Raw genomic sequence first — 57,671 nt, forward strand, 5'->3', positions numbered from 1 at the left:
TGGTACTGCAGGGGGGACCCTGTGGGAGAGTAGGACACCGCCGAACAAATTTTGGGAAAGGCCCACGCCATATGGCGTGGGCCTTTTCGCGTTTACGGGCCTTTCGAATCCGCGCAGATTCGTGTGGGCCAGCGTCGATTTACATCGGAATTGGGGCAGGCCCCGGGAAGGGCCCGCCCCGGAGTGTCAGAGCCGGCCCGCCGCTTTCAGGGCCAGATACGCGTCGGCCAGTGCGGGAGCCAGATCTTCAGGCGTCGCGTCCACAACCGTGACACCGTGCCGGCGGAGTTGTTCTGCCGTGCGGTGCCGTTCGCTCTGCGCCTGTGCCGCTGCCGCCGCCTCGTACACCGCGTCGGCGTTTCCGCGTGCCGTCGCCATTCGGGCGACGTGCGGATCGGCCACGGAAGCGAGCAGAACCGTATGGCGTTGGGTCAGTTGGGAGAGCACCGGAAGCAGACCCTGTTCGACCGGGGCCGCGTCCAGCGTCGTCAGAAGGACGATCAGGGAACGGCGCGGGGCCGTACGAAGCGCCGTGGCCGTGAGTCCGCGCGCATCCGTTTCGACGAGTTCGGGCTCCAGCGTCGCCATCGCGTTGACCAGGGACGGGAGGACGTCGCCTGCGGCGCGGCCCTGGACCAGCGCACGGACTCGACGGTCGTAGGCGAGCAGATCCACGCGGTCGCCCGCGCGTGAGGCGAGGGCGCCGAGGAGGAGTGCCGCGTCCATCGAGGCGTCCAGGCGTGGGGCGTCGCCGACGCGGCCGGCGGAGGTGCGGCCGGTGTCGAGGACCAGCAGGATGTGCCGGTCGCGTTCGGGACGCCAGGTGCGTACGGCGACCGCCGACTGCCGGGCCGTGGCTCGCCAGTCGATGGAGCGGGTGTCGTCGCCGGGGACGTACTCCCGGAGGCTGTCGAACTCGGTGCCCTCGCCGCGAGTCAGGACGCTGGTACGGCCGTCGAGTTCACGCAGTCGGGCGAGTTTCGAGGGCAGGTGCTTGCGGCTGGTGAAGGGGGGCAGGACCCGTACGGTCCAGGGCACTTGGTGGCCGCTCTGGCGGGAGAACAGGCCCAGGGGGCCGTAGGAGCGGATCGTGACGCGGTCTGCCTGACGGTCGCCGCGGCGCGTTGGCCGCAGGCGGGTCGTCACGCGTCGGCGTTCGCCCGGTGGGACGGTGAGTCGGTGCCGCGAAGCCTCGATCTCGGTGCCGGCCTGCCAGCTGCTGGGCGGCCAGCCGTCCCGGAGCCGGGCCCGGAGTGTGCGTCGGGACGGGTTGGTCACGGTCAGGGTGATGTCGGCGGTCTCGCCAAGACGCGCTGACGTGTCGCCGGAGCGGGTCAGCACGAGGCGTCGTACCGGAGCCGCCCAGGCGAAGTCGCAGGCGCACGCGAGGGCCAGCGGGCCGTTGACGGCGAGGATGCCCGTCCAACCGGGTTCCCAGATGCCGACGGGGATCGATCCGATGGCCGCCAGGAGGGCGGCGCGTCCGGTGAGGGGCATCAGCGGGGGACCGGGACGTGGGCGAGGATCGCGTTGATGACGGAGTCGGCCGTCACACCCTCCATCTCGGCTTCGGGACGGAGCTGGACGCGGTGGCGGAGGGTGGGCAGGGCGAGGGCTTTGACGTCGTCGGGGATGACGTAGTCACGGCCGGTCAGCCAGGCCCATGCGCGTGAGGTGGCCAGCAGGGCGGTCGCGCCGCGCGGGGACACGCCGAGCGTGAGGGACGGCGACTCGCGGGTGGCACGGCAGATGTCCACGACGTAGGCGGTGATCTCGGGGGAGACGCTCGTCTTGGCGACCGCGGCGCGGGCGGCTTCGAGGTCGGCGGGGCCCGCCACGGGGCGTACGCCGGCGGCGCGCAGGTCGCGCGGGTTGAAGCCCTCGGCGTGGCGGGTGAGGACGTCGATCTCGTCCTGGCGGGAGGGGAGGGGGATCGTCAGCTTGAGGAGGAAGCGGTCGAGTTGGGCTTCGGGCAGGGGGTACGTGCCCTCGTACTCGACGGGGTTCTGGGTGGCGGCGACCAGGAAGGGTTCGGGGAGCGGGCGGGGCGTGCCGTCGACCGTGACCTGTCGTTCCTCCATGGCTTCGAGGAGGGACGACTGGGTCTTGGGCGGAGTGCGGTTGATCTCGTCCGCGAGGAGGAGGTTGGTGAAGACCGGTCCGGCCTGGAAGGAGAACTCGGCGGTGCGGGTGTCGTAGACGAGGGAGCCCGTGATGTCGCTCGGCATGAGATCGGGGGTGAACTGGACGCGTTTGGTCTCCAGTTCGAGCGCGGAGGCGAGGGCGCGCACGAGCAACGTTTTCGCGACTCCGGGGACTCCTTCAAGTAGTACGTGTCCGCGGCAGAGGAGAGCGACGACGAGGCCGGTCACGGCGGGGTCCTGGCCGACCACGGCTTTGGCGATCTCGGCGCGCAGGGCCTCCAGGGAGGCACGTGCGTCGGCCGGGTTCCCGGTGGTCCCGGCGGTGTCAGTGGTCGGGTCCATCATGGACGGCGTACCTCTCTTTCGAGGGCGTCGAGTTGGTCGGTGAGGGCGATGAGGGCCGCGTCGTCGCCGGGCGGCGGTCCGAAGAGGAGGGAGTGCAGGGCCTGGCCGTCGCCGTGGAGGTGGGCGGAGAGGGCGGGGAGCAGAGCCTCGGGAGCGTCCGCCTGGGAGACGGGGACGCCGACGAGGGGGGCAAGGCGGGTGCGTGCGGTGGAGCGAAGAGCGGCGGCCGCGCGGTCGCGGGCGTTGGCTTTGCGGTAGAGGCGGGCGCGGCCTTCGACGGTTTCGGAGGCGCGGATCGCGACGGGGAGTTTCTCGGCTACAAGGGGGCCGAGTCGGCGTGCCCGCCAGAAGGCGGCGAGGGCCGCGGCGAAGAAGAGCTGGAGTGTGCCCCAGAGCCAGCCCGAGGGGAGCAGGTCGAACAAGGACTTCTGGTCGCCCGTGCCGGCGGCCGAGGAGTCGGAGAGCGAGGGGAGGTACCAGACCAGATGGCGGCGGGAACCGAGGAGCTGGAGGGCGAGCGAGGCGTTGCCCTGGTCGTCGAGGCGGTCGTTGAGCAGGATGTCGGGCGCGCCGAGGACGATGGTGTCCCCGCCCCCGGAGGCGGCGGGGACGCGGATGAGCGTGGCCAGACGCTGGCTCGGGTAGCAGGAATCGGCGTCGAGGTGGGTGGTGGTGTAGCGGATGCCGCCGGTGTCGGCACTGCCCGCGCGACGGGCCTCGGCCAGGCCGCAGTGCGGGTCCAGGGTGGACCTCAGGCTGGTGGCGGGGTCGGCGGTGACGCCGGGGGCGAGTCGTTCGACGGACCTGCTGCCGGCTGCGACCAGGATCGTGCGGCCGCCCGATCCGGCGGTCGACGCCCGCAGCCGGGACTGCTGCCCCGGGGTGAGCAGGTCGGGGACGGCGACGAGCAGGGTGGTGTCGCGGTCGGCCGCGGCGCGGGCCTCGGCCAGGGTGGTGACCACGCGGGTGGACACGCCCCGGTCGGCGAGGAGTTCCGCGACGGCGCGGCTGCCGTAGGGGTCGACGGAGCGGGGGTCGAGGTCGCCGTGCCTGCTGTCGGAGCGGACGACGGCGATGGCGACGGCACCGGCGAGCAGGAGCACCACGGCGAGGACGATGCCCCGGGTCCGGGTCCACACCTGGCGGGTGGTGGGCGCGGTGGTGGTGGGCGGAAGGGCTACGCCGTTGGTCATTCGGCGGCCCCCTGGCGGGTGTTGTGGGCGGTGCTCCGGGTGTTGCTCGCGAGTGTCGGTCTGGTGCGTTCCAGGTCTCGGTCGAGTTCCGTGATGCGCTCGTACGACGCCTGGGTCGCCCTGCGGCCGCCGTACGTCACGTCGTCGAACTCCCGGGCGGCGGTACGCAGCCGGTCCTGGTGGGCGGGCAGGACGCGGCCGGCCTGGGCGGCGGCCTCGTCGGCGGTGCGGCCGGGGCGGAGGTCGAGCAGGGCACGTTCCTCCAGGGCGCGGACGACAGCACGCATGCGTTCCTGGAGGGCCTGGTTCCAGTGGCCCTGGGCGGCGTGTGCCTCGGCGGACGCGCGATGGTCGGCGGCGCTGCGGGGGCGGTCGTCGAACAGGGCCGCGGCGGAGGCGGGTTGGCGGCGTGGGGTGCCCAGGCGCCACCACAGGGCGCCGATGACGGCGAGGACGGCCAGCACCACGACGACGAGGCCCAGCGTGCCTCCGGGCGTCGCGGACGAGGCGGCCGAGAGCAGGCGGCCGACCCAGTCCAGGAAGGCGTTCAGGGCACGCTGGAACAGCCCCGGGTCGTTCTGGTGGTACATGCGCTTGGACAGCTCGTGCCGTGCCGCCTCCCGTGCGGGGTCGCGCGGGATGGTCACGGGCGGTTCGTCGCCCGAACCGGCCGACAACAGCAGGGCCCGTGCCCGCAGCAGGGCCGCGGGCACCGCTGTGAGTACTCCCCCCGTCGGACTCACCGCATCAGCTCCCCGGGACGGTGCCGGGGGTGCTGGTGCCGTAGTTCTCGACACCGGCGGCGCGGGCCAGTTCGAGGTCGAGGGCCTCGCGCCGGATGCGCTGGTCGATGTAGAGGAGCACGGTGACGCCCGCGTTGATCGGGAAGGTGAGCATCGAGCCGATCACCGAGCCGATGCCGCTGATGATGAGGAACGTCCAGCCGACGTTGGTGTTCGTGCTCTCGAGGAAGCCGGAGAAACCGTCGCCGCTGATGAGGGCCGCGCCTACGGCGAAGGGGATCACGGCGATCGAGGAGACGATGTTGGCGATGATCGTCGCCAGGACCTGGATGCCGAAGACCCGCCACCAGGAGCCGCGGACGAGCTTGGCGGAGCGTCCCAGCGACTTCGTGATGCTCTGCTTCTCCAGCATCAGGGAGGGAGAGGCCAGGGAGAAGCGGATCATCAGCCACAGGGTGACGATGCCGCCCGCGAGGAGGCCCACGATGAGCAGTGCGGCGATGGCGCCGCCGGGGCCGCCGGCGATCGCGACGACGATGCCGGGCAGAGCGCCGACGAGCAGGACGCCGACCGCGATGAGTCCCAGCAGGACGATGAGGCCGAACAACTTGCTGACCTGGGGGCGGGCATCGCGCCAGGCTTCGCCCGTGGTCACGGACCTGCCGAGTACGGCGCGGCTGGTGACGGTGGTCAGCAGGGCCGTCGCGATGATGGTGCCGACCAGCGAGATCAGCAGGACGGCGCCCGAGCTGACCATGACCTCGCCGGCGGCGCGGGACACCTCGCTGAGGGAGGCGCTCGGGTCGTTGAGGGTGTCGGTGGTCTCGGTGTCGTTGAGGACGAGGCCCTGGAGGAGGATCACGGCGACCTGGGTGACGACGGCGACCGTCAGCGAGATGCCGAGGACCGTGCGCCAGTAGGTGCGCATGGTGGAGACGGCACCGTCGAGGATCTCGCCGACGCCGAGCGGGCGCAGTGGGATCACGCCGGGCTTGGCGGCGGGCGGGGGACCGCCCCAGCCGCCGCCCCAGGCTCCGTAGCCGCCGGGCGGACCGTAGCCGCCAGGCCCCCCCGGGCCGCCGTAGCCTCCGTAACCGCCGCCGGGGGGCCGGCCGCCCCAGCCGGGGCCGGGCGGTGGTGGCGGCGGTGCCTGGCCCGGTGCCGGAGCGCCGGTGGGCGCGGACCACTGGCCGGGCGGGGGCTGGTCCTTGGACCACTTCGAGTCGGAGCCCTGTGGGTCCGTACCCGGCTGGTCGGTGGGCTGCTCGGCAGGGCCTGCGGGAACGGGGCGGTCGGCAGGGGCGGACGCGCCGGGTTCCCGCCCGTCGGACGGGGCGGATCCGGGCGAGGCCCAGCCCGGAGTGTCGTTCATCGAAGCTCCTTCACGGTGCCCGTCCGCGGTCGCGGTGGCAGGTTGGCTGCCATCGTGCCATGGGGTGGTCACCCAGTGACCTGCCGCGGTACAGGCTCCGCACCTTCAATTGTCCGCCGGATACGGGGCAGACTGACGGCATGGCTGATCAGTACGCGCAAACCGGCGAGGACAAGCGGCCGACAGGAATGCCCGTGATCCGTTGGGAGGAGCCGCCCGAGGGCCCCGTGGTGGTCCTTCTTGACCAGACCAGACTGCCGGCCGAGGAGGTCGAGCTGGTGTGCACGGACGCGTCGGCACTGGTCGAGGCGATCCGGACGCTCGCGGTGCGCGGGGCGCCGCTGCTCGGGATAGCGGGGGCGTACGGCGTCGCGCTCGCCGCCGTGCGGGGTTTCGACGTGGACGAGGCCGCGGTGGCGCTGGAGGGTGCCCGGCCCACGGCCGTGAATCTCTCCGTCGGGGTGCGCAGGGCCGTTTCGGCGTACCGGTCGGCTCTGGCCAAGAGCGGTGACTCCGGGGCTGCGGCCGTGGCGGCGCTGGTCGCGGCGCGGGCGGTGCACCGGGAGGATGCCGAGGCCAGCGCCCGGATGGCCGGGCACGGACTGGCGCTGCTGGACGAGTTGCTGCCGGGCGGAGGACACCGGATCCTCACCCACTGCAACACCGGATCGCTGGTGTCGGGGGGCGAGGGAACGGCGTTCGCGGTGGCCCTCCAGGCGCACCGGGCGGGGCGGCTGCGGCGGCTGTGGGTGGACGAAACGCGTCCGTTGCTGCAGGGCGCTCGCCTGACGGCCTACGAGGCGGCTCGCAGCGGCATGGCTTACACCTTGCTCACCGACAACGCGGCCGGTTCGCTGTTCGCGGCGGGGGAAGTGGACGCGGTGCTGATCGGGGCGGACCGGATCGCGGCCGACGGATCGGTGGCGAACAAGGTGGGGAGCTATCCGCTCGCGGTGCTCGCGCGGTACCACCACGTGCCGTTCATCGTGGTGGCGCCGTTGACGACGGTGGATCCGGAGACGCCGGACGGGGCGTCCATCGAGGTCGAACAGCGCCCTGGATACGAGGTGACCGAGGTCACAGCTCCGCACGCGCCGGTGACGGGAGCGGGAGGCGGGATTCCGGTGGCGCCCCTGGGGACCCAGGCGTACAACCCGGCGTTCGACGTGACGCCGCCGGAGCTCGTGACGGCGATCGTCACCGAGGAAGGCGCCGTTTCGCCCGTGACGGCTGAGGCGCTCGCCGAGCTCTGCGCCAGGCCACGCCAGGTGACGTTCAGCTGATGGGATGACGTCGGATCGACCACCGGAAGTGCCCCCTTCACCTGCGGCGATTCGTAGGTGAAGGGGGCGTCGACGGCCAGGGCTGACGAGGTGACGCCATGGCGGCCGGCGTCGAGGTGCATCGAGCGGTGCGGGGACTCAGTCTTCGTCGTCCGGCGAGGAGCCCGGGCGGACGGGGGCAGACAGTGACGCTCCAGTACGGCTAAGGTCACAGGCCGGTGACCCTGGTCACCTGCGCAACCTTCACTGTTATGAGAATGGGATGATGTCGTTTATGAAGGGACGAGTCCTTGTCGTCGACGACGACACCGCACTGGCCGAGATGCTCGGCATCGTGTTGCGTGGTGAAGGTTTTGAGCCGTCTTTCGTAGCCGACGGCGACAAGGCGCTGGCCGCTTTCCGTGAGACCAAGCCCGATCTGGTGCTGCTGGACCTGATGCTGCCCGGGCGGGACGGTATCGAGGTGTGCCGTCTGATCAGGGCGGAGTCCGGGGTGCCGATCGTGATGCTCACGGCGAAGAGTGACACCGTCGATGTGGTCGTGGGCCTGGAGTCGGGCGCGGACGACTACATCGTGAAGCCGTTCAAGCCGAAGGAGCTGGTCGCCCGGATCCGGGCGAGGCTGCGGAGGTCCGAGGAGCCGGCGCCGGAGCAGCTCGCCATAGGTGACCTGGTCATCGACGTGGCCGGACACTCGGTGAAGCGGGACGGGCAGTCCATCGCGCTGACCCCGCTGGAGTTCGACCTGCTGGTCGCGCTCGCCCGCAAGCCGTGGCAGGTGTTCACCCGTGAGGTGCTCCTGGAGCAGGTCTGGGGCTACCGGCACGCGGCGGACACCCGTCTGGTCAACGTTCACGTCCAGCGGCTGCGCTCCAAGGTCGAGAAGGACCCGGAGCGGCCGGAGATCGTGGTGACCGTCCGCGGTGTCGGGTACAAGGCCGGACCGAGCTGACGTGTCCGGGGACAGTGCCGCTTCGGCCCCCGGCCGGTCCGGGGACCGTCCGGAGCGGCCTGTCGGCGGAAAGAGGCCCGGTTCGCGCCGGCGGCTGCTCTTCGAGGGCGGGCTGCTGCAGGGCGGGGTCCAGGGCAGTCCGGTGCTGCGGCTCTTCATGCGCTGGGTGCGCCGGCCGCTGCTGCCGGTCATGCGGCTGTGGCGGCGCAACATCCAGCTCAAGGTCGTCGTCACGACCCTGCTGATGTCGCTGGGTGTCGTTCTGCTGCTCGGGTTCGTCGTCATCGGGCAGGTGCGCAACGGCCTGTTGGACGCCAAGGTGAAGGCCTCGCAGAGCCAGGCCACCGGCGGGTTCGCGGTGGCCAAGCAGAAGGCCGACGAGGCCGCGACCGGCACCGGTGACACGGCCGTGTCACCGGACGGACGGCAGTCGCAGAACCTCACCCCGTGGATGAGCGACCTCGTCGAGTCCCTCTCCAGCGGCGGCCAGGGCGCCTTCGACGTGGTGACGCTGCCCGCGGGCGACAACAGCGGCGGCGGACGCGGTCCGCGCGCCTCCGGGCAGGTCGACCCGACGTCCAGCGTGCCCGACGACCTGCGCGCGCGGATCAACGGCACCATGACGGCCGCGCAGAGCTACACCCGGATCGTCTACAAGGACAGCGACAAGGAGTCGCAGCCCGCCCTGGTCATCGGCAAGCAGGTCAACGACCCGAACGGCGACCCGTACGAGCTGTACTACCTCTTCCCGCTCACCCAGGAGGAGAAGTCCCTCAGCCTGGTCAAGGGCACCCTCGCGACCGCCGGGCTCTTCGTCGTCGTCCTGCTCGGAGCCATCGCCTGGCTGGTGGTGCGGCAGGTCGTCACGCCGGTGCGGATGGCGGCCGGGATCGCCGAGCGGCTGTCCGCCGGACGGCTCCAGGAACGGATGAAGGTCACCGGCGAGGACGACATCGCGCGCCTCGGCGAGGCCTTCAACAAGATGGCGCAGAACCTCCAGCTGAAGATCCAGCAGCTGGAGGACCTGTCGCGGATGCAGCGCCGGTTCGTGTCGGACGTGTCGCACGAGTTGCGCACGCCGTTGACGACCGTGCGGATGGCGGCCGACGTCATCCACGAGGCACGGGAGGACTTCGACCCGGTGACCGCGCGGTCCGCGGAGCTTCTCGCCGACCAGCTGGACCGGTTCGAGTCGCTCCTCGCCGACCTGCTGGAGATCAGCCGCTTCGACGCGGGCGCGGCGGCCCTGGAGGCCGAGCCGATAGACCTCAGGGAGGTCGTACGGCGGGTGGTCAGCGGCGCGGCGCCGCTCGCGGAGCGCAAGGGCACCCACATACGCGTGCTCGGCGACCTGCAGCCCGTGGTCGCCGAGGCGGACGCCCGGCGCCTGGAACGGGTGCTGCGCAACCTGGTCGTCAACGCCGTGGAGCACGGGGAGGGCAAGGACGTCGTCGTCAAGCTGGCCTCGGCCGGCGGAGCGGTCGCGATCGCGGTGCGTGACTACGGCGTCGGGCTCAAGCCCGGCGAGGCGACCCGGGTCTTCAGCCGCTTCTGGCGCGCGGACCCGGCACGCGCGCGTACCACCGGCGGTACCGGCCTGGGGCTGTCGATCGCCCTGGAGGACGCACGGCTGCACGGCGGCTGGCTGCAGGCGTGGGGGGAGCCTGGCGGTGGGTCGCAGTTCCGGCTGACGCTGCCGAGGACGGCTGACGAGCCGCTGCGGGGCTCGCCGATACCCCTGGAACCCAAGGACTCCCGGCGCAACCGGGGGCTCAGCGACGCAGGTCTGCCGAGCGGCGGCGAGGGCAAGCGGGCGACCGTGCCGGTGCAGGCCGGTGGCGGGCAGGGGGCGGCGCTCGCTCCCATGGCGCAGCGGATGGCCGGCGTGGCCCCGACCGCCGACCCGACCGCGTTGCCCGGTAACGGCGCACGGGTGGTACCCCGGCCCAACGGGGGCGCACGGCGCCAGGAGGGCACGCCGGGGACCGGTCCGGCGGACGACGGGAGCGTCGGCGGGTCGGACGAGTCGAACAAGCCAGGGGAGGCATTTCGTGGTCGCTGACCGCGAGGGGAGCGCGCGGCCCCGACCGGCGCGCGTGGTGGCGTACGCCGCCTGCGGGGCCGTACTGCTGGCGGGCTGTGCCTCCATGCCGGACAGCGGCGACCTGCGGGATGTCGAGTCCACGCCACGGCAGGACACGCAGGTGCGGGTGTTCGCCATGCCGCCGCAGCAGGACGCCTCCTCCACCGAGATCGTCCAGGGCTTCCTGGAAGCTCTGACCAGCGACGATCCTCGCTACGACACGGCGCGCAAGTATCTGAGCACGGCCGCGGCGAAGACCTGGCGGCCGGAGTCGCAGGCGACGGTACTGGCGAACGGGCCGAGCATCCAGACGGACCCGCGGCCGGCGGGCCGGGAGGGCACGGACAGCATCACCTACTCGCTGCAGGGCAGCCGGGTGGCCACCGTCGACGCGCAGCAGGCGTACGCACCCGCCGCCGGCACGTACGAGCGGACGGTGCATCTGACGAAGGACGCCAAGAGCGGGCAGTGGCGGATCGACTCGCTGCCGCAGGGCGTCGTGATGGGCAAGTCCGACTTCCAGCGCAACTACACGTCCGTCAACAAGTACTACTTTGCCTTGGGCACGTCGGCCGGGGAGACCGGGCAGCCGGTGGCGGTCGCCGACCCGGTCTTCGTCCGCAGCCGGGTGGATCCGACGACCCAGCTGGTGCGTTCGCTGATCAACGGCCCCACCACCTGGCTCGGCCCGGTGGTCCGGTCGAGTTTCCCGACGGGTACGGCGCTCAAGAAGGGCGTGTCCGGGCTGACTCCGGACGACCAGAACCAGGTCACCGTGCCACTGAACGTCAAGGCGTCCCGGATCGGTTCGGCCAAGTGCACCGAGATGGCGGCCCAGTTGCTGTTCACCCTGCGGAACCTGACGCCCACCGTGGACTCGGTCGCGCTGCAGTCCGTGAGCGGTGGCCGGATGTGCGACGTCACCGAGGACCAGGCCGAGGCCACCGCCTGGCGGCCGTCCGCCAAGCGGCCCGACTACCTGTACTTCCTCGACAGCAAGCACCGGCTGGTGCGGATGACGACCGGCGGTACCGGCACCAGTGCGGTCGCCGTGCCGGGCCCGTTCGGGGCGGGCACCAAGTCCCTGCGGTCGGTGGCGGTCGCCCGTGACGAGCGGAACGCGGCCGGGGTCACCAGCGACGGCAAGTCGCTGTACGTGACCTCGCTCGCGTCGGACGGTTCGCTCGGCGACGCGGTGCTGACCAGCCACGGAGCGACCGAGGACGACCGGCTGACGGCGCCGAGCTGGGACGCCCGGGGCGACCTGTGGGTGGCCGACCGGGATCCCGCCAAGCCGCAGCTGTACATGCTGGCGCAGGGCGTCGGTCAGCCGACGGCGGTGCAGGTACCCGAGCTGAGCGGCCGCATCAAGGACGTGCGGGTGGCCGCCGACGGGGTGCGGATCGCGCTCGTCGTGGAGAAGGACGGCAAGCAGTCGCTGCTCGTGGGCCGGATCGAGCGCACCAAGTCCGATGATCAGCAGGAGGTCTCGGTCCTGGAACTGCGTTCCGCCACCCCTGGCTCCGAGGAGGTCACCGCGATGTCCTGGGCCGGGGACAGTCAGCTCGTGGTGGTCGGGCGTGAGCAGGGCGGAGTGCAGCAGACGCGGTACGTCCAGGTCGACGGCTCCACGCCGGACGGGCCGGCGCCCGCAGCCCTCACGGGTGTCCTGGCGATCGCCGCGTCCGAGGACGACCGGGTGCCGCTGGTGGCCCGCTCGCAGGACGACGGGATCGTCCGGCTGCCGTCGGGGGCGCAGTGGCAGAAGGTGGTCAAGGACGGTTCGGCACCGGTCTATCCGGGCTGAGCCCGCAGCCGGTGCGGGAGCGGCCGTCCCGGCCCGGCGTGGAGCCGGCGGGGCGGCCGTTTCCGGGTCCGCCACCGGCCTCCTGACCGTGCTGGACGCGTTGTGGTGACCCCGTCGTGGTGACCCCCGTCGTGGTGACCCGTCGCGGCGACGCGTTGTGCGTGGCGCACGGAGTTGTCCACAGGCAGTTGTCCACAGGGGTGGCCGGTACGGCCGGCCGTGGGCACAGTGGGCGCATGCGGGGGTGGTGGCAGGACCTCACCGACCTGGTGCTCCCGGCCGAGTGCGGAGGCTGTGGGACGCCTCGCACGGTGCTCTGTGCCGAGTGCCGTGCCGCCCTGAGCGGGGCCGCACCGCGCCGGGTGCGACCGGTGCCGGAGCCGCTCGGGCTGCCGCCGGTGTACGCGGCGGCGCCTTACGCGGACGAGGTACGGGCGGCTCTCCTCGCCCACAAGGAACGGGGCGCGCTGGCGCTCGCCGGGGCCCTCGGTGCGGCTCTTGCGGGAGCGGTGCGGGCCGGGCTGCGGGAGAGCCGGACGGGCCGGACCGTCAGGATCGTGTCGTCCTGGGCCGACGGCTCGACGGGCCGCGCGCAGAGCGCGGCCGGCGGCGCCGGAGGCGAGCCGGGGGGCCTGACGGCCGGGGTCGGTGACGGGGGCGGCGGTGCCCGGGGCGGCAGGCCCGTGCTTCTCGTGCCGGTGCCCTCCGCGCCGTGGGCCGTGCGGGCGCGGGGACACGATCCGGTGCGCCGGATCGCCCTCGCGGCGGCCGCGGAGCTGCGGCGTGGAGGGACCTCGGTGCGGGTCGTCCCGGTGCTGCGGCAGCGGCGGGCCGTGGCCGATCAGGCGGACCTCAACTCCCGGCAGCGGCTGGCGAACATCGACGGCGCGCTGGAGGTGCCGGCCGGCGCCGCCCGGCTGCTCGGGGGCGGCCGTGTCGTCCTCGTGGACGACCTCGTCACGACCGGCGCCACCCTCACGGAGGCGGCCCGTGCGGTACGGGAGGTGACGGGGTCCGAAGGGGCAGGAGAAGAGACAACGGCTGTGTATCGGCGCGCGGCTTGGGAAGGAAGTGAGGAACGGATCGCCGGACCGAGGGAAGAACGAGCGAAGTGGACGCGGGACGCACCGGGAATGGCCGAGGGGAACGCCCTCACGTGGCCGATCCGCGCGGTTGTGGTCGCGGCCGCACCGGATTCTTTCGAAATGAACCGGAACTGACTGCTAACGCTCATCGTTGCAGGTAGTGACCGGGTCAATTCACCTGAATGGAGGTACGCATCAGTAGAGGGTGACGACATCCGTCCGGGCGAGATATGTTCGGTTGTGAGGGAGAAAGCCGCAGGCCGTGCCTCCCGTATCCGAATGCCGTGCCGCGCGTTTTCCGCAATCATCGCGGTGCTGGGGTGCAGATCTTGCCCATGGGGGAGGAGGAGGTGAAGTCGCCGAGTCCGAGGCTCCGGGGATCACCGGAGCCGGGTGCAAAAAGGGAGATGCTCCGCCAGTGGAGCGGAGCGCTCCGGGAACGGAGTTCTGCGTGGACATCGTCGTCAAGGGCCGCAAGACCGAGGTGCCCGAGCGGTTCCGCAAGCACGTGGCCGAGAAGCTGAAGCTGGAGAAGATCCAGAAGCTCGACGGCAAGGTGATCAGCCTGGACGTCGAGGTGTCCAAGGAGCCCAACCCCCGACAGGCCGACCGTTGCGACCGAGTGGAGATCACGCTCCGCTCCCGCGGTCCGGTGATCCGGGCGGAGGCAGCGGCCAGCGACCCGTACGCGGCACTCGACCTGGCGGCGGAGAAGCTGGACGCGCGGCTGCGCAAGCAGCACGACAAGCGGTTCTCGCGCCGTGGCGCACAGCGGATCCCGGCCGCCGAGGTCGCCGACCATGTCCCGGACGCGGCGACGCTCAACGGGAACGGCAACCCCGTTCCGGCGGAAGAGCCCGACGGTGTGCCCACCAAGAAGATGGGTTCGCTGGAGGTGAAGGGCGAAGGGCCCCTCATCGTCCGCGAGAAGACCCACGTCGCCTCCCCGATGAGCCTCGACCAGGCCCTGTACGAGATGGAACTGGTCGGACACGACTTCTACCTGTTCGTCGACTCCGAGACGAAGGAGCCGAGCGTCGTCTACCGGCGGCACGCTTACGACTACGGCGTCATCCACCTCAGCACCGACCCGATGGTCGCCCAGGCGCAACCCCCGGCGGCGGGCGGCACACTGGGCGGCTGACCCGCCCGCCCGGTAACCGAGCCTGTGCCCCTGGAAGCGTGTGTGCGCCCCCGGGGGCACCGGTGTGCGACCACTTCGCGCCCCGCTCTGTCTCCGCGTTGTCGCCCGGGCATGGAATCATGGCCGCAACGGTCCAACCGGTGGGCCGCTGCCTTGGGTTGGCGATGGCACAGCACCACAGGCCACAGCCTTCAGGGGGAGGAACGATGGCGGACAGCTTCGGACCGTTGCAGGATGATGCCGACGGCGGCGTCGTCCTGAGCCCGGACGCGGGGGGCGCTTCGCGCAAGGAGCCGATCAGAGTCCTTGTCGTGGACGACCATGCCCTCTTCCGCCGCGGTCTGGAGATCGTGCTCGCCGCCGAGGAGGACATCCAGGTCGTCGGAGAGGCGGGCGACGGGGCCGAGGCCGTCGACAAGGCCGCCGACCTGCTCCCGGACATCGTGCTCATGGACGTCCGGATGCCCAAGCGCGGTGGTATCGAGGCCTGCACCTCCATCAAGGAGGTCGCGCCCAGCGCCAAGATCATCATGCTGACGATCAGCGACGAAGAGGCCGATCTCTACGAAGCGATCAAGGCGGGTGCGACCGGCTACCTCCTCAAGGAGATCTCGACGGACGAGGTGGCCACCGCCATTCGCGCGGTGGCCGACGGGCAGTCCCAGATCAGCCCGTCCATGGCGTCGAAACTCCTCACCGAGTTCAAGTCGATGATCCAGCGCACCGACGAGCGCCGGCTGGTGCCGGCGCCCCGGCTGACCGACCGTGAACTCGAAGTGCTCAAACTCGTCGCCACGGGCATGAACAACCGCGATATCGCGAAGGAGTTGTTCATCTCCGAGAACACCGTGAAGAACCACGTGCGCAACATCCTGGAGAAGCTGCAGCTGCACTCCAGGATGGAGGCGGTGGTCTACGCGATGCGGGAGAAGATCCTGGAGATCCGCTGAGGCGGGCGACGCCGGTCAGCGCAGCGCGGCAGTCAGCGCGCGGGTGACCTCCCGGACGAGCGGCTCACGCAGCTCCGGAGCGTCCACGCGCTCCACCCGCACCGTCGTGCAGTTCACCCAGCTCGCCGCCTCGACGAGGGCCTCGGCCACCGCCGGAAGGGCCTTCGGGCCGTCCAGCGTGACCTGGCGTGCCACCAGGACACCCCCCGTCTCGCGCGCCGGATCGACCCGGCCCACCAGGCGGCCGCCGGCCAGCACCGGCATCGCGTAGTAGCCGTACACCCGCTTCGGCTTCGGAACGTACGCCTCCAGGCGATGGGTGAAGCCGAAGATCCGCTCCGTGCGTGCCCGGTCCCAGATCAGGGAGTCGAAGGGGGAGAGCAGGGTCGTACGGTGCCGTCCGCGCGGCGGCGTGGCCAGGGCCGACGGGTCCGCCCAGGCGGGCTTGGACCAGCCCTCGACGTCGACCGGGACCAGGCCCGAGTCGGCGATCACCGCGTCGACCTGCTCGCCCTTGAGCCGGTGGTAGTCGGCGATGTCCGCGCGCGTCCCGACGCCCAGTGACTGCCCGGCCAGCCGGACCAGGCGGCGCAGGCACTCGGTGTCGTCCAGATCGTCGTGCAGCAACGTGCCCGGGACCGCGCGCTCGGCGAGGTCGTACACCCGCTTCCAGCCGCGCCGCTGGACGCACACCACCTCGCCGTACATCAGCGCACGCTCCACCGCGACCTTGGTGCCGGACCAGTCCCACCACTCACTGGTCTTCTTCGCGCCGCCCAACTCCGTGGCGGTCAGCGGGCCTTCGGTGCGCAGCTGCTTGATGACCTGGTCGTAGGCGCCCTCGGGCAGCTCGTGGCCCCAGTGCGGGCGGTCGCGGTAGGCGCGGCGGCGGAAGGCGAAGTGCGGCCACTCCTCGACGGGCAGGATGCAGGCCGCGTGCGACCAGTACTCGAACGCGTGCGTGTCGGTCCAGTAGGCGGCATCGACCGTCTTGCGGCCGACGGCGCCGAGACGGGCGTACGGGATGAGCTCGTGGGAGCGGGCGAGGACCGAGATGGTGTCGAGCTGGACCGCGCCGAGGTGGCGGAGCACGCCCCGGACGCCCGAGCGGCGGTCGGGGGCGCCGAGGAAACCCTGTGCCCTCAGGGCGATACGGCGGGCTTCGTCCGCCGAGAGGGCGGCGGTGGGGCGCGGGAGGGTCGTCATGGCTCGGACGATAGAGGGTGGCACTGACAGTCCGGTGCGACCTGCGGTCTCATCCCTGGGAAGGGGCCGGCAGATAGGGCGCGGCCGAGGGCAGGCCCAGGTCCGACGGCAGCAGGGAACCCACCCAGCAGTCGCGTCGCACACCCTTGTTGTTGAGGGCGGAGCGAAGGGTGCCCTCGATGGTGAACCCGGCGCGTTCCGCGACCGCGCGGGATCCGTGGTTGCCGACCTCGGCACGCCACTCGACGCGGTCCATCGCCAACCGGGTGAAACCCCAGCGCGCGGCCGTGAGGGTGGCCTCGGTGACGTAGCCGCGGCGGCGGTACTCCCTGGCGGCCCAGAAACCCACCTCGGCCGTCCCCAGGGAGCGCATGGTCAGGGCGAGCATCCCGGCCAGCTCACCCGTCGGCAGGAAGACGCCGAAGGTGAACATCGAACCCTCGGACCAGCCGTCGGGGACCAGCTGCTCCGTGAAACTCCGGGCGTGTTCCGGCAGGTAGGGCGAGGGAATCGTGGTCCAGCGCTGGATGTCCGGGTCCTGCACGGCCGTGTACACCGCTTCGGTGTCCTGAGGACCTACCGTCCGCAGCAGCAGACGGGCGGTGGAGAGCGTGACGGGTTCCATCGGCCGATTCTGCTCGGCCCGGCGCCCGGCACGCCATACCTTTCACGGCTCGTGGCCGAGTGATCACGGTTCGCGCAATTCCTCGGCTGATGCGGCACTATCCATACGCTCCGGCCGTTGTCCCCTGATGAAGCGGCGAAGAAGCGGAATCAGACTCGGCGACACCACCCAGTACAACCGAATGCCCACCCGGAGAAGTCACACGAAGGGGGCTCGCGGAGCCCTCTGAAAAGCGGCGGACGGCCGTCGGGCCGCCAGGCCTCCCGGCGCGGCCGGGTCCTCGCATACGATGGCCGTTGCTCAGTACGTCCAATCGAAACCGACCGTCCCAGGCCCGACCGGCAAGGAGACAAACCCCCGTGTCCGTCCTCTCGAAGATCATGCGTGCAGGCGAAGGCAAGATCCTGCGCAAGCTGCACCGCATCGCGGACCAGGTCAACTCCATCGAAGAGGACTTCGTCGACCTCTCCGACGCCGAGCTGCGGGCCCTCACCGATGAGTACAAGCAGCGTTACGCCGACGGAGAGAGCCTCGACGACCTGCTCCCCGAGGCGTTCGCCACCGTCCGCGAGGCCGCCAAGCGCGCCCTCGGGCAGCGTCACTACGACGTGCAGATCATGGGTGGCGCCGCCCTGCACCTCGGCTACGTGGCCGAGATGAAGACCGGTGAGGGCAAGACCCTCGTCGGCACCCTGCCCGCGTACCTGAACGCGCTGTCGGGCAAGGGCGTCCACCTCATCACGGTCAACGACTACCTGGCCGAGCGCGACTCCGAGATGATGGGCCGCGTCCACAAGTTCCTGGGCCTGAACGTCGGCTGCATCCTCGCCAACATGTCGCCGGCCCAGCGCCGCGAGCAGTACGCGGCGGACATCACGTACGGCACGAACAACGAGTTCGGCTTCGACTACCTGCGCGACAACATGGCCTGGTCCCAGGACGAGCTCGTCCAGCGCGGCCACAACTTCGCCATCGTCGACGAGGTCGACTCCATCCTGGTCGACGAGGCCCGTACGCCGCTGATCATCTCCGGCCCGGCCGACCAGGCCACCAAGTGGTACGGCGACTTCGCCAAGCTGGTCCTGCGCCTGAAGAAGGGTGAGGCCGGCAACCCGCTCAAGGGCGTCGAGGAGACCGGCGACTACGAGGTCGACGAGAAGAAGCGCACGGTCGCCATCCACGAGTCCGGCGTCTCCAAGGTCGAGGACTGGCTGGGCATCGACAACCTCTACGAGTCGGTGAACACGCCTCTGGTGGGCTACCTGAACAACGCCATCAAGGCGAAGGAGCTCTTCAAGAAGGACAAGGACTACGTCGTCATGGACGGCGAAGTCATGATCGTCGACGAGCACACCGGCCGTATCCTCGCCGGCCGCCGCTACAACGAGGGCATGCACCAGGCGATCGAGGCGAAGGAAGGGGTGGACATCAAGGACGAGAACCAGACCCTCGCCACGATCACCCTGCAGAACTTCTTCCGCCTCTACAAGCGCCACGACCACAGCGGCAAGGAACAGCCCGGCCTGTCCGGCATGACCGGTACGGCCATGACCGAGGCCGCGGAGTTCCACCAGATCTACAAGCTCGGCGTGGTCCCGATCCCGACGAACAGGCCGATGGTCCGCAAGGACCAGTCGGACCTGATCTACCGCACCGAGGTCGCCAAGTTCGAGGCGGTCGTCGACGACATCGCGGAGAAGCACGAGAAGGGCCAGCCGATCCTCGTCGGCACGACCTCCGTCGAGAAGTCGGAGTACCTCTCGCAGCAGCTCTCCAAGCGCGGCATCCAGCACGAGGTGCTCAACGCCAAGCAGCACGAGCGTGAGGCGTCGATCGTCGCTCAGGCCGGCCGCAGGGGCGCCGTGACGGTGGCCACCAACATGGCCGGCCGTGGTACCGACATCAAGCTCGGCGGTAACCCGGACGACCTCGCCGAGGCGGAGCTGCGCCAGCGCGGCCTCGACCCCGAGGAGCACATCGAGGAGTGGGCGCAGGCCCTGCCCGCCGCCCTGGAGAAGGCCGAGCGCGCGGTCAAGGCCGAGTTCGAAGAGGTCAAGGACCTCGGCGGCCTCTACGTCCTGGGTACCGAGCGGCACGAGTCGCGCCGGATCGACAACCAGCTGCGCGGTCGTTCCGGCCGTCAGGGCGACCCCGGTGAGTCCCGCTTCTACCTCTCTCTCGGCGACGACCTGATGCGCCTGTTCAAGGCCCAGATGGTCGAGCGCGTGATGTCCATGGCCAACGTGCCGGACGACGTGCCGATCGAGAACAAGATGGTCACCCGCGCGATCGCGTCCGCACAGTCGCAGGTCGAGCAGCAGAACTTCGAGACGCGCAAGAACGTCCTGAAGTACGACGAGGTGCTCAACCGCCAGCGTGAGGTCATCTATGGCGAGCGCCGCCGCGTCCTGGAGGGCGAGGACCTGCAGGAGCAGATCCAGCACTTCATGGACGACACGATCGACGCGTACGTCGGTGCGGAGACCGCGGAGGGCTTCCCGGAGGACTGGGACCTCGACCGTCTGTGGGGCGCCTTCAAGCAGCTCTACCCGGTCAAGGTGACCATCGAGGAGCTGGAGGAGGCGGCCGGCGACCGGGCCGGTCTGACCGCCGAGTACATCTCCGAGTCCATCAAGGACGACATCCACGAGCAGTACGCGTCGCGTGAGGCGCAGCTCGGCTCCGAGATCATGCGCGAGCTGGAGCGCCGGGTCGTGCTCTCGGTCCTCGACCGCAAGTGGCGCGAGCACCTCTACGAGATGGACTACCTCCAGGAGGGCATCGGCCTGCGCGCGATGGCCCAGAAGGACCCCCTGGTGGAGTACCAGCGCGAGGGCTTCGACATGTTCACCGCGATGATGGACGGCATCAAGGAGGAGTCCGTCGGCTACCTGTTCAACCTGGAGGTCCAGGTCGAGCAGCAGGTCGAGGAGGTCCCGGTCGAGGACGCCCAGGCGGTCACGGAGGGCGTCCAGGACGCGGTGCCGGCCCAGGCGGGCTCGCGTCCCGAGATCCGTGCGAAGGGCCTGGAGGCGCCGCAGCGGCGGGGCATGCACTTCTCCGCGGCCACGGTGGACGGCGAGGGCGGCATCGTCGAGGGCGACTTCGACTACGACGACGAGCCGGCCCGCTCCGAGGCGGACGGTCTCACCCGTGCCGAGCGCCGCAAGCAGGCGAAGGGCAGCCGCCGCCGCCGGAAGTGACGGCAGCGACCGCACCGATCAGGGCCGGCCACCCCACAGGGGTCCGGCCCTTCGGTCTGTGACCCGCGGAGCCCGTGCCGTCCCAGGCCCGGCGCGCGGAGGCGACCCCTCACGAACCGGGCCTTCCCGCGCCGCCCCGGTTTCCGGGCGGGCGGCCCCCGGGCTAGTCGCCGCGGGCTGCGCGGGGACCGCCCAGTTCGATCGCGGTGCAGCGCCAGCGCAGGTCCTGGCTCTGTTCCAGACGGAAGGCCATGGCGCGCAGCTGGCTGCCCGCGGAGATGCGGGCGAACACCTCCAGGGCGCCGGCGCGGGGGACGTAGTAGCCGATGTCGTGGACGACGGGGTCGGTGCCGCGGGTGCGCAGGGGGCCGCGCTCGGCGAGGCGGGCCAGGTCGTCGTAGGCGGGGCCCGCCGTGTGCCGGAGCATCCAGTGGACGGGGCGGCGGCCGCTGAGGACCGCCAGCAGACGCTCCGCGAACAGGTCGGTGGGGCGAGGGCTCGGCGGGGCCGCCGGAGGCGTCAGCGGCCTGCGGGAGGACGCCCCCGGGCGGCGGGAGTCGCGGCGGCCGGGCGGGCGGGTGCCCGGGCGGAGCTGGGCGGTCCTGGTCATGACCTTGTTCATGGGGGATCCCCGTTCGGCGGGCCCGATGGGTACCGGGCGGTAACTTGCGGTCGGGGATCTTGTACGGGGGCCGGGTCGGCGGCGGCAAGGCGGTGACGGTCCGTGTCGGAGTCCCGGAGAGTTCACCTATCCGAGTGATCAGGGGCGGGGTAAGCCCTTTGGGCGGGCGGCGGTACCGGGTGAATCGCGGGGCGCGGGGTGGACGGCCCCGGCGGCAGCGCCCGGGCCCCGATAGGGGACGCCCGCACGTATCCTTAAGGCCCTCCGGGAGGCTCCGCGGCCTTCGGGAGCCGCAGTGTCGAAGAGTCCGGAAGAGAGCGGCCAGTCATGCGCGTCTACGTCCCCCTGACCCTCCCCGGGCTCGCCGAGGCGCACAAGACGGGGGAGCTGAGGACCGGCCCGTTCGTCGCCTACGCCGTCACGCCCGCGCTGCGCGAGTGGTACCTCTCCGACGACCTGGAGGAACTGGAGTACGCCGCGCTGAACCGGGCCGCGCTCGCCTCCCTGCGGCTGCTCGCGGCGGACCCGGGAGCGCTGCGGCGCCGGGTCGTGGTCGCCGTGGACGTCCCCGACGGCACGGCGGCGGCCGACCCCGACCGCGGACTCGACCCGGCGGCACTGGGCGAGGTGCGGGTGGCCGGGACGGTGGCGCTGGCCAAGGCGGCCGCGGTGCACGTCGACTCCGACGACGCGGAGGAGGACGTGGCGGCGGCGGCCGGGGCGCTCGCGGCGGCGGACGGCGGGGACGACGACGCGCAGTTCGTCGTGGACGGGGCCGAGGACCACGAACTGCTCTGGTACGCCACGCAGGAGATCCCGAACCTGGTGGGGCACGGCGGCTGACCGGGGCCCTGCGGGGCCGACAGGGTTCAGTCGAACAGCTGTGACCTGCGATGACGTGCCGCATGTCTTGATTGTCAGTCGCGGCGGGTAGCGTTTTCGGCATGGGGAAGCACGGAAACGCGCACATCGTCTGGGACTGGAACGGAACACTGTTCCACGACAACGACGCGATCATCGGGGCGACGAACGCGGCATCGGCCGAGCTGGGCCTGGCGCCGATCACACTGGAGCAGTACCGGGCGCTGTACTGCGTGCCGGTGCCGAAGTTCTACGAGCGGCTGATGGGGCGGCTGCCGACCGGGGCCGAGTGGGAGGTCATGGACGAGATCTTCCACCGGTACTACGCCGAGCACCGGACCCTGTGCGGGCTGACCGACGGGGCGGCCGAGCTGCTGGCCGGGTGGCGTTCGGCCGGCGGGAGCCAGTCCCTGCTGAGCATGTACGTGCATGACGAGCTCGTGCCGTTGGTGCGGGGGTTCGGGATCGAGCCGCACTTCATACGGGTCGAGGGGCGGGTCGGGCCGTCCGGGGGCAGCAAGGCCGAGCACATGGTGCGGCATCTGCGGTCGTTGGGACAGGTGCAGCCCGGGCGGACCGTGGTGATCGGGGACGCGGCGGACGACGCGGTGGCCGCGCATGCCGTGGGCGCGAAGGCGGTGCTGTACACCGGCGGGTCGCACGGCAGGGCGAGCCTGGAGGAGGTCGGGGTACCGGTCGTGGACTCACTGGCGGAGGCGGTCCAGGAGGCGCAGCGGCTGGTGGCCTGACCGCCGCGAAGTACAGGGGCGGTCTCGCTTCCCGGCACCGGAAGGATGCCGCCCCGGCACGGCGCGCTGTGCAGAACGTCAAAGTTCGACCCCCTGTTTTGTACACATACGGCTCATGACGACCCCCGGGTGAGGGGCGATAGCCTTGGTGGCGTGATCAGCGCGATAGTTCGCGGGGGCATCGAAGCCCCTGCCCTGCGCCCGGTGAGCACGGAACACCTCCGTGACCGGGCGGCGGTCGCTGGTCTTCGCGGGCGGAGGGCACCCGAAACAGCCCTGGTGACGGCGGAGCCGAGAGGCACGTCACACCCTCGGGGCATGTCGAGAATGGCCGAATCCCCCCCGCTCGTCTCACCCTGCGGCATAGCGTCGGAGCAGACCGGAGACCCCGGCCGTGGCGTCGAGCCGCAGGGGGAAGAGCCCGTACTTCCTTCTACGTCACGCAATGGCGCGCGACAGGAGCCAGAGGACAATGCAGACCAAGCTGGACGAAGCCAAAGCCGAGCTGCTCGAACGGGCCGCCCGGGTAGCTGAGAACAGCCCGGCAGGGGGGCACCTACCGACTGGGACGACGGGGACGGCGGACAAGGAGTCCGTGTTCACGTTCCTTCAGCGCTACTACCTGCACACCGCGCCCGAGGACCTCGCCGACCGCGACCCGGTCGACGTCTTCGGCGCAGCCGTCTCGCACTTCCGTCTCGCCGAGACCCGTCCGCAAGGCACCGCGAACGTCCGGGTCCACACCCCGACCGTCGAGGAGAACGGGTGGACCTGCAGCCACTCCGTGGTGGAGGTCGTCACCGACGACATGCCCTTCCTCGTCGACTCGGTCACCAATGAGCTGACCCGGCAGGGGCGCGGCATCCATGTCGTCATCCACCCTCAGTTCGTGGTCCGCCGCGATCTGACCGGCAAGCTGATCGAGAGGCTGCCGGCCCCGGCCGTCGGCGAGGAACTGCCGCACGACGCGCACATCGAGTCCTGGATCCACGTCGAGATCGACCGCGAGACCGACCGCGCCGACCTCAAGCAGATCACCGCCGATCTGATGCGGGTGCTGTCCGACGTCCGCGAGGCCGTCGAGGACTGGGAGAAGATGCGGGAGGCGGCGGTGCGTATCGCCGAGGGCCTCGGCGCCGAACCGGTCCCCGGCGACCTGCCCCGCCCCGAGGTCGAGGAGGCCCGCGAGCTGCTGCGCTGGCTGGCCGCCGACCACTTCACCTTCCTCGGGTTCCGCGAGTACCAGCTGCGTGAGGACGACTCGCTGGGCGCCGTGCCCGGTACCGGGCTCGGCATCCTGCGCTCGGACCCGCCGCACGCCGGCGAGGAGGGCCACCCGGTCAGCCCCTCCTTCGAGCGGCTCCCGGCCGACGCGCGCGCCAAGGCCCGTGAGCACAAGCTCCTCGTCCTGACCAAGGCGAACAGCAGGGCGACCGTGCACCGGCCGTCGTACCTGGACTACATCGGTGTCAAGAAGTTCGACGCGGACGGCAACGTCGTCGGCGAGCGCCGCTTCCTGGGGCTGTTCTCGTCCGCCGCCTACACCGAGTCGGTGCGCCGGGTGCCCGTCATCCGCCGCAAGGTCGACGCGGTGCTGGAGCGGGCCGGCTTCTCGCCCAACAGCCACGACGGCCGCGACCTGCTCCAGATCATGGAGACCTTCCCGCGCGACGAGCTGTTCCAGACCCCGGTCCCCGAGCTGGAGTCGATCGTCACGAGCGTCCTCTACCTCCAGGAACGCCGGCGGCTCCGCCTCTACCTGCGCCAGGACGAGTACGGCCGTTACTACTCGGCCATCGTCTACCTCCCCCGGGACCGCTACACCACCGGTGTCCGGCTGCGGATCATCGACATCCTGAAGGAGGAGCTCGGCGGCACCAACGTCGACTTCACGGCCTGGAACACCGAGTCGATCCTCTCCCGGCTGCACTTCGTCGTACGCGTCCCGCAGGGCACCGAGCTGCCCGAGCTGTCCGACGCCGACAAGGACCGCATCGAGGCCCGCCTGGTCGAGGCGGCCCGTTCCTGGGCGGACGGCTTCGCCGAGGCGCTCAACGCCGAGTGCGGCGAGGAGCGCGCGGCCGAGCTGCAGCGCCGCTACACCAACTCCTTCCCCGAGGGCTACAAGGCCGACCACACCCCCCGCGCGGCGGTCGCCGACCTGGTCCACCTGGAGCGGCTCACCGAGGAGGCGGGCAACGACTTCGCGCTCAGCCTCTACGAGCCGGTGGGCGCCGCCCCCGACGAACGCCGCTTCAAGATCTACCGCAAGGGCGCGGCGATCTCCCTGTCGGCGGTGCTGCCGGTACTGAACCGGCTGGGCGTCGAGGTGATCGACGAGCGGCCGTACGAACTGCGGTGCGCGGACCGGACGACCGCGTGGATCTACGACTTCGGCATGCGGATGCCGAAGACGGCCGGCGGCGGCAACGGCGACTACCTGGGTGACGACGGCCGTGAGCGGTTCCAGGACGCCTTCGCGGCGACCTGGACCGGCCTCGCGGAGAACGACGGCTTCAACGCGCTGGTGCTGAGCGCCGGGCTGAGCTGGCGGCAGGCGATGGTGCTGCGGGCGTACGCCAAGTACCTGCGGCAGGCCGGTTCCACGTTCAGCCAGGACTACATGGAGACGACACTCCGCCACAACGTCCACACCACCCGGCTGCTCGTCTCCCTCTTCGAGGCGCGGATGTCCCCGGACCGGCAGAAGGCCGGCCTGGAGCTCACCGACGCCCTCCACGAGGAGCTGGACGCCGCCCTCGACCAGGTGGCGAGCCTCGACGAGGACCGCATCCTGCGTTCCTTCCTGACCGTCATCAAGGCGACACTGCGCACCAACTTCTTCCAGGAGACGGTGGAGGGCGCCCCGCACACCTACGTCTCGATGAAGTTCGACCCGCAGGCCATCCCTGACCTCCCGGCGCCGCGCCCGGCGTTCGAGATCTGGGTGTACTCGCCGCGGGTCGAGGGCGTGCACCTGCGCTTCGGCAAGGTCGCGCGCGGCGGTCTGCGCTGGTCCGACCGGCGTGAGGACTTCCGGACCGAGATCCTCGGCCTGGTCAAGGCGCAGATGGTCAAGAACACCGTCATCGTGCCGGTCGGCGCCAAGGGCGGGTTCGTCGCCAAGCAGCTGCCGGACCCGGCGAAGGACCGGGACGCGTGGCTGGCGGAAGGCATCGCCAGCTACAGGACGTTCATCTCGGCGCTGCTCGACATCACCGACAACATGGTGGCCGGCGAGGTCGTGGCCCCGCAGGACGTGGTCCGGCACGACGAGGACGACACCTACCTGGTGGTCGCGGCCGACAAGGGCACGGCGACGTTCTCCGACATCGCCAACGAGGTCGCCGGCAGCTACAACTTCTGGCTCGGCGACGCCTTCGCCTCCGGAGGCTCCGCGGGCTACGACCACAAGGGCATGGGCATCACCGCGCGCGGTGCCTGGGAGTCCGTGAAGCGGCACTTCCGGGAGCTGGGCGTCGACACGCAGACCGAGGACTTCACCGTCGTCGGCATCGGTGACATGTCCGGCGACGTGTTCGGCAACGGCATGCTGCTCAGCGAGCACATCCGCCTGGTCGCCGCCTTCGATCACCGGCACATCTTCATCGACCCCACCCCGGACGCGGCCACCGGCTACGCGGAGCGCCGCCGTCTGTTCGAACTGCCCCGCTCCAGCTGGGGCGACTACAACACCGAACTGCTCTCGGCGGGCGGCGGGATCTTCCCGCGCAGCGCCAAGGCGATCCAGGTCAACGCTCATATCCGCGAGGCCCTCGGCATCGAGGAGAAGGTCGCCAAGCTGACCCCGGCCGAGCTGATGAAGGCGATCCTCAAGGCGCAGGTCGACCTGCTGTGGAACGGCGGCATCGGCACCTACGTCAAGGCGTCGACCGAGTCGAACGCGGACGTCGGCGACAAGGCCAACGACGCCATCCGGGTCGACGGCGCCGACCTGCGCGTCAAGGTCGTCGGCGAGGGCGGCAACCTGGGCCTGACCCAGCTCGGCCGGATCGAGTTCGCCCGGCAGGGCGGCAAGATCAACACCGATGCCATCGACAACAGCGCCGGCGTGGACACCTCCGACCACGAGGTGAACATCAAGATCCTGCTCAACGGCGTGGTCGCGGACGGCGACATGACGGTCAAGCAGCGCAACAAGCTGCTCGCCGAGATGACCGACGAGGTCGGCGCCCTGGTGCTGCGCAACAACTACGCGCAGAACGTGGCGATCGCCAACGCGCTGGCGCAGTCCAAGAACATGATCCACGCCCAGCAGCGGTTCATCCGCCACCTGGTCAGGGAGGGCCACCTCGACCGGGCGCTGGAGTTCCTGCCCACCGACCGCCAGATCCGCGAGCGGCTCGGCTCCGGGCATGGCCTGACCAGCCCGGAGACGGCCGTCCTGCTGGCGTACACGAAGATCACGGTCGCCGACGAGCTGCTGGCGACCACGCTGCCGGACGACCCGTACCTGAGCGGCCTGCTGCACGCCTACTTCCCGACGGCCCTGCGCGACCGGTTCGCCGCCGCGCTCGCCACCCACCCGCTGCGCCGCGAGATCACGACCACGGTCCTGGTCAACGACACGGTCAACACCGGCGGTACGACCTATCTGCACCGGCTGCGCGAGGAGACCGGGGCCTCCCTGGAGGAGATCGTCCGGGCGCAGACCGCGGCGCGGGCGATCTTCCGCTCCGCCCCGGTCTGGGACGCCGTCGAGGAGCTGGACAACAAGGTCGACGCGGCCGTCCAGACCCGGATCCGGCTGCACTCGCGCCGTCTGGTGGAGCGCGGCACCCGCTGGCTGCTCAACAACAGGCCGCAGCCGCTGCAGCTGCTGGAGAACGTCGACTTCTTCTCCGAGCGGGTCGAACAGGTCTGGCAGCAGATGCCCAAGCTGCTGCGCGGGGCGGACCTGGAGTGGTACCAGCACGTGTACGACGAGCTGTCCGCGGCAGGTGTCCCGGACGAGCTGGCGACGCGGGTGGCCGGTTTCTCCTCGGCCTTCCCGGCGCTGGACATCGTCTCGGTGGCCGACCGCATGGGCAAGGAGCCGCTGGACGTCGCCGAGGTCTACTACGACCTCGCCGACCGTCTCGGGGTCTCCCAGCTGATGGACCGGATCATCGAGCTTCCGCGTGACGACCGCTGGCAGTCGATGGCCCGCGCCTCCATCCGCGAGGACCTGTTCGCGGCCCACGCGATGCTCACCGCCGACGTGCTCGCCGCGGGCGACGGCACGGCCACGCCCGAGCAGCGCTACCAGACCTGGGAGCAGAAGAACGCCGCCATCCTGGGCCGGGCCCGGGCCACGCTGGAGGAGATCCGCGGCTCGGACTCCTTCGACCTGGCCAACCTGTCGGTGGCCATGCGGACGATGCGGACGCTGCTGCGCACGCACTCGTAGCCGCAGGAGCGTGGTCGAGGCGGTCGCGGTCGGCCGTCGTCGTACGACACGAAAGGGCGCCCCCGAGCCGGTGACGGCTCGGGGGCGCCTTCTTCCACGGCCGCTTCAGGAGGGCTGGGAGATCTTCGGGGCGTCGGCCTGCTTCGGCGGCGCGGCCTTGGGCTTCGGCCTGGCCTTCGTCTTGTCGGACTTGTCGCCGGTGAAGGCCTCGTACTCCGCGAGGACGTCCTCGGTCGGCCCGTCCATGCGCAGCACACCGCGCTCCAGCCACAGCGCCCGCTCGCAGGTGTCGCGGATGGACTTGTTGTTGTGGCTGACCAGGAACACCGTGCCGGCGTGCTGGCGCAGACCGCGGATGCGCTCCTCGGAACGCCTGCGGAAGGACGCGTCACCGGTGGCCAGGGCCTCGTCGATGAGCAGGACGTCGTGGTCCTTGGCGGCGGCGATGGAGAACCGCAGGCGGGCGCCCATGCCGGAGGAGTAGGTGCGCATCGGGAGGGTGATGAAGTCGCCCTTCTCGTTGATGCCGGAGAAGTCGACGATCTCCTGGTAGCGCTCCTTGATCTCCTCGCGGGACATGCCCATGGCGAGGCCGCCGAGGTAGACGTTCTTCTCGCCGGTCAGGTCGCCCATCAGGGCGGCGTTGACGCCGAGGAGGGAGGGCTGGCCGTCGGTGTAGATGGCGCCGTTCTCCACCGGGAGCAGACCGGCGACGGCCTTGAGCAGGGTGGACTTGCCGGAGCCGTTGGAGCCGATGAGGCCGATCGCCTCGCCCTTGTAGGCGACGAAGGAGACGTCCTTGACGGCGTGCACCTTGCGGACGCCGGCCGCCTTCTCGGCGTGCTTGCGGCGCAGCATGCGGTTGAGCGCGGCGGTCGCGGAACCCCGGCCGGCGCCGGTGCCGTTGACCCGGTAGACGATGTCGACGTGGTTGGCGACGACGGTGGGGATGCGGGTGTCGTTCAGGTTCTCAGCCACGGCCGTACGTCTCCTCAGCCTTCCAGAAGTAGATGAAGCCGCCGACGCCGACGACGAGGGCCCAGCCGGTCGCGACGACCCACACGTGGGCCGGCAGCTGGCTGGCGTGGAAGCTGTCGATCAGGGAGAAGCGCATCAGGTCGATGTAGACGGCGGACGGGTTGGCCTTGAGCACCGGTGCCACCCAGCTCGGCAGACCCTTGTGCCCGCTGGTCAGCTTGTCGATGCTCCACATGACGCCGGAGACGTACATCCAGGTGCGCAGCACGAACGGCATCAGCTGGGCGATGTCCGGGGTCTTGGCACCCATCCGGGCCATGATCAGTGACATGCCGGTGTTGAACGTGAACTGCAGGATCAGCGCCGGGACGGCGAGCAGCCAGGAGGCCGCGACCGGCACGCCGAAGCAGAGCAGGATGGCGATCAGCGCGCACATCGAGAACAGCAGCTGCTGGAGCTGCTGGAGGCAGAAGGAGATCGGGAGTGCGGCCCGCGGGAAGTGCAGCGCGCGGACGAGGCCGAGGTTGCCGGCGATGGCCCGGGTGCCGGTCATGATCGAGCTGGACGTGAACGTCCAGATGAACACGCCGGTGACCAGGAACGGGATGTAGTCCGGCACGCCCCTCTTGGTGTCGAGCAGGATGCCGAAGATGAAGTAGTACACCGCGGCGTTCAGCAGCGGGGTCATGATCTGCCACACCTGGCCGAGCTTCGCCTGGGCGTACTGGGCGGTGAGCTTGGCGGTGGCGAACGCGGTGATGAAGTGCCGTCGGGCCCACAGCTGACGGACGTACTGCGGCAGCGTGGGGCGGGCGCCGCTGACCGAGAGTCCGTGCCGGGCGGCGAGCGCCGCGAGGTCGTCCTCGGCCGTGACCGGGGTCGGGGGCGGTGTGTGGAGAACCTGGGTCACATCCGCTGCTTTCACTCGGGGGGGTGGGGGTGCGGCGTCCGGCTGGGGCCGGTCTCGTTCACCCGGCGTTTCCTTACGCTTCTCTTCACGTTTTCTTACGTCGGGACGGGACCGTATCGTCGCAACGGGAGCGTAGGCGGAGTTGGCGTCGGAACGCAACCGTTTCGTCGTCACGGACTGGTGTGCGCCGTAACACTCCCGAGGTCCGGGCGCGACCGATTCGTTGCGCGGGACGACTCGGGCTCGTGTTCGGTACGGCGGTGAGCTGGGAGGGGTTCGGCGCGGCGCGGTGCGGCGATCGAGTGGTACGTCTCGTCGGGACGCAACCGTTTCGTCGTTACGCCCCTATGCTGGGAGACATGACGACGAACGCCGAGGAGTCCCAGACGCGTCCGCGCCGACGAGCCCCCGCCGGGGCGGCCGTCCTCCGCGAGGACGTGACCGAGGCCATCCGGGCCGCCGTCTTCGAGGAACTCGCGGCGGTCGGGTACGCGCGGATGTCCATCGAGGGCATCGCGCGCCGCGCGGGCGTCGGCAAGACCGCCGTCTACCGCCGCTGGCGCTCCAAGCTGCACCTCGTCCTCGACGTCGTCTCGGCCCTCGCGGTGCTCGGCCTGCCCGTGCCCGACACCGGCTCCCTGGAGGGCGACCTGCGGCTCCTGTACGAGGTCACGTCCCGTGCGCTGCGCCACCCGGTCGCCTCGCAGATCATCCCGGACCTCCAGGCCGAGGCGGCCCGCAACCCGGAGATCGCCGAGGCCATGCAGAAGACGCTGCGCGAGGGCCAGGACGGGGTCGCCAGCAAGATCATCGAGGCGGCTCAGCGGCGCGGTGAACTCGCCGCGGGCCTCGACGACGACCTGGCCATGGACCTGATCTCCGGCCCGCTGTACTGGCGTTCGGTGGTGATCCGCACCCCCAAGCTGCCGAAGGGGTATCTGGCGGCGCTGGCCCGTGGCACCACGGAGGCGCTCAAGGCGCTGTGAACCACTCCGCCGGGGATGTCACAGACGTAAGCGCCGTCTCGTCGTAGGGGCGCAGGCATCCTCGAACAAGGAGTGGACGATGAACCTCACCCTGTGGATCGCCGCCGGACTGCTTGCCACGGTGGCCCTGACCGGTGGGATCAGCAAGACCTTCGTGCCCCGGGAGAAGCTGGCCGCGGCCCGCGGCGGGGGCTGGACCGCGGACGCGGGCACCGGCTTCGTCAAGGCGCTCGGGGTGCTGGAGCTCCTCGCCGCGGCGGGGCTGGTCCTGCCGGCGGCCGTCGGTGTCGCGCCGGTCCTGGTACCCGTGACGGCCGCCGCATGGGTCCTGCTGATGGCCGGTGCGATGATCACCCACGGCCGGCGCGGCGAGAGCGCGTTCGTGGCGCTGAACCTGGTCTATCTCGTGCTCGCGCTGGTCGTCGCGGCCGGCCGGTTCGGCCCCGGGTCCTTCTGACCGACCGGTTCACGGACGCGGGAGGAGGAAGACGGGGAGAGGGAGAGAGGGGGAGACGGTGGCGGACGGGGGAGCGGACCTGAACAGGACCGAGGAGTTCCAGGAGCTGCGCCCGCTGCTGTTCTCGATCGCGTACCGGATCCTGGGCAGTGTCGGCGAGGCGGAGGACGCGGTCCAGGAGAGCTGGCTGAGGTTCGAGGGCTCGCCGACGGAGGTCAGGTCACCGAAGGCGTTCCTGTCGGCGACGGTCACCCGGATCTCGGTCGACGTGCTGCGCTCGGCCCGCGTCCGGCGCGAGGAGTACGTCGGCCCGTGGTTCCCCGAGCCGCTGCTCGCCGACCCGTACGAGGATCCGGCGCGGTCGGCGGAGCTGGCCGACTCGTTGTCGATGGCGGCCCTGCTGCTCCTGGAGCGGCTCAGCCCGCTGGAGCGGGCCGTCTTCGTGCTGCGCGAGGTGTTCGACTTCGGCTTCCCCGAGGTCGCGTCGGCGGTCGGCCGCTCGGAGGCGGCGTGCCGTCAGCTCGTCGTACGGGCCCGGCGCCACATGGCCGAGGGCCGCCCCCGCTTCGAGGCGGACCGGAGGGAACGCGACGAACTGGCGTCACGCTTCTTCGAGGCCCTCCACGAAGGCGACCTGGGCGGTCTGCGGGACCTGCTCGCCGCCGATGTGTCCCTGGTCGGCGACAGCGGCGGCAAGGCCCCGAGGCTGGCCCGGACGGTCGTCGGCGCCCAGAACGTGGCCCGCCTCCTCGCGGCCGTCTTCCCGCTGCTGCCCCGGGTCGACGTGAGCTGTGAGCAGCACGAGGTCAACGGACAGCCGGGCGCGGTCTTCCGGGACCGCGACGGCAAGGTCCTCCAGACCTTCTCCCTGGACGTCCTCGACGGCCGGATCCAGGCGATCCGCGTGGTCCTCAACCCCGACAAGCTCACCCACGTGGGCCCGGTGGCGGACGCCTGGGCCGTCTCGGAGGAGCTCAGACGAGCCCGCCGCCCCGGGGACTGACCGCGCCCGCGCCCGCCCGGCCGCCGCGCCGGTGCCACCAGGTCCGCCGCCCGCGGCGCCCGCCCGCGGTATCCCGGCGGCGGCACGGGCAGTGCGTCCGTCAGGTTCGGGCCGCCTCCGGGTGGAGGCGGAGCCAGCCCTGCCAGGCCGAGGTGATCATGTCCTGGACGTCGTGTTTGGCCTTCCAGCCCAGTTCCGTGGCGATGCGGTCGGCGGAGGCGACCACGCTGGCCGGGTCGCCGGGGCGGCGCGCGGTGACGGCCGGGGGCCGGTCGTAGCCGGTGACCGTGTTGATGCGGTCGATCATCTCGCGGACCGAGACGCCCTCCCCGCGGCCGATGTTGAGGGTCAGCGCGCGGCCCGGCTCGGCCTGGAGGGCCCGGGCCGCCGCGACGTGGGCCTCGGCCAGGTCCACCACGTGGATGTAGTCGCGGATGCAGGTGCCGTCGGGCGTCGGGTAGTCGGCGCCGAAGATACGCGGCGGCGCGTTCTCCGTGAGTTTCTCGAAGACCATCGGGACGATGTTGAAGACGCCCACGTCGGCGAGTTCGGGGCGGGCCGCGCCGGCCACGTTGAAGTAGCGCAGCGAGGCCGTGGACAGGCCGGTGGCCCGGCCTGTCGCGCGGACCAGCCACTCACCCGCCAGCTTCGTCTCGCCGTACGGCGACATCGGCAGGCACGGCGTCTCCTCCGTCACCAGTTCGACGTCCGGCATGCCGTAGACCGCCGCGGAGGAGGAGAACACGAAGGACGGGACCCTCGCCTCCGTGACCGCCTGGAGCAGGACGCGCAGGCCTTCGACGTTCTCCCGGTAGTAGTGCAGGGGGCGCTCCACCGACTCGCCGACCTGCTTCTTCGCCGCCAGGTGGACGACCCCGGTCACCTCGTGCTCGGCCAGGACGCGCGCCACCTTCTCGCCGTCCAGCGTGGTGCCCACCACCAGCGGGACCTCCTCGGGCACGCGCTCGGCGACGCCGGTGGACAGATCGTCGTACACCACCGTCCGCTCGCCCGCCTCGGTCATCGCGCGCACGACGTGCGCCCCGATGTAACCGGCGCCGCCGGTGATGAGCCAGGTCATGGATGCCCGTCCCTCCGTCAGTCGACCGCGGTCTCCGTCAGCCCCGGTCACCCCTCAGTGAAGCAGGTGCGGCCGACAGCAGCGGACGGCCGGGGTGCCCGCTCGGGCCCGCGGGGGTGCGGACACCGGTCTCCGGGCGGCGGGTGGCGCGCCACAGACGGGTCAGGGAGAGGACGGCGGCGGTGGCCAGCAGGCCGTTGCGGGCGAGCATCAGCAGGCAGCCGGTCCAGGTGCCGTGCACGACCTCGGCGTAGAACGTCGGGTAGGCCACCGCGCTGAGCGCGGTCGCGGTCACGACCAGCGCGGCGACCGGGCGCTGGGTGGTGTGGCGGGAGGTCAGGCACACGGCGGTCAGGCCGAGCAGCCAGATCAGGTACTGGGGGCTGATCACCCGGCTGGTCACGGTGAAGAGGAGCACCGCGCTCAGCGCGGCGTCGTACGGGGTGGCCTCGGTCCAGTGCCGGGCCCGTACCCGCCACAGGAGCAGCAGCGCGAAGGCCACGGCGGTGAGCGCGAGGGAGGCGGTCGCGACCGCGTGCACCCGCGGGCCGACCAGCTCCATCGCGCCGTACTGGTAGCGGGTCGTGCCCCGCCAGCCGGCGTGCCGGGCGAGGCTGAGCGCGGTGCCGCCGAGGGACTCGACCTGCACGCCCCGGCCGCCCTGCTGGCGGAGGAAGGCGAGCGGGTTGCGGAAGGAGAGCAGGAACGCGGCGAGGGTCGCGGTCCCGGTCGCGGCCGCCCAGCTCCACGTCGTGCGTGTCGTACGCCCGCGCTCGACGCCCAGCAGGACCAGCGCGGGCCAGACCTTCACCAGCGCGCCCAGCGCGGCGAGCGCTCCGCACGCGCGTGTGGCTCGCCCGAGGGCCAGCAGGGAGAGCACCGCGAAGGCGGTGACCGCGACGTCGTAGCGCGCGAGGGGGAGATGCAGCAGGAGAGGGAGGGCGCCGGTCCACAGGGCCGCGCCCAGCAGGGTGCGGCCGGGGCGCAGACCCGCGCGCGTGAGCGCCGCCGTGATCAGCGCGTCGGTCGCCAGGGTGAGCGCCACGAACGCCTGGAAGTAGCTCAGCCCGGGCACCAGCCCCGGCGCGAGCAGCACGGCGCCGGCGCCCGGCGGGTACTGCCACAACGTGTCGTGCGCCGGGAACGCGCCCTGCGACAGGACGCCGTACCAGTGGAAGTACAGCCGCCACACTTCGCGCGCGACCGCTCCGTGTCCCAGGAGCCGCTCGTTGTTGTGGGCGAGGAGCCAAAGCATCAGCGCGCGTGTGGCGAGCCAGAGGCCGGCGAGGCAGAGGGGGCGCGCGAGGCGCGGCGCGCGCGGGGGGTGTTCGGTGCGCGCGGTGCGCAGGAGGCCCGGGAGTCGAACAGGCGGGGCGAACGGGGCGCGGGGGAGCGGGAAGTACGAGCGACGATTCATCAACCGCGAGCGTAAGCCGCGCGGATGGTGTATCCATGCCGATACGCCGTCATTACCCGGCAAAGGTTGGCTAATCGCAAAAGATCGGGCCGTGGTGAGTATCGGGCCTCTCGTAAAAGCGCATCCGCGGACGACGCGAACGACAGCAACCGGCCGGCCGGCTCCGTCGAGTCGGCCGAAGCCGTCGGGGGGACCCCCCGCCGGTCCGCCGGGCCGTGCGCGCCGTGCCGTCGTCGTGGCCGTCCCGGCCGCGGTGATGCTCGCGGTCGGCCTCTGGGGGCTGCACCGCGGCGGGATGTGGCGCGACGAGGCCGTCACCTACCAGGTCGCCCGGCGCACGGTGCCGCAGATCTGGCGGCTGCTGCACGGCGTGGACGCGGTGCACGGCCTGTACTACCTGCTGATGCACGTCGTCCTCGCCGTCGCCCCCGGGCGGCCGGGCGAGGTCGACCTCCGGCTGCCGTCGGTGTGCGCGGCGGCCGTCACCGCGGGCCTGGTGGCCGCGCTCGGCACCCATCTGGCCCGGCCGCGGGTCGGTCTGTGGGCCGGACTGATGTACGCGGTCACCCCGTTGGTCGGGCACTACGCGCAGGAGGGCCGCTCCTACGCCCTGGTCGCCGCGGGCGCGACCGGCGCGACCCTGCTGTTCGTACGGGCGGCGGGCGGAGCGGGAACCGGGACCGAGGGGGAGACCGCGGGACAGGCCGGAGGCGGGCGGCGGGCCTGGTGGTGGTACGGCGCCGTCCTCGGAGTCACCTGCTGGCTGCACGAGTTCGCGGTCCTGCTGCTGCTCGCGCACGCGGGAACGCTGGCGCTGGCCCGGTCGTCGGGAAGGGTGTGGCGGGGCTGGGGCTGCGCGGCCGGGGGCGTGGCGCTGACCCTGGTGCCGCTGGCCGTCGTCTCGCACGCGCAGTCGGCCCAGCTCGCGTGGCTGTGGGAGCCTGACCTGGAGACCGCGCAGGCGCTGCTGCGCCAGTACCTCGGACCGACCGACGGGGTGTACTGGGCGTGCCTCGCGCTCGGCCTGCTGGGGCTGACCCGGCTGGTGGGCCGGCGCGGCGAGGTGACCCTCGCGGCGGTGGCGCTGCCCCTCGCGGTGCTGCCACCGGTGGCGTTGATGCTGGCATCGCAGCTCACGCCGCTGTACGTCGACCGGTATGTGCTCTACGCGCTCACCGGTGCGCCCCTGCTGGTGGCGCTCGGCGCGGACCGGGTCGCCGGGGTGCTCGGCCGGCTCTGGCCGTACGGCACGGCGACCACGCCCAGGTCGCCCGCGCTCACCGTGGCCGGGGTCCTGGCACTCGTCCTCGCCTTCACCCACCAGGTGCCGCTGCTGCGGCACGACCGGGTGCCGGGCACCCGGCCCGACGACCTCGGGGCGGTCGCGGAGGCGGCGGCGCGCGTGCTGCGGCCCGGCGATCCCGTGCTGTACCTGCCGGCCCACGCGCGCGGGACGGAACTGGCCTATCCCGCCGGCTTCAAGGGCACCCGGGACCTCGCGCTGGCCGAACCGGCTCCGGAGTCGGGGACGTTGTACGGGGGCGAGGTCGCGGCGGCGACGCTGCGGCGCCGGCTGGCCGGAGTGGACGAGGTGTGGGCGGTGATGGAGAAGTACGCGCTGGTGAGCGGGTACCGGCCGCGGCTCGCCACGGAGCGGGCGAAACTCGCGGTGCTGAACCAGCAGTTCGTGCTGCGCGAGGAGATGGTGATCGACCGGATGGCGCTGCGGCTGTACGTGCGGCCGATCCGGGGCGGGCGGCCGGGCTGAGCGTCCGCCGCCGGCCGGCGGGACCAGCCGCGCCCGCCCGGCGTGGCCGCGGGGTGGTACGGCCCCGCACCCCCGGCGAGGCGCTTCAGCGCGCCGCCTCCTCCGAAGCCGCCGCGTCCAGCGCGCCCGTCAGCTGGTCCAGGCGGGTCTTCAGATCCCGTATGCCGTCCACGTCGAAGCCGGTCGCGGACATGATCCTGCGCGGCACCTCGAACGCCCGCTCCCGCAGGTCGGTGCCCTGCTCCGTCAGCCGTACCTCCACCGAGCGCTCGTCACGGGCGCTGCGCTCCCGGTGGACCAGGCCGGCCGCCTCCAGGCGCTTGAGCAGGGGTGACAGCGTGCCGGAGTCCAGGCGCAGGTGTTCGCCGAGCTTCTTGACCGGCAGGTCGCCCTGTTCCCACAGCACCAGCATCACCAGGTACTGGGGGTAGGTGAGCCCGAGGTCCTTGAGGATCACGCGGTAGACGCCGTTGAAGGCGCGGGACGCGGCGTGCAGGGAGAAGCAGATCTGGCGGTCCAGGCGGAGCCACTCCGCCTCGGGTGCGGGGGGCGGGGTCGTAGCGGTCATGGCTCAATGGTACCTCTTGCGAGTCATTTAGTTGTGCGCAATTTAATTGTGTGCTCTACTTGTGGTCGTGAGGGCGGCCGGAACGGAGCCGCCGCACCGAAACGTCGAGAGGGATGGTCTTCCATGGACGCGCTCTACACCGCAGCCGCCACCGCCACCGGCCGGGAGGGACGGGCGGTCAGCTCGGACGGGCAGCTGGACCTCGCGCTGGCGTTCCCGCCGGCGCTCGGCGGCAACGGCCAGGGCACCAACCCCGAGCAGCTCTTCGCCGCCGGCTACGCCGCCTGTTTCGCCAGCGCCCTCGGCGCCGTCGGCCGCCAGGCCAAGGTCGACACCGGCGAGATCTCCGTGACCGCCGAGGTCGGCATCGGCAAGGACGAGGCCGACGGCGGCTTCGCGCTCAAGGTCACCCTGCGCGTCGAACTCCCCGAGGAGCTCGCCAACGAGACCGGCGAGAAGCTGGTCCACCAGGCCCACGCGTTCTGCCCCTACTCCAAGGCCACCCGGGGCAACATCCCGGTCGAGCTCATCGTCGAGTAGCAGTCGGCGCAGCGGCCACCGGTACGTCCATCGTCCCGGTGAGCCGCGCGAGCACCTCCCCGGTCCGCCGGCTCCAGTCCACGACCACCGCATCCCCGGGCAGCCGCTCCCGCCGCGTCAGCAGCAGCCAGCGCACCCGGGAGCGGTGGTCGTGCGCGTCGGCCAGTTCGATCCCGTATCCGGGGAGCAGGTGTACGGCGTAGTAGGCGTCCGTGACCACCGGTTCCCCGCGGCCGATGTGCCGGGCCGCCCAGTCGTACGACGGCCAGCGCGGCGGCTGGACGAAGCCGACCGGGTCCAGTGAGCGCGGCACGACCGCGCCGGCCTGCGCGGTCAGGAAGCCCACGCAGATCCCGCCGGCCGCGGCCCAGCCGAGCGCCCGCCGCCACACCGGCCAGGGCCGCTCCGCCGCCAGCTCCACGGCGAGCGCGCACTGCGGCGCCAGGAGGGCGGGACCGAGCAGCTCGCCGAAACCGTGGCGGACGCCGTACCCGGCCAGCAGCGCCTGCACGGCGAACAGCAGGACGAGCGGATCACGCCGGACCACGGCCGGTCGCGCCGCCCGCCCCAGGGGGGCGGTTCGCCCGCTGTCCCGGCCCGCCGCCCCGGCCGCGTCCCGTGCCCGCAGCCACAGCGCCGGCACTCCGAGCAGCGCGAGCCAGCACTGGCCGATCACTGCGCCGTAGGCCCCGGACGCCCCGTAGCTCCCGTAGCTCTGCGGCAGCGCGTGCGCGGGTGTCCCGAAGGAGATCACCCCGGCCGCCACCGCGCCCAGCAGCGCCCACCGCCCCCACACCGCGCCCCGCCACCCCCGCTGCCACCCCGCCACGAACGCCACCGCCCCGGCCGCCGCCGCCACGCCGAGCACCGGGTCGACCAGGGCCACCACTGCGTACGGCACGCCGAGCGCCGCGTACCCGGACAGGCTGCGCAGGCCGCTCGGGCCGACGTAGCGCACCGGGCGCAGATCGCGGGCCCGGGCGCCGGTCAGCGCCCAGGACCAGAGGGTGAGACCGAGGGCGAAGGCGGACGGGTAGCCGAGGCTGCCGGTCAGCGGCAGCAGGGCCAGCGAGCCGCCGCCCCACCCCGGCCGGGTGCCCCAGAGGACGGACCCGAAGGCCAGCGCCAGCACCGGCGCCCAGGGGCGCGGGCTGAGGACCCGGACCAGTCGGCCGAGGCCGGTCAGCAGCACCAGCAGGTTCAGCGGGCCGCACACCCGCAGCAGCTGCCACCCGCTGAGCCCGGTCAGCCGCGCCACAGCATCCTGCGCGAGCACGTACGGGGACGCGCCGGCGTCCGCCAGGGCCGCTCGCACCCCCTCCACCGCCGCCGCGTGCTGTCCGGCCTCGCAGCACGGCGGCAGCCGCCAGTACGCCAGGGTCATCACCAGCCAGAACAGCAGGCCGAAGAACTGGTACGGGGTGAGTCTGCGGGCGCGGCCGCCGCGCAGGGCGGTGGCGCCGCGCGCGGCGCGCCGGACCAGGGCGCCGGTGCTCACCGGGGAGAAGGGACGGGGCGGACCATTTGCCGAGTGTTCCCGTCCGTCCCGGTGGCGTCCCGGCCGCTCCGCCGCCCGTCACCTCATCGAGTGAGCCTCCGACAGGCCCACGCCGTTCGGCCCGTCGAGTGACCCCTGCGGGGGAACCGGAACCACGCGGCCCACCAGCGGTTCGAGGAGCAGCGGTACCCCCATCACCGGCAGCAGCCAGGCCAGCACGATCAGCCGGTCGCCGCCGATGGTGATGTCCGGATGTCCGGCCTGGGTCAGGAACCCGGTGCCCGCGGCCGCCACCAGGAAGGCCCCGAAGGCCGGCCGCCGCCGCGCTCCCCACACCCCGGCCGCCAGCGCCGCCGGGAACAGCGGGGCCATCAGCTGCCGGCGCAGCCACTCCACCCAGAAGTCCCACTCCAGATGGAGGAACTCCGGCCAGGGCCGGACCCGGTCCGGCCGGGCGAAGTGGCCGGTCAGCAGGTCCTGCATGCTCTCCGCCTCGGAGGGATAGCGCAGCAGCCGGGCCAGCAGCAGGGTGCCGGCGACCGCCGCACAGCCCACCGCCGCGACCGCGGCGACTCCGCGCCCGGCAGCCCGGCCCAGCCGTCGCCGCCGTACGGCGACCGCCGCGCCCGCCCCGGCCAGGCACACCCCGAGGAACAGCGCCTGGGCGTGTTTCACGGTGAACAGCGCGACCAGCGCGCCCGCCACCAGGACCGCCCCCGCCCGGGCCCGCCCCGCGCCCGTCCGGCAGGTGAGGGCCAGTGCGCAGCCCCACACCGCGGTCAGGGTCAGCGCCAGCATCAGGCCCTCGGTCATCGGCCGCATCGCCGTCGTGCCCACCGGCAGGACGTAGTACAGGGCCTGTCCGGTCAGCGCGAGCGGCACCGGTACCGACAGCGTCCGCAGGACCAGGAAGGCCAGCACTCCGCCCGCGACCGTGACCAGCACACCCGCCAGCCACACCCCCCAGGTCACCCCCAACGCGGCGACGAACGGCAGCAGGAACAGCGGATAGCCGGGCCGCACCTCGAAGACGGCCCGCAGCCGGGGGCCAACGAACGGCACGATGTGCCCGTCCCCCTGACCGGCCGCCCACCGGGTCTCCACGCGCCGCAGCTCGTCCTCCCGGCACCGGGCGAAGACCCGCCCCGCCGGGCTCGGCGCATGGAAGCGCACCACGTTCACGCTCTGCGCGCGCGCCGCCTCCGAGGCCTGCCCCGCACACACCCAGTCGGCCGTCCGGACGGCCGCCTCCCGCTGGTCCGCCCCGCCCAGGGTCAGCGCGTAGGACACGTAGTTCTTGGAGTCGGGGGTGTCCCGGCCGGTGACGTCGGCGAGTTGCAGCACCGCGAAGACGGCGGCCAGGACCAGCACCCAGGTACGCGGTCTCATGTGGACGCCAGCAGGTCGTGACCCGGGGCAGGTTCCGGTACCCGCACGGCGGCGGCCGGCATCGGCTCACCGAGCAGCAGGGTCCTCACCACCCGTTCGGCGGCCCGTCCGTCGTCGAACTCGCAGAAACGGGAACGGAATCCGGCCCGCAGTCGCGCCGACTCCGCGTCCCGCCAGGCGCCCGAGGCGAACAGTGCGGCCAACTCCGGGTAGCTCAAGGACACATGGCCCGGCGCCTCGGCGGTGATGTCGAGGTAGGCGCCCCGGCTCGCGGTGAACGCGGCCCAGTCGTCGGCGTGCACGACGATCGGCCGGTCCAGGTTGGCGTAGTCGAACATGACGGAGGAGTAGTCGGTGACCAGCGCGTCCGCCGCCAGCAGCACCTGCTCCCCGTGCGGCTCGCCGGTCGCGTCGACCACGATCCCGCGCCGGTGCAGTTCCGCCAGGCCCGCCCCGCGCGCCGGACCGGTCGCCAGGGCGGGATGCAGCCGGACCACCAGGGTGTGGCCCTCGCCGAGATCGGCGGCGAACCGGGCCAGGTCGATCCGCTCGGCATGACCGCCCCGGACGTAGTCCCGGCGGGTCGGGGCGTAGAGCACGACCGTGTGGTCGGCGGGAATGCCGTACCGGGCCCGGAAGTCCGTGGGTCCGCCCTCGACCAGGACGTCGTTGCGCGGGCTGCCGGTGCGGGCCGAGGCGAAGTGGCAGGGGTAGGCCCGCTCCCACACCAGCTCGGAGTGGCGGTTGGCGACCAGGCTGTGGTCCCAGCGGTCGGCCCGGCGCAGCATCTGCGGCACGTCGAGGCCGAGCCGGGCGCCGGGCTTGTCCAGCAGGTCGGCGCCCAGGTACTTCAGCGGGGTGCCCCGGTGGGTGTGGATGTGCACGCTGCCGGGCCGTTTGACCAGCGCGCCGGGCCAGTTGACGTCGTTCACGAGGAACTTGGCGCGGGCCGTGAGCCGCCGGTACTCCGGGGAGTCCAGCAGCACGTGCTCCACGTCGGCGGGCAGCCCCGCCGCCACCTCCGCGTCCTTCACCACCCAGACGCCCCGCAGCTCCGGCGCGATCTCCCGGGCCTTGCGGTAGACGGCCGCGGGGTCGCCCCGCAGGCCCTGGTGCGAGGAGGCCGAGTACAGGACCAGGTGCTCGTCCGGCGCACGGTGGCCGGCCGCCCCGGTCAGCGCGCGCCGGGCCCGGGTGGCCGCCGCCCGTCGCACCCGCAGCGCCTGCCGGCCGCTCTCCCTGGCGATCCGCCCGGCCTGCTGCCGCAGCCGGTACGACGCGTACGAACCGCCCAGCACCCCGAGGCCGGCCCCCTCCGGCCGGTACGCCCGGTACAGCTCCGCCGTACGCCGGAAGAACTCGCCCTTGGCGGCGGGCGGCAGCCGGTCCGGCTTGGCGAGGATGTCCAGGCAGTGCTCGCCCATCTTGCGGTGCAGATAGGGCCGCCAACCGGCCAGCTCCGGGTGGGAGTCGACGTACTCGAAGACCCGTCGGTACTGGTCGTGGACGTCGAAGTGCTTACGGCTGGTGGTGGAGAGGATGTTGCCCTGGCGGCGCTGGCGGTAGTTCAGGCAGATCCGGTCGAGGGTGGCGATCCGGCCGGCGCCGAGCAGGACCGGGAAGGTCCATGGGGTGTCCTCGTAGTAGCCCGGGGGGAACCGGAAGCCGTTGTTCGCGACGAACTCATGCCGGTAGGCCTTGTTCCACACCACCATCAACAGGTCGAGGATCTCGGGGCGTTCGGCCGCGGTGAAGACGCCGTCGGTCGCGCTCAGCACCTCCGCGAGGGCGTTGCGCCGTGTGCCGCCCCACCAGTAGGTGCGCGCGTAGTCGAAGACCAGGACGTCCGGGTCGCCGGCCTCGGCCAGCCGGTCGGCGATCGCCCCCAGCGCGCCCGCGGTGAGGGTGTCGTCGCTGTCCAGGAAGAGCAGGTAGTCGCCGGTGGCGTAGGGGAGTCCGGCGTTGCGGGCCCGGCCGAGCCCGACGTTCTCGGGCAGGTGCAGGACCCGTACGCGCGGGTCGCGGGCCGCGTACTCGTCGAGGATCGCGCCGCTGCCGTCCGGAGAGCGGTCGTCGACGGCGATCACCTCGATGTCGCGGAAGGACTGCTCCAGGACCGAGTCGAGGCACTCGCGCAGAAAGCCCTGCACCCGGAAACAGGGCACGATCAGACTGAATCGGGGCACGGTCAGCTCCTCGTGAAAACGGTGGCGGCCGGGGCGGGCAGGCGTTCCGCCAGCGGGATCAGCGACGGGAGCGACTCCGGCGGCTGGCCGAGGAACACCCGGCGTACGACCCGTTCGGCGGCCAGGCCGTCGTCGAACTCGCAGAAACGGGCCCGGAACTCGTTCCGCAGCCGTGTGGACTCCGGGCTCCGGTGCGAGCCCTCGCGGAAGATCCGGCCCAGTTCGTCCGGGGTGCGGGCGACCGGGCCCGGCGGCTCGGCGGGCAGGTCGAAGTAGACGCCCCTTGTCTCCCGGTAGACCTCCCAGTCGTCGGCGTAGACGACGATCGGGCGGTCCAGGTTGGCGTAGTCGAACATGATGGAGGAGTAGTCGGTGATCAGCGCGTCCGCCGCGAGGCACACGTCCTCGACGCAGGGGTGCGCGGTGACGTCGATGACCCGGCCGGTGTCCGCGAGGGCTCCCCGGTCGTAGAAGTAGTGGGCGCGCAGGAGGACGACGACGTTCTCGCCGGCCTCCTCGCAGAACGCCTCCAGGTCGAGGCCGGGCTCGAAGCCGGTGTGGTGGTCGCGGTGGGTGGGGGCGTACAGCACGGCCGTCCTGCCGTCCGGGACGCCCAGGCTGCGACGGGCCCGCACCACGTCGTGGGCGGACGCCGTGTAGTAGACGTCGTTGCGCGGATAGCCGTACTCCAGGGCCTCGTAGGAGCCGGGGAAGGCGCGCTCCCAGGTCTGGGTGGAGTGGCGGTTGGCGGAGAGATTGAAGTCCCAGCGGTCGACGCGGCCGAGCAGTCTGGTGAAGCTGCCGGTCCGCGCCGCGACCACCGGGTACGTCGACTGGTCGACGCCCATCTTCTTCAGCGGGGTGCCGTGCTGCGTCTGGAGGTGCACGCTGCCGGGCCGCTTGACGACGCCCTCCGCGAAGTTGGCGTTGTTCACCAGGTACTTGGCGCGGGCCAGCACCTGCCAGTAGCGGCGGCTGCCGATCACCGCGTACTCGACGTCCGCGGGCACGGCGCCCTCCCGGCCCGGCTCGACCAGGAACACCGAGCGCAGCCAGGGCGCGAGTTGGCGGGCGGCGGCGTGGATCGCCGCCGGGTTGCAGGCGTAACCGCGCCCCCAGTAGGCGCAGTACACGACGAGGTCCTCGTCGAGCGGGCGGCGCAGGTCGAGGGCGTAGCGCAGCCGGGTGAGCGGCAGCCGCGGGCGGGGCAGCAGCCCGGCCGCCCGGGCCGCCGCCCGGTTGGCCCCGCGCAGCGCCAGGAACGCGGTGTACGCGCCCGCCGCGAGGAGCCGGTGCTGCACCCCGAGACTCCCGCCCGGCATCCGGAACCCGGCCGGCCGGTAGGTACGGTGCAGCGACCCCGCCCGCCGGAAGAACGCCCGGTGCCCGGACGGCAGCCGCTGCGGGCGGGCGGCCGTCCTCAGCACGGCCTCGAAGACCTGCTCGAACAGCGGCCGGGCCCGTTCGCCCGGAAGCCCCGCCGCCAGCGCCCGCGCCAGCACCAGCTCGACCTGGTCGAGGAGTTCGTGGTGGTGCGCACCGGGCAGGTTCAGCCTGCTGCCCTGCCGGCGCAGCCGGTGCCGTACGACGGCCGAACGCAGCACCGCGACCCGTTCGGCGGCGATTCCGGTCAGCCCGCCCCAGCCGACGTCCGTGAAGTGGCCGTCGGGGAACCGCAGCCGGCCGTCCGTGACAAAGGCGCGGCGCCAGGCCGCGCTCCACGCCGGCAGCGTCACCCCGGTCAGCGCGGGAGCCTCGGACGGGGCGAAGACGTCCTGCGGGGTCGCTGCCGGCAGCGTCGCCGGGGCGGCCGGCTCACCCTCCCACCAGGGCGCCCGCTCGTGCCCGAAGTACAGCACGTCCACGTCACCGGTCTCGGCCAGCCGTGCCGCCAGCCGCGCCAGCGCGCCCGGCATCAGAACGTCGTCGCCGTCGAGGAACAGCAGGTACGTCCCCTTCGCCGCCCGCATCCCGGTGTTGCGGGCCCCGCTCAGCCCGGCGGACGGCGGAGAGTGCACCGGGGCCACCCGGGAGTCCCGCTCGGCGTATCCGGCGGCGACCGCGGCGGCCGGGGCGTCGGGCGCGTCACAGACCGGGATCAGCTCCAGGTCGCCGAAGGACTGGGCGAGGACCGAGTCCAGCGCCTGGGACAGCCGGCCGGCGACCCCGTGGGAGGGGACGATGATGCTGAAGCGGGGCATGCTGCTCTTTCTCAGGTGTCCATGCGGCCCGGCCTTCCCGCCGGTCGCCAGGTGGACGGCCGCGACGGAGTGGGCCGCGAGGTGTTGGGGGGCATGAAGGAACTCCCTGGAAGGCAAACGGCGGTCAGCGGCTCTCGGTGACGGGCAGGTGGCCGGAAGGTTGCGGAACGGTGGCCGGTGGGTGGTCGTCCGGCTCCGGGGCCGCCGACGGAACGGGGTGCCGCTCGGCCAGCGGCACGACCTCCGGCAGCCCGGCCGTCTCGCCGAGCACCACATGCCGTACGACCCGCTCGGCGGCGCGTCCGTCGTCGTACCGGCAGAACCGCTCGCGGAACGCGGCGCGCAGCTGCGCGGAGCGGGAGCCGCTCCAGTGGCCGCCGGCGAAGATGTCGATCAGCTCGTCCTCGCTGCGGGCGACCGCGCCCGGCGGTGCGGAGGGCAGGTCGAAGTAGGTGCCGCGGGCCGCGTGGTAGGCGTCCCAGTCCTCGGTGTGCACGACGATCGGGCGGTCCAGGTTGGCGTAGTCGAACATGATCGACGAGTAGTCGGTGATCAGCGCGTCCGAGGCCAGGCAGAGGGACTCCACACTCGGGTGGCCGCTGACGTCGATCACCCGCGTCCCGGCCGGGAACGGGCCGCCGTGCCAGTAGTGGGCGCGGGCCAGGACCACGAAGCGCGGGCCGAGCCGGCGGACGATCCGGTCCAGGTCGAGCGCGGGGCGCTGGGTGCGCCGGTAGTCGCGGTGGGTGGGCGCGTACAGCAGCGCGACGGCGCCCTCGGGGACGCCGAGCGACTCGCGGATCCGGGTCACGTCGGCGGAAGTGGCCTGCTGGAAGACGTCGTTGCGGGGGTAGCCGTACTCGAGGGTGGTGTAGCCACCGGGGTAGACGCGCTCCCAGGTCAGGGTGGTGTGCCGGTTGGCGGACAGGAGGTAGTCCCACTTGTCCACGCCCCGCAGGAGCTCCTCGAAGTCCATGCCGGCGCCGGCCGCCGGACGTTCCTGGAGGTCGAGGCCCATGTGCTTGAGCGGGGTGCCGTGCTGGGTCTGCACGAACACCTGGCCGGCGCGTTTGCGCAGCCGCCGGTCGAAATTGACGTTGTTGACGAGGTACTTGGACCGGGCCAGGGCGGTCCAGTAGCCGAAGGTGCCCGGGCGCAGCCGGCGCGGGCCCGGCGGGACGGTGTGCTGGTGTTCGGGGCGGGCGATCCAGGCGGTGCGGATGTGCGGGGCGTGTCTGCGGAACGCGGCCTCCAGCGCGCCCGGGTTGCAGCTGTGGCCGCGGTTCCAGTAGGCGGCGAAGACCGCGCGATCGCGCAGCGGCAGACGCAGCTGGACCCGGTAGTGCAGCTGGAGGAGGGCCGAGCGCAGACCACGCGCGGACTTGACGGCGGCTTTGACCGTGCGGCGGCCCGCGGACTGCGCCAGCTGGAGGGCGCGGTAGGTGCGGTGCAGGCCGTGGTGGACGAGACCGTGGCGCAGCCGGGTCCGCATCGGCGGCGGGGTGCCCGCGGCCCGGTGGCGGCGGCAGTGGGCGCGGGCCCTGCGCAGGAACTCGGCGCGGGTGCCGCGGGGCAGCCGCTCCCGCCGGGTGAACACCGTCGAGAGGTGGTCGGTCATCCGCCGGAACAGCACCGGCCGCCAGTGGGCCAGTTCGGGCCGCTCCTCGATGAACGCGAAGACCCGGTCGTACTGGTCGAAGATGTCGAAGTGGCCGCGGCTGGCGGTGGAGAGGATGCTGCCCTGCCGCCGCTGCCGGTAGTGCACACAGACCCGGTCCAGGGTCGCGATCGTCCCGGCGGTCATCAGGACCGGGTAGGTCCAGGGGGTGTCCTCGTAGTAGCCGGGCGGGAAGGCGAAGCCGTGTTCGGCCACGAACTCCCGCCGGTACGCCTTGTTCCAGGCCACCATGAGGACGCGGAGGAGGCCTGGCCGGTCCTCCAGACGGAAGGGCGCCGGGCCCTGCTCGGTCAGGTGCGGCGCGGCCCTGTTGCGTTCCGCACGGCCCGTCCAGAAGGTCCGCGCGTAGTCGTGGACCAGCACGTCCGGCTCGCCGGTCTCCTTGAGCCGGTCGGCGATCGCCTGCAGCGCGTCGGGGGTGAGCGTGTCGTCGCTGTCCAGGAAGAGCAGGTAGTCGCCGCGCGCGAGCTCCATCCCGGCGTTGCGGGCACCGCCCAGGCCCCGGTTCGCCGGCAGGTGCACGGGGCGGACCCGCTCGTCGCGGGCCGCGTACTCGTCGATGATCGCGCCGCACGCGTCCGGTGAACGGTCGTCGACGGCGATCAGTTCCAGATCGGGATACGACTGCGAGAGCACCGAGTCCAGGCACTCGGACAGATACGCCTGGACCTTGTACGCGGGGACAATGACACTGAACCTGGGCAAGGGGGCATCCATCGGTCGGCGCGGGCGTTCTGCCCGGGAACGGCCAATGGAGTGATTCGGTTACGGTTCGCTACGGCATCCGGGTCACGTTCGGTGAACGGCGAAGGGCGAGCCGGTGACCGGCTCGCCCTTTCCGGTGTGCCTCGGGGGTTATTTGACCGCGCCCGCCATCACTCCCGTGACGAACTGGCGCTGGAACGCGAAGAACACCGCCAGCGGGATCACCATCGAGATGAAGGCGCCGGGCGCGAGCACGTCGACGTTGTTGCCGAACTGGCGGACCTGGGTCTGGAGCGCCACCGTGATCGGCTGGGTGCCCGACTTGGTGAACACCAGCGCGACCAGCATGTCGTTCCACACCCACAGGAACTGGAAGATGCCCAGGCTCGCGATCGCGGGCCCGCCCAGCGGCATCACCACCCGGGTGAACAGGCGCAGTTCACCGGCGCCGTCGAGGCGGGCCGCCTCCAGCAGCTCCCGCGGGATCTCCGCGAAGAAGTTCCGCAGCAGGAACACCGCGAACGGCAGACCGAAGCCGACATGGAAGAGGACCACCCCGAGGATCGTCCCGAACAGGCCGATCCTGCCGAAGAGTTCGGCGATCGGGATCAGCGCGACCTGGACGGGCACCACCAGCAGGCTGACCACGATCAGGAACCACCAGTCCCGGCCGGGGAACTCCATCCACGCGAACGCGTACCCGGCCAGCGCCCCGATGATCACGACCAGGACGGTCGCGGGGACGGTGATCAGGACCGTGTTCCACAGCGAGTGGGTGATGTCGCCGTTCTCCAGCAGGTTCTGGTAGCTGTCGAAGGTGAGCTGGGACGGCTTGGTGAACACCTGCCACCAGCCGCTCGCGCTCATGTCCTCCGGGGAACGCAGCGAGGAGGCGAGCAGCCCGATCGTCGGAACCAGCCAGAACAGCGCGACGACGATCAGGAAGACCCGGACCAGACCGCCGTTGATCTTCTCCAGCAGCCAGCTCATCGCCGCTCCTCCCGCCGCAGCCGACGTACGTTGAACCACATCACCGGGATGACCAGGAGCAGCAGGAACACCGCGATCGCGCTCGCGATGCCCGGCTGGCCCTCCGAGAAGCCCTTGCGGTACAGCTCCAGGGCGAGCACGTTCGCGTCGTCCTGCGAGGAGCCCGGCGCGATGATGTACACGAGGTCGAAGACCTTCAGCACGTTGATCATCAGGGTCACGGTGACCACCGCGAGGACCGGTGCGAGGAGCGGCACGGTGACCTTGCGGAACACCTGCCACTCGGTCGCCCCGTCGACCCGCGCCGCTTCGAGCAGCTCCCGGGGCACGCCCGCGAGCCCGGCCGCGATCAGCACCATCGCGAAGCCCGCCCACATCCAGATGTACGACCCGATGATGGCGGGCGTGACCAGGGACGGGCCGAGCCAGTCGACCCCGTTGTAGGGCTGCTTGAAATTGCTCGCGGGCAGCCGCAGCAGGGCTCCGTCGGCGGTGGCGGGCAGCGTGAAGGTGCCGTCGGCGGCGGCCTTGGCCGAGGCCACCACCTTGCCGTCCTTCACCGCCTCGACCCGCATCCCGTCGTAGCCGAGCTCGGACGGGTCGGGGGCGCCGAGCCGGCCGACGCCCTTGCCGCGGGTGAAGTCCTGCCAGGTGGCGCCGGTGATCTTCCCGGGATCGGGCTTCGCCGCCGCGGCCTTCTTCGCGCCGTCGGGCATCTGGTCGGGGGCGACGCCGACCAGGGGCAGGGTGACGGCCTGTCCGGTGTGGACGGCCGCCGTGGTGACGAAGCCGCCCTGGTCCGGCTTGAGCGGCGACTCGCGGCCCGGGTGGGCGTTCGGGAACGCCGAGGACTGGGCGAAGGTGTCGTGGACGCCGACCCAGACCGCGTTGGCGACGCCCTTGGACGGGTCCTGGTCGTAGACGAGCCGGAAGATGATCCCGGCGGCCAGCATCGAGATCGCCATCGGCATGAAGACGACCAGCTTGAACGCCGTGCCCCAGCGGATCTTCTCGGTCAGCACCGCGAAGATCAGACCGAGGGCGGTGGAGACCGTCGGCGCGAACACCACCCAGATGATGTTGTTCTTCAGGGCGGTGCGGATGCCGTCGTCCGTGAAGATCGCCCTGTAGTTGTCGAAGCCGGCGAATCCGTCGCCGTTGGCGTTGTAGAAGCTGCGGATCAGCGAGTACCCGATCGGGTAGACCACGAGCGCGCCGAGCAGTACCAGGGCGGGGAGCAGGAAGAGGACCGCCACCGTCCTGCGGGTGCCGGTCACGCTCTTGCGGCGGCCCGGTGGGGCGGGGGCCGTCGTAGCGGGTGCGGCCATCGCCGGGTCAGCTTCCGCTGCCGTAGGCGGCCGCAGCGTCCTTCTCCAGCTTCGCCTGGGTGCCCGCGACGTCCTTCGGGTTCTTCAGGAAGTCCTGGAGGTCCTTCCACTCGCCCTTGCCCGGAGTGCCGCCGAACGCCTGCGGGGCCTGGTCGGACATGTCGAAGCGGAAGTCGTCACCGGACGCGATCAGGGCCTTGGCGATGGTGCGCTGCACCTCGTTCGGGTACGCCGAGTTCGGCACGCTCTTGTTCGGGGAGAGATATCCGCCGAGCTTCGCCTGGATCGTCGCCGCGTCCGGGGAGGCCAGGAAGGCCGCCAGGGCCTGGGCCCCCTTGGAGTCCTTGAAGATGACGGCCGCGTCACCGCCGGAGACCACGGGTGCGGCGGAGCCGACCGCCGGGAACGGGAACACCTTGGCGCCCGTGCCCACCTTCGCCTTGGTCTCACCGATGTTGACCTGCACGAAGTCACCCTCGTAGACCATCCCGGCCTTCGGCTGGTCGCCGCCGGTGAAGGTCTGGGTGACCGAGGCCGGGAACTCCGTCTGCAGCGCGCCGTCCGCGCCGCCGGCGACATACCCCTTCTTGCCCCAGACCTGGGCGAGCGTGGTCAGGGCCTGCTTCACCGACGGGTCGGTCCACTTGATCTTGTGCTGGGCGAGCTGGTCGTACTTCTCCGGGCCCGCCTGGGAGAGGTAGACGTTCTCGAACCAGTCGGTCAGCGTCCAGCCGTCGGCGCCGCCGACCGAGAACGGCGTGACGCCCGAGTCGTACACCGTCTGCGCGGTCGTCAGCAGGTCCTGCCAGGTCTTGGGTTCCTTGGCGCCCGCGTTCTCGAAGACCGTGGTGTTGTACCAGATCAGCGACTTGTTGGCGGCCTTGTAGTAGACGCCGTACTGCTTGCCGCCGACCTTGCCGATGTCCTGCCAGCCCTGCGAGTAGTTCTTCTGCACTTCCTTGAGCGCGTCCGCGCCGAGCGGCTTCGCCCAGCCCTTCTGCACGGCCTGTTTGATCGCCCCGGGCTGCGGCAGCAGCGCGATGTCCGGCGGCTGACCGCCCGCGATCTTCGAGCCGAGGAAGTTGATGATCGGGTCCTGGGCGGGCACGAAGGTGACCTTCGCGCCGGTGCGCTTCTCGAACTCCGCCAGCACCTGCTTGAAGTTCTTCTGCTCCTGCCCGGTCCAGACGGCGGCCACCTCCAGCGTGGTGCCGTCCAGTTTCGGCAGGGTGAGGGTGGAACCGGACGTACTGGCGCTGCTCTCCGAGCCGTTGTCGTCCTTCTTGCCGTCGTCGCTGCCTCCGCACGCGGTGAGCACGAGGGCTCCCGCCAGGAGTGCGGCGACCGCGGTGACGGCCCTGCCGGTCCCGATGGTGTTGCTCATGGCGCGCATCACTTCCCCGTTCGTCGTTCCTCGTTGAACGTCAGAACTCTGTCCCGTGCGCTCCGGTGTACGCGGGGGCCGCCCGTGCGGCAAGGGTGCCTACAGGTGAGGGCCGGGGATCGTGATCGCCTCGTGATCAGTGGGCCCCCGGGGAGGCCTTCGCCACGGGCTTTTGCCACGGGCCTTCGCCACGGGCCTTTGCTCCGCGGTGCCTCGCTCCGCGTGCCCCGCTCCGTGTCTTCGCTACAGGAGCGAGGGCACCTCCGCCGCCGAGACCTCTCTGGCCGCTCTCTCCACCGCGCTCGCCAGCAGGGCCAGGTCCGTCGGACCGTTGCCCAGTTCCCGGACCGGGCGGCGGGTCGGGGGGTCGCCCATGCGAGGCCAGTCGAGGGGGACGACCGTGGGGCGCTGGGTCGCCGTGCGGGGGATGCGGCCGGTGACGCGGCCCGCCTGGAACGCCGTGACCCGGCCGTCCGGTGTGGTCAGGCGGCCGCGGCCCGGGGCAGGTTCGTCGGGTCCCGCGGCCGGTGGGTCCAGGGTGACGCGCAGGGTGGCCCGCCGGGCCGGTTCCGTCTCCGCCGTACGGCCGCCCGCACCGGCCGCCGCGATCAGGTGGACGCCGAGCCGGTCGCCCTCCTTCGCCACCGCCTCCAGCGCCCGCATCACGGAACCGGCGGCCGGCCGGCCCGGTGAGCCGAGGGCGGGGGAGACCAGGGCGTCCAGATCGTCGACCACCACGACCAGGCGCGGCAACGGCGGTGGCGCCTCGGTGCGTTGCCGGCCCGCGGCTCCTGCCGACGGGCGCAGCCGGATCGTGGAGCTGGGCGGTGCCTCTATGTCGGCGGCGCCCGGCGCGGCGGGGCGGCCGCGCTGGGCGACGATACGGCCCGAGATCTCCCGCTGGGCGTGCCAGTCGGTGAAGTCGGAGCGGCCGAGGAGTTCGGCCCGCCGTTTCAGTTCGGCACTCAGCGACTGTGCCAACTCCCGCATCCGGACCGGGTCGTTGACGCAGAGGTAGGTGGTCACGTGCGGTATGTCGGTGCACACCCGCAGGCCCTCGCCGAGCCCCGCGCCGGCGCCGGTGCCGACGCCGTCGCGGCCGTCGATCAGGACGATCCCGAGCCGGTCGGGGCGCTCGGCGGCGGCCAGCGAGGCGACCGCCGCCCGCAGCAGCTCCGTACGGCCGCTGCCGGGCGGGCCCTCGACCAGCAGGTGCGGTCCCTCGGTCACCAGGTCGGCGCCGAGCGGGCCGCGCGGTCCGGCTCCCAGGACGGCCCGGGCCCGGCCGCCCAGCGACTCCGTGTCGTCGGCCGCGTCCGCCCAACGGGCCATCAGCGACGCCGGGGTGGCCCGCGCCAGCCCCAGCTCGTCCAGCAGCCGGGCGGACTGGGGCAGCGGGGCGGCCACCCGGGTGTGCCGGTCTTCTGCCGGGCCGTCGGGGCGGAGCGGGGCCAGCGCCCGCGCGAACCGCTCGGCCCAGGCGGGGGAGACCGCGTCCACCGCGGCCAGGGTGCCGGGGCCGAGAGGTCCGGCCGCGTCGGTGCGGGCCACCCGCAGCAGATGCAGTGCCGTCGCCACGTCCCCGCTGAGCAGGGCCACGGCACCGCACTCCCGGAACGTCGGCGTGACCGCGCACGCCGCCTGGTAGGTCTGGTCGACCGGCGAGGTGGGCGAGGTGGGCGCCGTCTCCGCCAGGCAGATCACATGCACTCCGGCGCGCGGTCCGGCGACCGTCAGCCGCGCCACCGCGTCACGCAGCGCGGAGCCGCCGGGATCGCCGTCCACGACGACGACCGTGTAGGGCCCCGGGAAACCCCTGCCGCGGTCGCCGGCGCCGAGGTCGTCGCGGGCCCAGGAGGGGCGGTGGGCGTCCTCGGCGGGCGCGGTGTCCGTGGCCGTACCGGCCAGGTCGGGGCGGTCGGACGGGGTGGCCGGCCGACGGGGCGCGGACAGGTCCTCCACCCTGCGGAGCAGTTCCTCCACGCGGGCGGCGGCCTGTTCGCGGTCGTAGGCGAGCAGGAGGCGACAGTCCTGGCCGTGCCCGGGACGCACGTGCGGGAGCCAGCCGAGCCAGGACCACTCGGCCGTGCGCTCCTCCAGGGGGCGGGCCCGGTCCGCGCTGATCAGCACGATCTCCAGCAGGTCGGGGGAGTGCAGCGCGGCGAGCTGGGCCAGTGCCGCGCGGGCGAGGCCGGCGAGGCGGGTGCGCGGGCCGGCGAGACCGAGGGCACCGGCCTCGCGCAGGTCGGCGGTGACCGGCACGGCGGGGAGCAGCCCCTGGCCCCCGGGCGCCGCGCGGTCCGCGGTGCCGAGCCGGACCGTGAGCGTCTCCGGGTGTCCGGGGCCGCGCTCCCAGAGACGGGGGCCGGGGCCGAGCGCGGTCAGCAGCAGGGCGGCGGGGTCCGGCCAGGTCTCGGGCTGGGCCGGGACACCGGCCGGCGCCGTGCCGCCGGCCCCGGTCGCGGGCTCCGCGTCAGCGGCCGGCAGGGGCTCACCGCGCCCGCCGGCCAGCCGCCGCGCCCAGGCTCCGAGCCCGCCGCGCCTGCGGGCGGTCTCGGGGAGGTCGGGGGCGTCGGTGCCGCGGAGGGGGGTGCCTTTGCGTCTCGCGGAGGGGGCGGGCTCGCCGGTGGGGTCGCCGTCCGGGGCGGGACGGTGGTCCGCTGCCGCCGGGTGACCGAGGGCGGCGGGACCGCTCCCGCCGCTGCGTGCGCCGGGGCCGCCGAGGGCCCCGGAGCGGCCGCCGTGGGTGTCGCCGGAACGTTGCACGGGGGCGGGCCGGCCCGTGCCGGTGAGGCGTTCCGTGGCGGTGGAGCCCTGTGGGCCGCCGGAGTGCCACGCGGGGGCGGAGCCGCCGCGCGGACCGGACGGTCCACCGTGCTGTCCGGCCGACGAGGTCGGCTCGTGCCGGACCCCGGCCACCGGAGATCCCTCGTCGAACCGGGCGTCGGCCCGCGGCCCGCCGCCCTGAGCGGTCCCGGCCGGCGGAACCCCGCCGCCCCGCTCGGCCTGCGGCGTGCCACCGCCCCGGCTCTCGATGCTCGGCGCCTCCCCCTGCGCGGGTACCACCGGCGGCTCCACCGGCCCGTGCTCCTGGCCCCCGGCCGCTCCGCCCGAGGCCGCCGCGCCGTAGGCGTGATGGGTGCGGCCCGCGGGGCCGGTGGCGGCCGTGGCCGCCCCGTGCGCGGAGCCCGCCGCACGGCCGGCGCCGGCTGCCGCGGGACCACCGCTGACGTCGTCGTCCGGGTCCGGGTCCGCGAGCAGCACCCGTACGCAGCCCTCCCCGTCCGGTGCCGTGCCCACCCGGGCTCCCGGTCCCCCGGACGGCGTAAGCCGCAGGGCCGATTCCCCGATGCGCAGAAGCGCTCCCGGGGCGAGCCTGACCGGGCGGTCGGTGATCCGGGTGCCGTCCAGTGCCGTGCCGTTGGTGGAGTGCAGGTCGGCGACCGAGACGTGGCCGTCGGCGCCGACCGTGACCGCGCAGTGCAGCCGGGAGACGTCCGGGTCGTCGAGCGGGACGTCGGCGTCGGCGGAGCGGCCGACGGTGATCTGGCCGCCGTGCAGCAGGTGCACCCCGCCCGCGTCCGGACCGGCGATCACATGCAGCTGGGCCGGCGCGTCGTCCAGCTCGGGATGCGGCTCGGGGGCGACGGGCGCGCCCAGGGACAGCACGGCGCCGTCGACCAGCGGGGGCTCGCCCAGGATCCGGCGGCGGGCGTCCAGCCGCTCCGTCCCCGCGTACAGCACGACCGGGGCTCCGCTGGTCTCCCGGCCGCCCGGACCGCCGTCACCGGTGACCGCCGAGGCCAGTGCGGAGGCCACCGCCGCGAGATCCGTGCCCACGGGCGCCGTCACCAGCACGTCCCGGCTCAGGATCCGGCCCCGCTGCGCGGCAGGGCCCAGCGGTTCTACGACGGTCAGCCGGATCTGCATCGCCGTCAGCGGTCCCTTCTGCGCGGGCGCGGAATTCCCCCCACCGCCACGCGCACGTCGGCCAGTTCTGCTGTCGCACGCATCCTCGCACCTGCCACTGACAACGCGCCCACGCCCCGATGGTAAGTGATCTTGATTGGTCAGCTCTGCCCCCAAAAGTGCCTGACCAATACCGTGCCGACGATCACTTGAGATCGGTCACGTCCGGACCCGGCAACCGACGGACCGAAGTGAGCGTCTTTCCCTCGAACAAGTGCGGGAACGCCAACGTATGGGCATACGTGCGGAACACCTGCCGGCCGCCTGCCGGGCAGGGGAGAGCAGAGCCGGACGACAGCCGGTGTCGGGGACCACGGCACTACAGTGGGTGGGACACAAGAACCGGACACACCAGCAAGCAGCAGGGAGCGGATGACGTGCGGCCGGTAGGCAGCAAGTACCTCCTGGAGGAGCCGCTCGGACGCGGCGCCACCGGTACCGTCTGGCGTGCCCGCCAGCGGGAGACCGCGGGCGCCGAGGCGGCCGTGCCCGGCCAGCCCGGGGAGACCGTCGCGATCAAGGTCCTCAAGGAAGAGCTCGCGAGCGACCCCGACATCGTGATGCGGTTCCTGCGGGAGCGCTCCGTGCTGCTCCGGCTGACCCACCCGAACATCGTCCGGGTCCGTGACCTGGTCGTCGAGGGCGATCTGCTGGCCCTGGTCATGGACCTCGTCGAGGGCCCCGACCTGCATCGCTACCTGCGCGAGAACGGCCCGTTCTCGCCGGTCGCCGCCGCACTGCTGACCGCCCAGATCGCCGACGCCCTCGCCGCCAGCCACGCCGACGGCGTCGTGCACCGCGACCTGAAGCCCGCCAACGTGCTGCTCCAGCAGTACAACGGCCAGATGCACCCGCTGCTGACCGACTTCGGCATCGCCCGGCTCGCCGACTCCCCGGGGCTGACCCGCACCCACGAGTTCGTCGGCACGCCCGCGTACGTGGCGCCGGAGTCCGCGGAGGGGCGCCCGCAGACCTCGGCCGTCGACGTCTACGGCGCCGGCATCCTGCTGTACGAGCTGGTCACCGGCCGCCCGCCGTTCTCCGGCGGCAGCGCCCTCGAAGTCCTCCACCAGCACCTCAGCGCCGAGCCGCGCCGCCCGTCCACCGTTCCCGACCCGCTGTGGACGGTCATAGAGCGCTGCCTGCGCAAGAACCCCGACGACCGGCCCAGCGCCGAGAACCTCGCCCGCGGCCTGCGCGTCGTAGCCGAGGGCGTCGGCGTGCACGCGAACTCCGCGCAGATCGCCGCCGCCGAGGGGGTGGGCGCGCTGCTGGCCCCCGACCCGGCGCCCACCGCCGTACCGGGGTCGGCCGACCCCACGCAGGTGCTGCCGAACACCGGCGCGCCCGCCGGAACGTACGACCCGAACGCGGTGACCAGCTTCCTCCCGCACACCGGCGGCCCGACGGGCGCCGCCGACCCGACCGCCGTGCTGCCGAACACCGGCGCCGCGGACCCGACGGCCGTCATGCCCCAGGGGCAGCCCGGCCAGCAGCAGCCGGAGCAGCCGCACCCCTGGCAGACCCAGCTCCGCGCGGCCCGCGACCGCAACGAGCAGACGCAGGTCCAGTACCTCGACCCGAACGAGGACCCGCTGCGCCGCCGTCCGCAGCGCCAGGTGGCCCGGCCGCAGCAGCAGCCGCCCCGCCAGGCCCCGCAGCAGCAGCCGGTACGGCGGCCGCAGCCGCGCGGGCAGCAGGGTGGCGGATACGGCCAGCAGCAGGGCGGGTACGGCCAGCAGCCCGCCGGGTACGGGCACCAGCCGCAGCAGTACGCGCCGCAGCAGCAACCCCAGCGACCGCAGCAGCGCTATGCGCCGCCCCCGGCCGCCCCCGCCGAGCCGCAGCGGGCCGCACGCGAGCCGCGGCAGCGCGGTGCCAACCCGATGAAGATCCCCGGGCTCGGCTGTCTCAAGGGCTGCCTGTTCATGATCGTCGTCCTGTTCGTCGCGGGCTGGCTGATCTGGGACCTGACCCCGCTGCACACATGGGTGGGTGAAGGCAGGGGTTACTGGAGCCAGCTGAAGGACTGGTCGAAGTCGGTCGGTGACTTCTTCGACAGCGTGGGCGGCGGCAACTGACCGCGAGTTTGGGTATTTGTCGACACCCGGCGGGTGATTTCCGCCTCCCTGGTGAAGGTTGGCTCCTCGGACGCGTACTTTTGTCGGCAACACGCGTCTGTAGGAGCAGCCTTGGCACGGAAGATCGGCAGCCGGTACACCGCCAACCAGATCCTGGGGCGGGGCAGCGCCGGCACGGTGTGGCTGGGCGAGGGGCCGGAAGGGCCCGTCGCCATCAAGCTGCTGCGCGAGGATCTCGCGTCCGACGAGGAGCTGGTGGGCCGCTTCGTACAGGAGCGCACGGCCCTCCTGGGCCTTGAGCACCCCAACGTGGTGTCCGTCCGCGACCTCGTCGTCGACGGCAACGACCTGGCACTCGTGATGGACCTGGTCCGCGGCACCGACCTGCGCACCCGCCTGGAGCGGGAGCGGCGTCTGGCGCCCGAGGCCGCGGTGGCGATCGTCGCGGACGTCGCGGACGGGCTGGCGGCGGCGCACGCGGCCGGCGTGGTCCACCGGGACGTGAAGCCGGAGAACGTCCTGCTCGACATGCAGGGCCCGCTCGGCCCCGGCGGTGCCCACCCCGCCCTGCTGACCGACTTCGGCGTGGCGAAGCTGATCGACTCCCCTAAGCGGACCCGCGCCACGAAGATCATCGGCACCCCGGACTACCTGGCGCCGGAGATCGTCGAGGGCCTGCCGCCCCGCGCCTCGGTGGACATCTACGCCCTCGCGACGGTCCTGTACGAGCTGCTCGCGGGCTTCACCCCGTTCGGCGGCGGCCACCCCGGGGCGGTC

At 72.2% G+C, this 57,671-nt stretch carries 40 protein-coding genes (1 of these 40 running past the window's edge); 18 read left to right on the forward strand and 22 right to left on the reverse strand.

Annotation, left to right across the window (positions count from 1 at the left end; translation table 11 throughout):
* Positions 1-186: 186 nt before the first annotated feature.
* Genes ACZ4O3_RS27470 through ACZ4O3_RS27490 form a run of 5 tightly spaced genes read right to left on the reverse strand, consistent with a single transcriptional unit; the run spans position 187 to position 5,797 of the window.
* Positions 187-1,497 (reverse strand): DUF58 domain-containing protein, encoded by a 1,311-nt coding sequence (locus tag ACZ4O3_RS27470; RefSeq protein ID WP_467724748.1) that lies wholly within the window; start codon positions 1,495-1,497, stop codon positions 187-189.
* Positions 1,497-2,486, reverse strand: a complete 990-nt coding sequence (locus tag ACZ4O3_RS27475) for an AAA family ATPase (protein ID WP_467724940.1) — start codon at positions 2,484-2,486, stop codon at positions 1,497-1,499. Before ACZ4O3_RS27475 ends, ACZ4O3_RS27470 begins: the two co-directional genes overlap by 1 nt.
* The gene (locus tag ACZ4O3_RS27480) at positions 2,486-3,682 is read right to left on the reverse strand and encodes a DUF4350 domain-containing protein (protein WP_362721979.1); all 1,197 of its coding nucleotides are present in this window, start codon (positions 3,680-3,682) and stop codon (positions 2,486-2,488) included. The genes ACZ4O3_RS27475 and ACZ4O3_RS27480 overlap by 1 nt, the downstream gene beginning before the upstream one ends.
* Complete coding sequence (locus ACZ4O3_RS27485; protein WP_467724750.1) at positions 3,679-4,395, reverse strand: DUF4129 domain-containing protein; 717 nt, start codon at positions 4,393-4,395, stop codon at positions 3,679-3,681. The genes ACZ4O3_RS27480 and ACZ4O3_RS27485 overlap by 4 nt, the downstream gene beginning before the upstream one ends.
* A gap of 34 nt (positions 4,396-4,429) precedes the next feature.
* The gene (locus tag ACZ4O3_RS27490; RefSeq protein WP_467724752.1) at positions 4,430-5,797 is read right to left on the reverse strand and encodes a DUF7847 domain-containing protein; all 1,368 of its coding nucleotides are present in this window, start codon (positions 5,795-5,797) and stop codon (positions 4,430-4,432) included.
* Between the two features lie 140 nt (positions 5,798-5,937).
* Here ACZ4O3_RS27490 and mtnA point away from each other — a divergent pair, with 140 nt between their 5' ends.
* The 7 genes from mtnA (at position 5,938) to ACZ4O3_RS27525 (ending at position 15,101) form a co-directional block, all read left to right on the forward strand.
* Positions 5,938-7,080, forward strand: coding sequence for an S-methyl-5-thioribose-1-phosphate isomerase (gene mtnA, locus ACZ4O3_RS27495; RefSeq protein ID WP_362724543.1), 1,143 nt, complete (start codon positions 5,938-5,940; stop codon positions 7,078-7,080).
* Between the two features lie 262 nt (positions 7,081-7,342).
* The gene (gene mtrA, locus ACZ4O3_RS27500; protein WP_015659998.1) at positions 7,343-8,032 is read left to right on the forward strand and encodes a two-component system response regulator MtrA; all 690 of its coding nucleotides are present in this window, start codon (positions 7,343-7,345) and stop codon (positions 8,030-8,032) included.
* Between the two features lies 1 nt (position 8,033).
* On the forward strand, positions 8,034-10,094 hold the full coding sequence (gene mtrB, locus ACZ4O3_RS27505) for an MtrAB system histidine kinase MtrB (RefSeq protein WP_467724754.1): 2,061 nt from the start codon (positions 8,034-8,036) through the stop codon (positions 10,092-10,094).
* Entirely contained in the window at positions 10,084-11,922 is a 1,839-nt protein-coding gene (locus ACZ4O3_RS27510; protein WP_467724755.1) for an LpqB family beta-propeller domain-containing protein, read from the forward strand. Before mtrB ends, ACZ4O3_RS27510 begins: the two co-directional genes overlap by 11 nt.
* A gap of 236 nt (positions 11,923-12,158) precedes the next feature.
* Positions 12,159-13,142, forward strand: a complete 984-nt coding sequence (locus ACZ4O3_RS27515) for a ComF family protein (protein WP_467724757.1) — start codon at positions 12,159-12,161, stop codon at positions 13,140-13,142.
* A 316-nt stretch (positions 13,143-13,458) separates the two neighbouring features.
* Positions 13,459-14,151: a ribosome hibernation-promoting factor, HPF/YfiA family gene (gene hpf, locus ACZ4O3_RS27520; RefSeq protein WP_362720746.1), complete on the forward strand. Its 693-nt coding sequence runs from the start codon at positions 13,459-13,461 to the stop codon at positions 14,149-14,151.
* Positions 14,152-14,357: 206 nt separating this feature from the next.
* Positions 14,358-15,101: a response regulator transcription factor gene (locus ACZ4O3_RS27525; protein ID WP_362720743.1), complete on the forward strand. Its 744-nt coding sequence runs from the start codon at positions 14,358-14,360 to the stop codon at positions 15,099-15,101.
* Positions 15,102-15,116: 15 nt separating this feature from the next.
* Here the strand turns inward: ACZ4O3_RS27525 and ACZ4O3_RS27530 are convergent, their stop codons facing one another.
* Both ACZ4O3_RS27530 and ACZ4O3_RS27535 read right to left on the reverse strand, forming a co-directional pair.
* The gene (locus ACZ4O3_RS27530; protein WP_467724759.1) at positions 15,117-16,307 is read right to left on the reverse strand and encodes a winged helix-turn-helix domain-containing protein; all 1,191 of its coding nucleotides are present in this window, start codon (positions 16,305-16,307) and stop codon (positions 15,117-15,119) included.
* 49 nt (positions 16,308-16,356) lie between these two features.
* Positions 16,357-16,932, reverse strand: coding sequence for a GNAT family N-acetyltransferase (locus tag ACZ4O3_RS27535; protein ID WP_467724761.1), 576 nt, complete (start codon positions 16,930-16,932; stop codon positions 16,357-16,359).
* 359 nt (positions 16,933-17,291) lie between these two features.
* Between ACZ4O3_RS27535 and secA the strand changes: the two genes are divergently transcribed.
* Positions 17,292-20,135 (forward strand): preprotein translocase subunit SecA, encoded by a 2,844-nt coding sequence (gene secA, locus ACZ4O3_RS27540; RefSeq protein ID WP_467724762.1) that lies wholly within the window; start codon positions 17,292-17,294, stop codon positions 20,133-20,135.
* Between the two features lie 163 nt (positions 20,136-20,298).
* Here the strand turns inward: secA and ACZ4O3_RS27545 are convergent, their stop codons facing one another.
* A complete protein-coding gene (locus tag ACZ4O3_RS27545; RefSeq protein ID WP_467724764.1) occupies positions 20,299-20,757 on the reverse strand; it encodes an Rv3235 family protein in 459 nt (152 codons plus the stop codon).
* A gap of 327 nt (positions 20,758-21,084) precedes the next feature.
* Between ACZ4O3_RS27545 and ACZ4O3_RS27550 the strand changes: the two genes are divergently transcribed.
* The 3 genes from ACZ4O3_RS27550 to ACZ4O3_RS27560 all read left to right on the forward strand — a co-directional run bounded on the left by ACZ4O3_RS27550 (position 21,085) and on the right by ACZ4O3_RS27560 (position 27,777).
* Positions 21,085-21,600, forward strand: a complete 516-nt coding sequence (locus ACZ4O3_RS27550) for a DUF6912 family protein (protein WP_384988810.1) — start codon at positions 21,085-21,087, stop codon at positions 21,598-21,600.
* A 101-nt stretch (positions 21,601-21,701) separates the two neighbouring features.
* Positions 21,702-22,367: an HAD family hydrolase gene (locus ACZ4O3_RS27555; RefSeq protein ID WP_362716905.1), complete on the forward strand. Its 666-nt coding sequence runs from the start codon at positions 21,702-21,704 to the stop codon at positions 22,365-22,367.
* Positions 22,368-22,839: 472 nt separating this feature from the next.
* Positions 22,840-27,777, forward strand: coding sequence for an NAD-glutamate dehydrogenase (locus ACZ4O3_RS27560; protein ID WP_362716902.1), 4,938 nt, complete (start codon positions 22,840-22,842; stop codon positions 27,775-27,777).
* A 105-nt stretch (positions 27,778-27,882) separates the two neighbouring features.
* Here the strand turns inward: ACZ4O3_RS27560 and ACZ4O3_RS27565 are convergent, their stop codons facing one another.
* A complete protein-coding gene (locus ACZ4O3_RS27565; RefSeq protein ID WP_362716899.1) occupies positions 27,883-28,755 on the reverse strand; it encodes an ABC transporter ATP-binding protein in 873 nt (290 codons plus the stop codon).
* Entirely contained in the window at positions 28,748-29,665 is a 918-nt protein-coding gene (locus tag ACZ4O3_RS27570) for an ABC transporter permease (protein ID WP_362716896.1), read from the reverse strand. The genes ACZ4O3_RS27565 and ACZ4O3_RS27570 overlap by 8 nt, the downstream gene beginning before the upstream one ends.
* Positions 29,666-30,024: 359 nt before the next feature.
* Between ACZ4O3_RS27570 and ACZ4O3_RS27575 the strand changes: the two genes are divergently transcribed.
* The 3 genes from ACZ4O3_RS27575 (at position 30,025) to ACZ4O3_RS27585 (ending at position 32,111) form a co-directional block, all read left to right on the forward strand.
* Positions 30,025-30,651, forward strand: coding sequence for a TetR/AcrR family transcriptional regulator (locus tag ACZ4O3_RS27575; RefSeq protein ID WP_362716893.1), 627 nt, complete (start codon positions 30,025-30,027; stop codon positions 30,649-30,651).
* A 79-nt stretch (positions 30,652-30,730) separates the two neighbouring features.
* The gene (locus ACZ4O3_RS27580) at positions 30,731-31,108 is read left to right on the forward strand and encodes a DoxX family protein (protein ID WP_362716890.1); all 378 of its coding nucleotides are present in this window, start codon (positions 30,731-30,733) and stop codon (positions 31,106-31,108) included.
* Positions 31,109-31,187: 79 nt separating this feature from the next.
* Positions 31,188-32,111 (forward strand): RNA polymerase sigma-70 factor, encoded by a 924-nt coding sequence (locus ACZ4O3_RS27585; protein ID WP_384988831.1) that lies wholly within the window; start codon positions 31,188-31,190, stop codon positions 32,109-32,111.
* A gap of 100 nt (positions 32,112-32,211) precedes the next feature.
* Here ACZ4O3_RS27585 and galE read toward each other — a convergent pair whose 3' ends face one another.
* Both galE and ACZ4O3_RS27595 read right to left on the reverse strand, forming a co-directional pair.
* On the reverse strand, positions 32,212-33,192 hold the full coding sequence (galE, locus tag ACZ4O3_RS27590) for a UDP-glucose 4-epimerase GalE (RefSeq protein WP_362716887.1): 981 nt from the start codon (positions 33,190-33,192) through the stop codon (positions 32,212-32,214).
* A 37-nt stretch (positions 33,193-33,229) separates the two neighbouring features.
* Positions 33,230-34,447, reverse strand: a complete 1,218-nt coding sequence (locus tag ACZ4O3_RS27595) for a glycosyltransferase 87 family protein (RefSeq protein ID WP_467724765.1) — start codon at positions 34,445-34,447, stop codon at positions 33,230-33,232.
* Between the two features lie 397 nt (positions 34,448-34,844).
* Between ACZ4O3_RS27595 and ACZ4O3_RS27600 the strand changes: the two genes are divergently transcribed.
* Complete coding sequence (locus ACZ4O3_RS27600) at positions 34,845-36,377, forward strand: glycosyltransferase family 39 protein (RefSeq protein ID WP_467724767.1); 1,533 nt, start codon at positions 34,845-34,847, stop codon at positions 36,375-36,377.
* Between the two features lie 85 nt (positions 36,378-36,462).
* Here ACZ4O3_RS27600 and ACZ4O3_RS27605 read toward each other — a convergent pair whose 3' ends face one another.
* Complete coding sequence (locus ACZ4O3_RS27605; protein ID WP_384988803.1) at positions 36,463-36,945, reverse strand: MarR family winged helix-turn-helix transcriptional regulator; 483 nt, start codon at positions 36,943-36,945, stop codon at positions 36,463-36,465.
* Between the two features lie 123 nt (positions 36,946-37,068).
* Between ACZ4O3_RS27605 and ACZ4O3_RS27610 the strand changes: the two genes are divergently transcribed.
* Entirely contained in the window at positions 37,069-37,485 is a 417-nt protein-coding gene (locus ACZ4O3_RS27610) for an organic hydroperoxide resistance protein (RefSeq protein ID WP_351322882.1), read from the forward strand.
* Here ACZ4O3_RS27610 and ACZ4O3_RS27615 read toward each other — a convergent pair.
* From ACZ4O3_RS27615 to ACZ4O3_RS27655, 9 genes are all read right to left on the reverse strand, one after another.
* A complete protein-coding gene (locus ACZ4O3_RS27615) occupies positions 37,472-38,983 on the reverse strand; it encodes a hypothetical protein (RefSeq protein WP_467724768.1) in 1,512 nt (503 codons plus the stop codon). The two genes, ACZ4O3_RS27610 and ACZ4O3_RS27615, sit on opposite strands and share 14 nt — an antisense overlap.
* Before the next feature lie 78 nt (positions 38,984-39,061).
* Entirely contained in the window at positions 39,062-40,372 is a 1,311-nt protein-coding gene (locus tag ACZ4O3_RS27620; RefSeq protein WP_467724770.1) for a hypothetical protein, read from the reverse strand.
* A complete protein-coding gene (locus ACZ4O3_RS27625; RefSeq protein WP_362727003.1) occupies positions 40,369-42,558 on the reverse strand; it encodes a bifunctional glycosyltransferase/CDP-glycerol:glycerophosphate glycerophosphotransferase in 2,190 nt (729 codons plus the stop codon). Before ACZ4O3_RS27625 ends, ACZ4O3_RS27620 begins: the two co-directional genes overlap by 4 nt.
* Positions 42,559-42,560: 2 nt before the next feature.
* The gene (locus tag ACZ4O3_RS27630) at positions 42,561-44,759 is read right to left on the reverse strand and encodes a CDP-glycerol glycerophosphotransferase family protein (RefSeq protein WP_467724772.1); all 2,199 of its coding nucleotides are present in this window, start codon (positions 44,757-44,759) and stop codon (positions 42,561-42,563) included.
* A 124-nt stretch (positions 44,760-44,883) separates the two neighbouring features.
* Positions 44,884-47,142, reverse strand: a complete 2,259-nt coding sequence (locus ACZ4O3_RS27635) for a bifunctional glycosyltransferase/CDP-glycerol:glycerophosphate glycerophosphotransferase (RefSeq protein WP_467724774.1) — start codon at positions 47,140-47,142, stop codon at positions 44,884-44,886.
* 150 nt (positions 47,143-47,292) lie between these two features.
* Entirely contained in the window at positions 47,293-48,132 is an 840-nt protein-coding gene (locus ACZ4O3_RS27640) for a carbohydrate ABC transporter permease (RefSeq protein ID WP_467724775.1), read from the reverse strand.
* Entirely contained in the window at positions 48,129-49,460 is a 1,332-nt protein-coding gene (locus ACZ4O3_RS27645) for a carbohydrate ABC transporter permease (RefSeq protein ID WP_467724777.1), read from the reverse strand. Before ACZ4O3_RS27645 ends, ACZ4O3_RS27640 begins: the two co-directional genes overlap by 4 nt.
* 7 nt (positions 49,461-49,467) lie before the next feature.
* Positions 49,468-50,853 (reverse strand): ABC transporter substrate-binding protein, encoded by a 1,386-nt coding sequence (locus ACZ4O3_RS27650; RefSeq protein ID WP_384988796.1) that lies wholly within the window; start codon positions 50,851-50,853, stop codon positions 49,468-49,470.
* A 234-nt stretch (positions 50,854-51,087) separates the two neighbouring features.
* Positions 51,088-54,774, reverse strand: a complete 3,687-nt coding sequence (locus tag ACZ4O3_RS27655; RefSeq protein WP_467724779.1) for an FHA domain-containing protein — start codon at positions 54,772-54,774, stop codon at positions 51,088-51,090.
* Positions 54,775-55,190: 416 nt separating this feature from the next.
* On the opposite strand from ACZ4O3_RS27655, the gene ACZ4O3_RS27660 reads away from it, so the two are divergent.
* Positions 55,191-56,894: a serine/threonine-protein kinase gene (locus ACZ4O3_RS27660; RefSeq protein ID WP_467724781.1), complete on the forward strand. Its 1,704-nt coding sequence runs from the start codon at positions 55,191-55,193 to the stop codon at positions 56,892-56,894.
* Positions 56,895-57,005: 111 nt separating this feature from the next.
* Positions 57,006-57,671: the 5' portion of a serine/threonine-protein kinase gene (locus ACZ4O3_RS27665; RefSeq protein WP_467724782.1), read on the forward strand. Its footprint extends 561 nt past the window's final position; the window shows 666 of its 1,227 coding nt (coding positions 1-666); its start codon is at positions 57,006-57,008; its stop codon lies off the right edge, out of view.

This window comes from Streptomyces sp. NPDC026515 (assembly GCF_055567595.1).

What these genes read in the sequence shown, in the direction of transcription:
- ACZ4O3_RS27470 (WP_467724748.1), bottom strand. Translation starts at nt 1,497, where the DNA reads ATGCCCCTCACCGGACGCGCCGCCCTCCTGGCGGCCATCGGATCGATC.
- ACZ4O3_RS27475 (WP_467724940.1), bottom strand. Translation starts at nt 2,486, where the DNA reads ATGGACCCGACCACTGACACCGCCGGGACCACCGGGAACCCGGCCGAC.
- ACZ4O3_RS27480 (WP_362721979.1), bottom strand. Translation starts at nt 3,682, where the DNA reads ATGACCAACGGCGTAGCCCTTCCGCCCACCACCACCGCGCCCACCACC.
- ACZ4O3_RS27490 (WP_467724752.1), bottom strand. Translation starts at nt 5,797, where the DNA reads ATGAACGACACTCCGGGCTGGGCCTCGCCCGGATCCGCCCCGTCCGAC.
- mtnA (WP_362724543.1), top strand. Translation starts at nt 5,938, where the DNA reads ATGGCTGATCAGTACGCGCAAACCGGCGAGGACAAGCGGCCGACAGGA.
- mtrA (WP_015659998.1), top strand. Translation starts at nt 7,343, where the DNA reads ATGATGTCGTTTATGAAGGGACGAGTCCTTGTCGTCGACGACGACACC.
- ACZ4O3_RS27515 (WP_467724757.1), top strand. Translation starts at nt 12,159, where the DNA reads ATGCGGGGGTGGTGGCAGGACCTCACCGACCTGGTGCTCCCGGCCGAG.
- ACZ4O3_RS27525 (WP_362720743.1), top strand. Translation starts at nt 14,358, where the DNA reads ATGGCGGACAGCTTCGGACCGTTGCAGGATGATGCCGACGGCGGCGTC.
- ACZ4O3_RS27530 (WP_467724759.1), bottom strand. Translation starts at nt 16,307, where the DNA reads ATGACGACCCTCCCGCGCCCCACCGCCGCCCTCTCGGCGGACGAAGCC.
- ACZ4O3_RS27535 (WP_467724761.1), bottom strand. Translation starts at nt 16,932, where the DNA reads ATGGAACCCGTCACGCTCTCCACCGCCCGTCTGCTGCTGCGGACGGTA.
- ACZ4O3_RS27545 (WP_467724764.1), bottom strand. Translation starts at nt 20,757, where the DNA reads ATGAACAAGGTCATGACCAGGACCGCCCAGCTCCGCCCGGGCACCCGC.
- ACZ4O3_RS27550 (WP_384988810.1), top strand. Translation starts at nt 21,085, where the DNA reads ATGCGCGTCTACGTCCCCCTGACCCTCCCCGGGCTCGCCGAGGCGCAC.
- ACZ4O3_RS27555 (WP_362716905.1), top strand. Translation starts at nt 21,702, where the DNA reads ATGGGGAAGCACGGAAACGCGCACATCGTCTGGGACTGGAACGGAACA.
- ACZ4O3_RS27560 (WP_362716902.1), top strand. Translation starts at nt 22,840, where the DNA reads ATGCAGACCAAGCTGGACGAAGCCAAAGCCGAGCTGCTCGAACGGGCC.
- ACZ4O3_RS27575 (WP_362716893.1), top strand. Translation starts at nt 30,025, where the DNA reads ATGACGACGAACGCCGAGGAGTCCCAGACGCGTCCGCGCCGACGAGCC.
- ACZ4O3_RS27580 (WP_362716890.1), top strand. Translation starts at nt 30,731, where the DNA reads ATGAACCTCACCCTGTGGATCGCCGCCGGACTGCTTGCCACGGTGGCC.
- galE (WP_362716887.1), bottom strand. Translation starts at nt 33,192, where the DNA reads ATGACCTGGCTCATCACCGGCGGCGCCGGTTACATCGGGGCGCACGTC.
- ACZ4O3_RS27595 (WP_467724765.1), bottom strand. Translation starts at nt 34,447, where the DNA reads ATGCTTTGGCTCCTCGCCCACAACAACGAGCGGCTCCTGGGACACGGA.
- ACZ4O3_RS27605 (WP_384988803.1), bottom strand. Translation starts at nt 36,945, where the DNA reads ATGACCGCTACGACCCCGCCCCCCGCACCCGAGGCGGAGTGGCTCCGC.
- ACZ4O3_RS27610 (WP_351322882.1), top strand. Translation starts at nt 37,069, where the DNA reads ATGGACGCGCTCTACACCGCAGCCGCCACCGCCACCGGCCGGGAGGGA.
- ACZ4O3_RS27620 (WP_467724770.1), bottom strand. Translation starts at nt 40,372, where the DNA reads ATGAGACCGCGTACCTGGGTGCTGGTCCTGGCCGCCGTCTTCGCGGTG.
- ACZ4O3_RS27630 (WP_467724772.1), bottom strand. Translation starts at nt 44,759, where the DNA reads ATGCCCCGCTTCAGCATCATCGTCCCCTCCCACGGGGTCGCCGGCCGG.
- ACZ4O3_RS27640 (WP_467724775.1), bottom strand. Translation starts at nt 48,132, where the DNA reads ATGAGCTGGCTGCTGGAGAAGATCAACGGCGGTCTGGTCCGGGTCTTC.
- ACZ4O3_RS27645 (WP_467724777.1), bottom strand. Translation starts at nt 49,460, where the DNA reads ATGGCCGCACCCGCTACGACGGCCCCCGCCCCACCGGGCCGCCGCAAG.
- ACZ4O3_RS27650 (WP_384988796.1), bottom strand. Translation starts at nt 50,853, where the DNA reads ATGCGCGCCATGAGCAACACCATCGGGACCGGCAGGGCCGTCACCGCG.
- ACZ4O3_RS27655 (WP_467724779.1), bottom strand. Translation starts at nt 54,774, where the DNA reads ATGCAGATCCGGCTGACCGTCGTAGAACCGCTGGGCCCTGCCGCGCAG.